Source organism: Mesorhizobium sp. M1406, assembly GCF_040317555.1.
GTDB lineage: Bacteria > Pseudomonadota > Alphaproteobacteria > Rhizobiales > Rhizobiaceae > Mesorhizobium.
The window spans coordinates 1-54,160 of sequence record NZ_JAMYKW010000005.1; the positions used below are offsets into that span (position 1 = coordinate 1).

General features: G+C 61.9%; 59 protein-coding genes and 2 pseudogenes (1 of these 61 cut by a window edge). 17 read left to right on the top strand and 44 right to left on the bottom strand.

Annotation, left to right across the window (positions count from 1 at the left end):
• A pseudogene (locus NKH03_RS06430) lies at positions 1-263 on the top strand (S-(hydroxymethyl)glutathione synthase); the annotation flags it as partial.
• Between the two features lie 264 nt (positions 264-527).
• Here NKH03_RS06430 and NKH03_RS06435 read toward each other — a convergent pair.
• From NKH03_RS06435 to NKH03_RS06450, 4 genes are all read right to left on the bottom strand, one after another.
• Positions 528-1,277 carry an SDR family NAD(P)-dependent oxidoreductase gene (locus NKH03_RS06435; protein WP_352967687.1) on the bottom strand — a complete coding sequence of 250 codons (750 nt, stop codon included), beginning with the start codon at positions 1,275-1,277 and terminating at the stop codon, positions 528-530.
• A 96-nt stretch (positions 1,278-1,373) separates the two neighbouring features.
• Positions 1,374-2,378: a sugar-binding protein gene (locus NKH03_RS06440; protein WP_352967688.1), complete on the bottom strand. Its 1,005-nt coding sequence runs from the start codon at positions 2,376-2,378 to the stop codon at positions 1,374-1,376.
• Positions 2,379-2,433: 55 nt separating this feature from the next.
• Positions 2,434-3,495, bottom strand: a complete 1,062-nt coding sequence (locus NKH03_RS06445; RefSeq protein WP_352873088.1) for an ABC transporter permease — start codon at positions 3,493-3,495, stop codon at positions 2,434-2,436.
• 55 nt (positions 3,496-3,550) lie between these two features.
• The gene (locus NKH03_RS06450) at positions 3,551-4,291 is read right to left on the bottom strand and encodes an ATP-binding cassette domain-containing protein (RefSeq protein WP_352876180.1); all 741 of its coding nucleotides are present in this window, start codon (positions 4,289-4,291) and stop codon (positions 3,551-3,553) included.
• A 103-nt stretch (positions 4,292-4,394) separates the two neighbouring features.
• On the opposite strand from NKH03_RS06450, the gene NKH03_RS06455 reads away from it, so the two are divergent.
• Positions 4,395-4,598: a hypothetical protein gene (locus tag NKH03_RS06455; protein ID WP_352967689.1), complete on the top strand. Its 204-nt coding sequence runs from the start codon at positions 4,395-4,397 to the stop codon at positions 4,596-4,598.
• A 244-nt stretch (positions 4,599-4,842) separates the two neighbouring features.
• Here the strand turns inward: NKH03_RS06455 and NKH03_RS06460 are convergent, their stop codons facing one another.
• Both NKH03_RS06460 and NKH03_RS06465 read right to left on the bottom strand, forming a co-directional pair.
• The gene (locus NKH03_RS06460; protein ID WP_352967900.1) at positions 4,843-5,112 is read right to left on the bottom strand and encodes a pyocin activator PrtN family protein; all 270 of its coding nucleotides are present in this window, start codon (positions 5,110-5,112) and stop codon (positions 4,843-4,845) included.
• A gap of 197 nt (positions 5,113-5,309) precedes the next feature.
• Positions 5,310-5,717: a DUF2000 family protein gene (locus NKH03_RS06465; RefSeq protein WP_352967690.1), complete on the bottom strand. Its 408-nt coding sequence runs from the start codon at positions 5,715-5,717 to the stop codon at positions 5,310-5,312.
• A gap of 28 nt (positions 5,718-5,745) precedes the next feature.
• Between NKH03_RS06465 and NKH03_RS06470 the strand changes: the two genes are divergently transcribed.
• Complete coding sequence (locus tag NKH03_RS06470; RefSeq protein WP_352967692.1) at positions 5,746-6,621, top strand: AraC family transcriptional regulator; 876 nt, start codon at positions 5,746-5,748, stop codon at positions 6,619-6,621.
• A 31-nt stretch (positions 6,622-6,652) separates the two neighbouring features.
• Here NKH03_RS06470 and NKH03_RS06475 read toward each other — a convergent pair whose 3' ends face one another.
• A complete protein-coding gene (locus NKH03_RS06475) occupies positions 6,653-6,886 on the bottom strand; it encodes an endonuclease/exonuclease/phosphatase family protein (RefSeq protein ID WP_352967693.1) in 234 nt (77 codons plus the stop codon).
• Positions 6,887-7,190: 304 nt separating this feature from the next.
• The gene (locus NKH03_RS06480) at positions 7,191-7,841 is read right to left on the bottom strand and encodes a hypothetical protein (RefSeq protein WP_352967694.1); all 651 of its coding nucleotides are present in this window, start codon (positions 7,839-7,841) and stop codon (positions 7,191-7,193) included.
• A 197-nt stretch (positions 7,842-8,038) separates the two neighbouring features.
• Here NKH03_RS06480 and NKH03_RS06485 point away from each other — a divergent pair, with 197 nt between their 5' ends.
• Positions 8,039-8,581 carry a cupin domain-containing protein gene (locus NKH03_RS06485; protein WP_352967695.1) on the top strand — a complete coding sequence of 181 codons (543 nt, stop codon included), beginning with the start codon at positions 8,039-8,041 and terminating at the stop codon, positions 8,579-8,581.
• Positions 8,582-8,697: 116 nt separating this feature from the next.
• Here NKH03_RS06485 and NKH03_RS06490 read toward each other — a convergent pair whose 3' ends face one another.
• On the bottom strand, positions 8,698-9,591 hold the full coding sequence (locus NKH03_RS06490) for a LysR family transcriptional regulator (RefSeq protein ID WP_352967696.1): 894 nt from the start codon (positions 9,589-9,591) through the stop codon (positions 8,698-8,700).
• A gap of 102 nt (positions 9,592-9,693) precedes the next feature.
• On the opposite strand from NKH03_RS06490, the gene NKH03_RS06495 reads away from it, so the two are divergent.
• Both NKH03_RS06495 and NKH03_RS06500 read left to right on the top strand, forming a co-directional pair.
• Positions 9,694-10,569, top strand: coding sequence for an SDR family oxidoreductase (locus tag NKH03_RS06495; protein ID WP_352967697.1), 876 nt, complete (start codon positions 9,694-9,696; stop codon positions 10,567-10,569).
• 62 nt (positions 10,570-10,631) lie between these two features.
• Positions 10,632-11,297, top strand: a complete 666-nt coding sequence (locus tag NKH03_RS06500; RefSeq protein ID WP_352967699.1) for an NAD(P)-dependent oxidoreductase — start codon at positions 10,632-10,634, stop codon at positions 11,295-11,297.
• Between the two features lie 167 nt (positions 11,298-11,464).
• Here the strand turns inward: NKH03_RS06500 and NKH03_RS06505 are convergent, their stop codons facing one another.
• The 7 genes from NKH03_RS06505 to NKH03_RS06535 form a co-directional block, all read right to left on the bottom strand.
• On the bottom strand, positions 11,465-12,262 hold the full coding sequence (locus NKH03_RS06505) for a PfkB family carbohydrate kinase (protein WP_352967700.1): 798 nt from the start codon (positions 12,260-12,262) through the stop codon (positions 11,465-11,467).
• A gap of 126 nt (positions 12,263-12,388) precedes the next feature.
• Positions 12,389-13,810, bottom strand: a complete 1,422-nt coding sequence (locus NKH03_RS06510; protein WP_352967701.1) for an MmgE/PrpD family protein — start codon at positions 13,808-13,810, stop codon at positions 12,389-12,391.
• A gap of 82 nt (positions 13,811-13,892) precedes the next feature.
• On the bottom strand, positions 13,893-14,906 hold the full coding sequence (locus NKH03_RS06515; RefSeq protein ID WP_352967702.1) for an SIS domain-containing protein: 1,014 nt from the start codon (positions 14,904-14,906) through the stop codon (positions 13,893-13,895).
• A gap of 34 nt (positions 14,907-14,940) precedes the next feature.
• Positions 14,941-16,449 (bottom strand): argininosuccinate lyase, encoded by a 1,509-nt coding sequence (argH, locus tag NKH03_RS06520; protein ID WP_352967703.1) that lies wholly within the window; start codon positions 16,447-16,449, stop codon positions 14,941-14,943.
• A gap of 156 nt (positions 16,450-16,605) precedes the next feature.
• Positions 16,606-17,382, bottom strand: a complete 777-nt coding sequence (locus tag NKH03_RS06525) for a glucose 1-dehydrogenase (protein WP_352967705.1) — start codon at positions 17,380-17,382, stop codon at positions 16,606-16,608.
• A gap of 145 nt (positions 17,383-17,527) precedes the next feature.
• Complete coding sequence (locus tag NKH03_RS06530) at positions 17,528-18,289, bottom strand: DeoR/GlpR family DNA-binding transcription regulator (protein WP_352967706.1); 762 nt, start codon at positions 18,287-18,289, stop codon at positions 17,528-17,530.
• Positions 18,286-19,335: an aldo/keto reductase gene (locus NKH03_RS06535; RefSeq protein ID WP_352967708.1), complete on the bottom strand. Its 1,050-nt coding sequence runs from the start codon at positions 19,333-19,335 to the stop codon at positions 18,286-18,288. The genes NKH03_RS06530 and NKH03_RS06535 overlap by 4 nt, the downstream gene beginning before the upstream one ends.
• A 536-nt stretch (positions 19,336-19,871) precedes the next feature.
• On the opposite strand from NKH03_RS06535, the gene NKH03_RS06540 reads away from it, so the two are divergent.
• From NKH03_RS06540 to NKH03_RS06570, 7 genes are all read left to right on the top strand, one after another.
• Positions 19,872-20,921 carry an ABC transporter substrate-binding protein gene (locus tag NKH03_RS06540; RefSeq protein ID WP_352967711.1) on the top strand — a complete coding sequence of 350 codons (1,050 nt, stop codon included), beginning with the start codon at positions 19,872-19,874 and terminating at the stop codon, positions 20,919-20,921.
• 114 nt (positions 20,922-21,035) lie between these two features.
• Positions 21,036-22,151 (top strand): ABC transporter ATP-binding protein, encoded by a 1,116-nt coding sequence (locus tag NKH03_RS06545; protein WP_352967712.1) that lies wholly within the window; start codon positions 21,036-21,038, stop codon positions 22,149-22,151.
• Positions 22,152-22,153: 2 nt separating this feature from the next.
• Positions 22,154-23,050 (top strand): ABC transporter permease, encoded by an 897-nt coding sequence (locus NKH03_RS06550; protein WP_352967713.1) that lies wholly within the window; start codon positions 22,154-22,156, stop codon positions 23,048-23,050.
• Complete coding sequence (locus tag NKH03_RS06555; RefSeq protein ID WP_352967714.1) at positions 23,050-23,871, top strand: ABC transporter permease; 822 nt, start codon at positions 23,050-23,052, stop codon at positions 23,869-23,871. Before NKH03_RS06550 ends, NKH03_RS06555 begins: the two co-directional genes overlap by 1 nt.
• A 406-nt stretch (positions 23,872-24,277) precedes the next feature.
• The gene (locus NKH03_RS06560; protein WP_352967715.1) at positions 24,278-24,517 is read left to right on the top strand and encodes a ribbon-helix-helix domain-containing protein; all 240 of its coding nucleotides are present in this window, start codon (positions 24,278-24,280) and stop codon (positions 24,515-24,517) included.
• A 446-nt stretch (positions 24,518-24,963) separates the two neighbouring features.
• Positions 24,964-25,716: a helix-turn-helix transcriptional regulator gene (locus NKH03_RS06565; RefSeq protein ID WP_352967716.1), complete on the top strand. Its 753-nt coding sequence runs from the start codon at positions 24,964-24,966 to the stop codon at positions 25,714-25,716.
• Between the two features lie 117 nt (positions 25,717-25,833).
• On the top strand, positions 25,834-26,745 hold the full coding sequence (locus NKH03_RS06570; protein WP_352967717.1) for a LysR family transcriptional regulator: 912 nt from the start codon (positions 25,834-25,836) through the stop codon (positions 26,743-26,745).
• A 289-nt stretch (positions 26,746-27,034) separates the two neighbouring features.
• Here NKH03_RS06570 and NKH03_RS06575 read toward each other — a convergent pair whose 3' ends face one another.
• Entirely contained in the window at positions 27,035-29,092 is a 2,058-nt protein-coding gene (locus NKH03_RS06575; protein ID WP_352967718.1) for a methyl-accepting chemotaxis protein, read from the bottom strand.
• Between the two features lie 371 nt (positions 29,093-29,463).
• Here NKH03_RS06575 and NKH03_RS06580 point away from each other — a divergent pair, with 371 nt between their 5' ends.
• On the top strand, positions 29,464-30,141 hold the full coding sequence (locus NKH03_RS06580; RefSeq protein ID WP_352967719.1) for an acyl-homoserine-lactone synthase: 678 nt from the start codon (positions 29,464-29,466) through the stop codon (positions 30,139-30,141).
• Positions 30,142-30,266: 125 nt separating this feature from the next.
• The gene (locus NKH03_RS06585) at positions 30,267-31,178 is read left to right on the top strand and encodes a LysR family transcriptional regulator (protein WP_352967721.1); all 912 of its coding nucleotides are present in this window, start codon (positions 30,267-30,269) and stop codon (positions 31,176-31,178) included.
• Here NKH03_RS06585 and NKH03_RS06590 read toward each other — a convergent pair.
• From NKH03_RS06590 to NKH03_RS06655, 14 genes are all read right to left on the bottom strand, one after another.
• On the bottom strand, positions 31,173-31,400 hold the full coding sequence (locus NKH03_RS06590; RefSeq protein ID WP_352967722.1) for a DUF2274 domain-containing protein: 228 nt from the start codon (positions 31,398-31,400) through the stop codon (positions 31,173-31,175). The two genes, NKH03_RS06585 and NKH03_RS06590, sit on opposite strands and share 6 nt — an antisense overlap.
• On the bottom strand, positions 31,397-32,575 hold the full coding sequence (locus NKH03_RS06595; RefSeq protein ID WP_352967723.1) for a TraB/TrbI/VirB10 family type IV secretion system protein: 1,179 nt from the start codon (positions 32,573-32,575) through the stop codon (positions 31,397-31,399). The genes NKH03_RS06590 and NKH03_RS06595 overlap by 4 nt, the downstream gene beginning before the upstream one ends.
• Positions 32,572-33,561, bottom strand: a complete 990-nt coding sequence (gene trbG / locus NKH03_RS06600) for a P-type conjugative transfer protein TrbG (protein WP_352967725.1) — start codon at positions 33,559-33,561, stop codon at positions 32,572-32,574. Before trbG ends, NKH03_RS06595 begins: the two co-directional genes overlap by 4 nt.
• Positions 33,558-34,247: a conjugal transfer protein TrbF gene (gene trbF / locus NKH03_RS06605; RefSeq protein ID WP_352967726.1), complete on the bottom strand. Its 690-nt coding sequence runs from the start codon at positions 34,245-34,247 to the stop codon at positions 33,558-33,560. Before trbF ends, trbG begins: the two co-directional genes overlap by 4 nt.
• Positions 34,244-35,602, bottom strand: coding sequence for a P-type conjugative transfer protein TrbL (gene trbL, locus NKH03_RS06610; RefSeq protein WP_352967727.1), 1,359 nt, complete (start codon positions 35,600-35,602; stop codon positions 34,244-34,246). Before trbL ends, trbF begins: the two co-directional genes overlap by 4 nt.
• 3 nt (positions 35,603-35,605) lie before the next feature.
• The gene (gene trbK-alt, locus NKH03_RS06615) at positions 35,606-35,872 is read right to left on the bottom strand and encodes a putative entry exclusion protein TrbK-alt (RefSeq protein ID WP_352967728.1); all 267 of its coding nucleotides are present in this window, start codon (positions 35,870-35,872) and stop codon (positions 35,606-35,608) included.
• A 22-nt stretch (positions 35,873-35,894) separates the two neighbouring features.
• Positions 35,895-36,674, bottom strand: coding sequence for a P-type conjugative transfer protein TrbJ (trbJ, locus tag NKH03_RS06620; protein ID WP_352967730.1), 780 nt, complete (start codon positions 36,672-36,674; stop codon positions 35,895-35,897).
• Entirely contained in the window at positions 36,671-39,145 is a 2,475-nt protein-coding gene (gene trbE, locus NKH03_RS06625; RefSeq protein WP_352967732.1) for a conjugal transfer protein TrbE, read from the bottom strand. The genes trbJ and trbE overlap by 4 nt, the downstream gene beginning before the upstream one ends.
• A gap of 9 nt (positions 39,146-39,154) precedes the next feature.
• Positions 39,155-39,418: a VirB3 family type IV secretion system protein gene (locus NKH03_RS06630; protein WP_352967733.1), complete on the bottom strand. Its 264-nt coding sequence runs from the start codon at positions 39,416-39,418 to the stop codon at positions 39,155-39,157.
• Entirely contained in the window at positions 39,418-39,750 is a 333-nt protein-coding gene (locus tag NKH03_RS06635; RefSeq protein WP_352967734.1) for a TrbC/VirB2 family type IV secretion system protein, read from the bottom strand. The genes NKH03_RS06630 and NKH03_RS06635 overlap by 1 nt, the downstream gene beginning before the upstream one ends.
• On the bottom strand, positions 39,747-40,688 hold the full coding sequence (trbB, locus tag NKH03_RS06640) for a P-type conjugative transfer ATPase TrbB (RefSeq protein ID WP_502913491.1): 942 nt from the start codon (positions 40,686-40,688) through the stop codon (positions 39,747-39,749). Before trbB ends, NKH03_RS06635 begins: the two co-directional genes overlap by 4 nt.
• A gap of 202 nt (positions 40,689-40,890) precedes the next feature.
• Positions 40,891-41,343: a CopG family transcriptional regulator gene (locus tag NKH03_RS06645; RefSeq protein WP_352967737.1), complete on the bottom strand. Its 453-nt coding sequence runs from the start codon at positions 41,341-41,343 to the stop codon at positions 40,891-40,893.
• Between the two features lie 8 nt (positions 41,344-41,351).
• A complete protein-coding gene (locus NKH03_RS06650) occupies positions 41,352-43,337 on the bottom strand; it encodes a conjugal transfer protein TraG (protein WP_352967739.1) in 1,986 nt (661 codons plus the stop codon).
• 265 nt (positions 43,338-43,602) lie between these two features.
• Positions 43,603-43,947, bottom strand: coding sequence for a hypothetical protein (locus tag NKH03_RS06655; protein ID WP_352967740.1), 345 nt, complete (start codon positions 43,945-43,947; stop codon positions 43,603-43,605).
• Between the two features lie 336 nt (positions 43,948-44,283).
• Here NKH03_RS06655 and NKH03_RS06660 point away from each other — a divergent pair, with 336 nt between their 5' ends.
• Positions 44,284-44,874 carry a hypothetical protein gene (locus NKH03_RS06660; RefSeq protein ID WP_352967741.1) on the top strand — a complete coding sequence of 197 codons (591 nt, stop codon included), beginning with the start codon at positions 44,284-44,286 and terminating at the stop codon, positions 44,872-44,874.
• 353 nt (positions 44,875-45,227) lie between these two features.
• Positions 45,228-46,070 (top strand): 5'-3' exonuclease, encoded by an 843-nt coding sequence (locus tag NKH03_RS06665; protein WP_352967743.1) that lies wholly within the window; start codon positions 45,228-45,230, stop codon positions 46,068-46,070.
• Between the two features lie 23 nt (positions 46,071-46,093).
• On the opposite strand, the gene NKH03_RS06670 is transcribed toward NKH03_RS06665, so the two are convergent.
• The 13 genes and pseudogenes from NKH03_RS06670 to NKH03_RS06730 form a co-directional block, all read right to left on the bottom strand.
• On the bottom strand, positions 46,094-47,833 hold the full coding sequence (locus tag NKH03_RS06670; RefSeq protein WP_352967744.1) for a relaxase/mobilization nuclease domain-containing protein: 1,740 nt from the start codon (positions 47,831-47,833) through the stop codon (positions 46,094-46,096).
• Between the two features lie 250 nt (positions 47,834-48,083).
• The gene (locus tag NKH03_RS06675; RefSeq protein ID WP_352967745.1) at positions 48,084-48,839 is read right to left on the bottom strand and encodes a lytic transglycosylase domain-containing protein; all 756 of its coding nucleotides are present in this window, start codon (positions 48,837-48,839) and stop codon (positions 48,084-48,086) included.
• Between the two features lie 2 nt (positions 48,840-48,841).
• Positions 48,842-49,189 carry a DUF736 domain-containing protein gene (locus NKH03_RS06680; protein WP_352967746.1) on the bottom strand — a complete coding sequence of 116 codons (348 nt, stop codon included), beginning with the start codon at positions 49,187-49,189 and terminating at the stop codon, positions 48,842-48,844.
• 33 nt (positions 49,190-49,222) lie between these two features.
• Positions 49,223-49,807: a S26 family signal peptidase gene (locus NKH03_RS06685; RefSeq protein ID WP_502913489.1), complete on the bottom strand. Its 585-nt coding sequence runs from the start codon at positions 49,805-49,807 to the stop codon at positions 49,223-49,225.
• Positions 49,777-50,295: a DUF2840 domain-containing protein gene (locus tag NKH03_RS06690; RefSeq protein WP_352967747.1), complete on the bottom strand. Its 519-nt coding sequence runs from the start codon at positions 50,293-50,295 to the stop codon at positions 49,777-49,779. The genes NKH03_RS06685 and NKH03_RS06690 overlap by 31 nt, the downstream gene beginning before the upstream one ends.
• Positions 50,292-50,540: a ribbon-helix-helix protein gene (locus NKH03_RS06695; protein ID WP_352967748.1), complete on the bottom strand. Its 249-nt coding sequence runs from the start codon at positions 50,538-50,540 to the stop codon at positions 50,292-50,294. Before NKH03_RS06695 ends, NKH03_RS06690 begins: the two co-directional genes overlap by 4 nt.
• Positions 50,537-51,190: a ParA family partition ATPase gene (gene parA / locus NKH03_RS06700; RefSeq protein ID WP_352967749.1), complete on the bottom strand. Its 654-nt coding sequence runs from the start codon at positions 51,188-51,190 to the stop codon at positions 50,537-50,539. Before parA ends, NKH03_RS06695 begins: the two co-directional genes overlap by 4 nt.
• Positions 51,187-52,242 (bottom strand): replication initiator protein A, encoded by a 1,056-nt coding sequence (locus NKH03_RS06705; protein WP_352967750.1) that lies wholly within the window; start codon positions 52,240-52,242, stop codon positions 51,187-51,189. Before NKH03_RS06705 ends, parA begins: the two co-directional genes overlap by 4 nt.
• A gap of 13 nt (positions 52,243-52,255) precedes the next feature.
• Complete coding sequence (locus NKH03_RS06710; protein ID WP_352967751.1) at positions 52,256-52,510, bottom strand: helix-turn-helix transcriptional regulator; 255 nt, start codon at positions 52,508-52,510, stop codon at positions 52,256-52,258.
• A 137-nt stretch (positions 52,511-52,647) separates the two neighbouring features.
• On the bottom strand, positions 52,648-53,187 hold the full coding sequence (locus tag NKH03_RS06715; RefSeq protein WP_352967753.1) for a DUF2285 domain-containing protein: 540 nt from the start codon (positions 53,185-53,187) through the stop codon (positions 52,648-52,650).
• Positions 53,188-53,236: 49 nt separating this feature from the next.
• Positions 53,237-53,524 (bottom strand): annotated as a pseudogene (locus NKH03_RS06720) (transcriptional regulator domain-containing protein); the annotation flags it as partial.
• The gene (locus tag NKH03_RS06725) at positions 53,511-53,774 is read right to left on the bottom strand and encodes a DNA -binding domain-containing protein (RefSeq protein ID WP_292721820.1); all 264 of its coding nucleotides are present in this window, start codon (positions 53,772-53,774) and stop codon (positions 53,511-53,513) included. The gene NKH03_RS06725 and the pseudogene NKH03_RS06720, both read right to left, overlap by 14 nt.
• Before the next feature lie 130 nt (positions 53,775-53,904).
• On the bottom strand, positions 53,905-54,160 hold the 3' portion of the coding sequence (locus tag NKH03_RS06730; protein ID WP_095521503.1) for a helix-turn-helix domain-containing protein. Its footprint extends 5 nt past the window's final position; only the last 256 of its 261 coding nucleotides appear in the window; its start codon lies off the right edge, out of view — the gene reads right to left on this strand; its stop codon occupies positions 53,905-53,907.

The following is a 54,160-nucleotide window of genomic DNA, read 5'->3' on the forward strand; positions in this document are numbered from 1 at the left end:
ACGGACCGGTCGAGCGCGACCACGCGTTCAAGGGCCTGTCCTTCATCCATCCCGAGCGCTTCGAGGAGGACGGCTGGTCGCCGCCGGGCTTCACCGCCTTCGTCTCCTCGATCATCGAGTCCGGTGTCGACCCGAGCCGCATGGACGGCATCCGGTCACAGCTCAAGTCGATCGGTCTCGAACCCTATGACTGCCTCAACCCCGGCCTGATGGATTATATCGCCACCTGGACGGCGAAGAAGTCCGGCGCCTTGCCGGCATAATCCGCATTGCCGCGACGGGAGCGGTTTATCGGGGCGGTCGCGCCGATTGCGATCACCGGCGCAGCGGTGCCGGAGATCGCAACGACTACCGGCGTAGTCCTGCGCGACGTCACTGCGCGGGAGCACAAGCCGACAAGCCTGCGCTCGGCCGCCATCTTACGGCCGACGCTGGCGACGTTCGGGCGCGTCCGGCCCCAATGCTTTCACAATGAAATCAACCGTTTGTTACTTGAACTATCATTCTGCTAAAGGCAGTTCGCAGGGTCAGAGGGAGACCGATAGACCCCCGTCGACCGCCAAAACATGTCCATTGACGTAGGCGGCAGCGTTGGACGCGAGAAACACCACCGCTCCGCCGAGTTCCTCAGGTTGAGCCCAGCGGCCAGCAGGGGTTCGTGCCTCGACCCATTTGGTAAAGGCCTCGTCGTTGATGAGCTCGGTGTTGAGCTCGGTGGCGAAATAGCCGGGAGCGATCGCGTTGATGGTGATGCCGTGACGGCCCATCTCGGCGGCAGTCGAGCGTGTCAGTCCATGCAACCCCGCCTTTGCCGCCACATAGGCGTGAATGGTGGGGCGGCCAAGGATCGCTGCAACCGATCCAGTGTTTATGATGCGCCCGAATTTGTTCGGCAGCATCAGGCGCACCGCCTCGCGCATCATTCGGAAGCAGGCCGAAAGATTGACCGCGATCACGCGGTCGAAGTCCTCGTCCTTCCATTCAACCAACGGGCTGCGATGCTGGATGCCGGCGTTGTTGATCAGGATATCGAGGCGGCCGTGGCGTTCGACGATCCCTTCAAGGGCCGCCCTTGAGGTCACCGCGTCCGCGACATCGAACGGCAGGGCTTCGGCTCCGATTTTTTCAGCCGCCGCGGAGAGGGTGTCCATGTCGCGCGCATTGACAATTACCGTTGCGCCGTTTTCCGCAAGCGCCTTGGCCATGGCAAAGCCGAGGCCACGCGAAGCACCCGTCACCAATGCGACCCGGCCCTTGAGCGAGAACATTTCCGACATTGAAACCCCTGGAGCGAGATAAGATGACAATGCAGCAGCAGTCTAACCGCACCTCGCTTCAATGAAAGGGCGGGAGTTTCCTCCCGCCCGAACGCACTATTTGGCGACGCAGGTATCGGCCGTCTGCGGCGTGCAGACGTCGAGGCCTGTGTAGGTCGGATCAGCCGGGGGCGCCTTGCCGTCCTTCATGTCCTTCAGTGCCATCATCGTCTTGTAGCCCATTTCGAACGGCCGTTGGCCGACCTGGCCAAGCGAGAGCCCTTCCTTCATCTGGTCGATCTGCACGGGAAGCGTGTCGGCGACGACAAGGGCCAGCGCTTTCGAGGCAATCTTGTCCTTGTACGGTGCGACTGCGGCGCGGTTGGCATCAGGAATGAACTGCGGGAAGCCACCCGTTGGGATGAATGCGTCGAGGTTCGGATTTTTCGCCATGATGTCCTCAAACTGCTGCACCGAAAGCGGGAAATCATCGTTGGTGTAGAGCGGACAGCCTTCGATTTCGGTCCAGCCATTCTGGCCCGTCAGCCGGTCCCCGGGCGAGGCCGCCGATTTGGTGCCCGAAAGCGTATCGCGAATGCCCTGCATGCGTTCATTATGGTTGGCCGCCGCCGCGCCGCCCGACTGGATGCAGATCGTGCCGCCTTTAGGCTTGACCTGCATGGCAAGCTTGGCAAGGTTCACGCCGATCTCATAGTTGTGGGTGCCGATATAGGCGACGCGAAGATCCTTGTTCTCGGGCAGCAGGTCGGAGTCCCAGGTGAGGACCGGGATGCCGGCTTCCTTGGCGGCCTGCAGCGCAACCGCCATCGCCGCGGCGTTCGATGGCGACACGGCAATGCCGTCCACCTTCTTGGCCACGAGATCCTGCACGATCTGCACCTGCTCGTCGCCGCCGCCATGCTCGCCGGGGCCGATATACATGCATTCCAAGGCGCCCTTCGATTCGGCTTCGGCCTTCTTGCAGCCGTCGCGTGCCTGGTCGAAGAAAGGATTGTTCATGTTCTTCGGTACCAGGGCGAAGGTATATTTCGCCTGGGCACCGGAAACGGCGAGCACCATTGCGCCAAGCGCCACGGCCGCCATCAGCAGAGTTTTTTTCATTTTGACGTCTCCTCCTAGCTGGAATGCCCCGTAGGCCTCCCGCCGGCGGGGTTTTCTAGCGGCTTTTTTTGGGCATCAAGGCTGCCAGCCAAGCGGCGAGAATCGATTTGCCGCCGGTTTGCATGCCCAAAAGAACCGCGAGAACGATGAAGCCGCCGACGAAGGCGCCTTGCCAATTTGAATCGATGCCGGCCATCAGCAGCGCATTCCTGATCACTTCGAGGAACGCTGAACCGATGATCGCGCCGAAGGCCGTGCCGGCTCCGCCCATAAGGCTGGCTCCGCCGATGACCGTCGCGGCAATCACGCGCAACTCGTACCCCTGGCCCATGGCATTGATGGCCGAGCCGTTGTAGCCGAGGAGCAGGAGTGAGGCGACCGAAGCGGTGAAGGCCGAGAAGACATAGGCCTCGAATTTGATCCAGTCGACCGGCACGCCGGTGAGCCGCGCCGCCTCCTCATTGCCGCCGATGGCGAAGAGATGTCGGGCCCAGGCGGTGAAATTGAAGACGAAACCGACGATCAGGGCCAGAATCACCATGGTCCAGAACTGCGATGACAGTTCTGGTATCCAGTGCGGTGCCCAATCCTGCGGTCCATGCAGCGGCCATCTCGCCTGGCCGATCGCCTTTACGATCGGAGCATCGGGCCCGAATTGGTAGAGCATCTGGTTGGCGGAGAATACGACCGCCAGCGAACGCGCCGCGGATAGCATGCCAAGGGTGACGACAAAGGACGGCATTCCGACATAGGCGACGAAGAATCCGTTGACCGCGCCGCACGCCATACCGGAGAAAAGGCCGACGGCGAATGCAATGTACCAGGGATAGTGCCAGGTCAGGAAAAGGCCGGCGACGATGACCACCAGGCCCATGATCGAGCCAACCGACAGATCGATGCCGCCGGTGATGATCACCACCGTCATGCCGAGCGCCATGATGCCGAAAGGTGCGAAGTTGCGCGTGACGTTGGCGGCGTTTTCGGAGGTGCCGAAGCTCGGCTCCATGATCGTCATCAAGGTGACGAGGGCAATGAGCGCGATCGTCACCCAGAACGGCTGACTTGAAAATACATGTTGAAGCGCCGTCTTTTCCTTGGTCGGGACAAAGTCCGACATGGCCGGTCGGCCGATTTCCGGGGTCGACCTCCTAACACTAACCGACTCCCGAGCACTATTCGCCACGAATGGCCCCCGTTATCAGTCCGGTGATTTCCTCGGGCGACGTATTGCCGGCATCCTTGTCGGCAACCTTCGAACCTCGCCTGAGCACAATGATACGATCTGCAACGGCGAAAACATCAGGCATGCGGTGGCTGATCAACATGACGCCGACACCTTGCGCTTTGAGGCGCCGGATCAATTCGAGCACCTCTGCCACCTGGCGCACCGAGATGGCGGCGGTCGGTTCGTCCATCAACACCAGCTTTGCGTTTGAAAGCCGGGTCCGCGCGATGGCTACCGCCTGGCGCTGCCCACCCGACATCTTCCTGACGAGGTCGCGCGGCCGGGTTTCCGATTTGAGTTCCCTGAACAGCGCTGCCGACCGGTCGATCATCGCCTGTTTGTCGAGCACCCTGATCGGCCAGAAGCCCTTCTTCAGTTCGCGGCCAAGAAAGACATTTTGCGCGGCCGTCAGATTGTCCGCGAGCGCCAGGTCCTGATAGACGACTTCAATTCCCTTGGCACGGGCCTGAACGGGTTTATGGAAGTGACAAATCTCGCCGTCCACGACAATTTCGCCGTCGTTCGGCGGAAAATTCCCGGCCACTGTCTTGACTATCGTTGACTTGCCGGCGCCGTTGTCCCCCATCAGACCCACGACTTCACCCCGCTCCACCTGGAAGCTGACGTCCGTCAGGGCCTGGATAGCTCCAAAATTCTTGGAAACGTGACGAACTTCAAGCACCGGCATCGCGGTCCTCCCCGGACAATTGCCAATTTTGTCCGGTGTTAATGCAAGGCAGCTAATCAGCGAAACGCATTCAACACAATGATTATTAGATCGGCGTTATCGGATGGCAATCTCCCTCTGCTGCACGAAGGGCTGCGATGTTGCACTTCCCCAGATGTCTTTGGAGCATATCGAGGGCTGCGGCCTTGGAGCGGCGAGGGGACTTGCCTACATCGCACATGTCGTCGATATGAAGGTCGATGAGTTCGCCGAAGATTTTCAGGCGCGCTATACGGGACGCTGCGAAAAGGGTCGTATTCTGGCGTAAATTCGTGTGCACTCGGCAGGTTATAACGATTTGATGTTTAAGAAAAAATGGCGATAAATCAAGAGCATAGAGTGGCCGTGGCACCCATGATGGATTGGACGGACAGAAGCTAAATTGAGCTGTCAAAACAAGTGGATATCGGGCGTCTCCTTGTACCAAGTACCAATAGAATTGCAGGGGCCAATTTCGCGAATTTGCGTACCCAGCGGCGCAGCTACGGATCCGGCCCAGTGATCTCGCGCATCTAGGATCGACCCACGCCCTGGAGTTGCTGACATTCCTTCACCGCCGCAGCTCTACGTTTGTCCAGGTATTCGGCGAGATCGGTAATGTGGACGCCTTTCGCGCATTTCTGCGATGCCTCCATCCGAACGAGAGGGAGGGCGATGTCACCGGCCGAAACCTTGCGAACAAATTTCTCCGTTGTCAGACCGAAGAAGTCCTTCGCCACGTTCTCAACCGGGATAATTGGCCGGCCGGAATACATCGCTATCAGAAGGAATGTTGTGTCCATGGTTCGCAGACAAGCAAGCTTTTCCGCGCGAGAGAAGACAGACTGAGCGGCTGACGTATCACTGGATAGCAGAGCGAAGAAAACGGAAGCACCGCTCGTCGGCATGTAGGCCATGGCACCGACCGGGATGGGCGTAGGGTTAGCACCAGTGAAAGCAGATGCCAGGTCCCGCGACAGGGTAAGGCCAACCCGCGAGCCTATTGATGCATGCTCGCGCCTTTGGTGATCTTATCAACGACCTTCTTCTCGGCGCGAAGTGCCAGTCCAACCAGACGTGCATCATCGGCAGCAAACTGGGCGAACACTTCACGGTTGGCATCGTCATGGCCGGTGGAGAACATTTCCTCGATATAGGCCGAAGTCACCATACCGCGGTCGAGCGCCCGCAGATTGATCTTACGGATCGTCTCCTGGTCTGCCGATAGGACGATCATGGGTTGTACCGAGAGGGCATTGAAGGTGTTGCCGGATCGATCAACATACGGGCGACCTATGATCCCGGGATTTTGCGCTACTATGCCGGTCATCAGAAAGGCGGTGACGTTTAGCGCTTGCCAAGAGGCGAGGTCGTTGCGCAGGACGACGGCTATTTTCGTATCGAACATGTTGAAAAAACGAGCGCTGTGCAGGTGAATGATGGTGGTTAGCCTATCGAATAGCGCCGAGCTCGGTCTTGGACGTTTGTGCGGCCCAGAGAATGATGGAGTTTATGCGGCTCCAGCATCTCCAGGTGTGGAGCGCATTGCGGCAAGGTTCGAAGGCGAAGCTTATTCTCGGCACAGACACGACACCTATGCGGTCGGTGTTACGATCACCGGCGTGCAAACCTTCTGGTATCGGGGCGAGCAGAGGGTTTCGCTGCCTGGGCAGATAATTGTGCTGCACCCCGACGAAGTCCACGATGGCGGGGCGGGGACAGAGCAGCCACTGACATACCGGATGGCCTATGTTGAGCCCTGGCTGCTGCAACCTGCGCTCGCATCGTCAGGCAGTTTGCCGTTCTTGCGGGACCCTGTCTTTGCCGATCGTGAGCTGCGGTCGACGCTGGAACTGGCACTTGGCGAGATCGACGTTGCGCTTTCCCCTTTGGTGGCAGATCAATTTGTTGCCGAGCTTGGCGACGCGTTTTCACTGAGGGCAGAGGGCTCTGTAGGATCAACGATGGCGGTGGACCGCCCAGCGCTTCAGCAGGTTCGCGAGTTCATCACTCGCAACTCGCTGGAGCCGATTAGTTCGAATGACCTCGAACTTGTGTCCGGGTTGGATCGGTTCGCCTTGACCAGGCAATTCAAGGCTCTTTTTGGGACAAGTCCGCACCGATATCAGATCATGCGGCGCCTCAGTATTGGTCGCCGACTGATCGGGTCGGGACAAGCCATATCCGACGTGGCGGCTTTGACCGGCTTTGCCGATCAAAGCCATTTTCATCGTCATTTCACGAAGGCGTTTGGATTGACCCCTGGCAGGTGGAAGAAGCTCGCGACGGGTCGGCAGGTCGAGGCGCGATAGGCTGACAATTGTGTTGTCGCGGTCTGCCGGCCTAATCAGTCAGAGTTACAAGGACAGGCAGATGGTCTGAGCCGAAGCCCTTGCTATCGGCGTCCTTGAAAGTTTCGGCAATCGAGAAGTTCTCGGCCCTTGGACCGGCGACGTAGATGTGGTCGATGGCCGAGGAAAATGTGCCGGTGAGCGTCTCGGTGAGATCGGCTGTAAGAGGCTTCATGGCGACGGCCGGATCGACACCCCCAGCAAGTATGAAGTGGGATTCGTCCAAGCCATCCTGGCCGGCACACAGCGCGTCGGTGACCGGTGAGAAGCACATCCTCGTGGGGTTGAGTCGTTTGCGAAATCCTTCCCCGAGCGCGGATCATTAAGCGCAATGTTGTAGTCTCCCATCACCATAACGGTCTTGCCCGCTACGACGTCCGCCTTGACCTTTTCGACCAGGGCGGAAAACACTGCCTCTCGTTTCTCGGCATTTCGTACCCACTCTTTTGAGAAGCTTGTTGCCTCTTCGGCCGTTTGAATTCGGGCCAGTACCTCCAATGCACCGTCGAGGGTGTCTACGTCGGCAGCGTCTAACACGCCTCCTCGTCGGACTTCCGCTCCACCTCGGTCAGCAGTTCCACCGTGGACTGAACGCTCGCGCAAAAGCCGTTGAAGTCCGACTTGGAATGAACGACGTAGATTACAAGATCCCCCTCGAGCTCGACCTTCAGAACACCGCGGCCAAAAGCCAGTGCGTTCTTGGTTTGCGAGGACAGCCGATCGAACACCAGCGGGGGGACAAAGAGACGACCAGGCTCCGTTGAGATGGAAGTCTTGTTGACCAGGGGACCCGTCGCGTCGTCCCGATCGAACTCCAGCTCCTGCGCCGAGAGTATCGGAACGGACGAAATGACGCCGACTTCCAGATGGAAGAATACGTTCGCTTTGGCGTCGTCGTCCTCTTGCTCGGAGGTTGCAGCGAAGTCCGATACCGCAATAAACGGATCGTCAATTCCAAGCCGGTCGGCTATCGCCTCGGCAGTGGTGAGCGACATGATTTCCTGGACCACGTAAACATCAGCGGCGACGGCAGCCGCGGCAGCCTCGAATTGGCTGGCACGAGCTTCTACAGTTCCATCCCAAGCAGCGCCAAGGTTCCAGGTTGCAATTTTGGTGTCATCGGCAAGAGCCGACCCAGTAGACAGAAGACCTACAACGATCGCCGAAAGCAAACGCCCCATTCTGAAGCCCTCAGGTTGAGTTGAACCCAAACATCATCACGACGATGGTATCAGTTCATTCAAACCATGGCCATAAGACCCCGCTTGTGGAGGCCGTTCATGGGACTGTCCCATAGGCGAGACGCAATGTCCAAATTCGCGGTCTGCCGCTCGCCGGTGCGACGGCATACGTTGTTCGTGTCCTCAGGAGAAACGACATGAGCAACAGCCAAATGACCCAACCCACGACGACGCTCCCCCCCGACGATCTGAGCCGCAAGGCCACCATCGTGCACGCCGATGACCCGGGCCTGACCCATCTGGGCGTCGGGGCAGGGACCTACACCATCCTGATCTCAGGCGAGCAAACCGGCGGTCGCTACACCATGATCGACATGCTGGTGCCTGCCGGCGGACCCCCGCCGCACCGGCATGATTTTGAGGAGATTTTCCTTATTCTCGAAGGGGAGTTGGAAATCACCTTCCGTGACGAGGTCCATCACGTCGGACCCGGCCAGTCCATCAACATCCCAGCCAATGCTCCGCATGGCTTCCGTGTTGTGTCCGCCACGCCGGCCCGCTTCCTATGCATCTGCCTGCCCGCCGGACAGGAGGAATTTTTCAAGCTCGTCGGCGAAGTGCTGCCCACTCGTACCACGCCGCCGACCCCGCCGACACCCGAAGTCATGGCCGAGCGCCGCGGCATCATGTTGGCCAATGCCGCCCGCTTTCACAGCGAGTTTCTGCCGCCTCGCGGCTAGGGAGCGCGGGCTAACCTCCTCGGGCCGACGATAGCAAGCGGCCGTTGCCAGTCGTGCAATGGCCGCGTTGCCTGGGCAAACGGCGCTGTCGAATTGCGGCAGCATTCAATGAATTGCTATTGGCCCACATAGGCCGCCAATTCGTCCGGCGTGCCCTTTGGAAAGGCCAGCCTCAAGTGCTCAAGAAACGCCGAGACGCGCGCGCTCAACAGGCGACGCGAAGGATAAAGCGTCCATAGGGCGATGTCCGGGGCGTCGATGTCTCCCCAGTGCACCAGCCTGCCTGCGGCGAGATCATGACTGACAAGCGATATGGGCAGGCGCCCCACCCCTATGCCGGCGCGAACGGCATCCCGGACCATTATCATCGAAGACAGATGCATGATGGGATCGATGGCAATGCTCGTATTGCCAGCGGCCGATTTTATGCTCCAGGCACTTGCTCGATCACTGGTCCCACGCACAACCGCTGCAACAGGCTCATCGCCTATTTGACGAGCCAAAGTCGGGCTGGCGACAACAACCAGACGATCGCGCAAGAAGGCTCGACCCACAAGAGACTCGTTGGGCTTGGGATTGACGCGGATGACCAGGTCATACGCCTCCTCGATCATGTCGACCTCTCGATCTTCTGTCGTCACCTCAAGGCGCACTTCGGGATATTTCATCCCAAATTCGGCCGCCAGCTTCCCCATTGCCGTCTGGGAGAACAAGAGCGGTGCGCTGATGCGCAGCCGGCCACGCGGGCTCCCGCCGCCCGAGGCAATTGCCGTGGCCGCCTCGTCCAGTTCGGTGAGCAATTGCCCAGTCCGCTCAAAGAGCGCGCGTCCTTCCTCGGTAAGCTTAAGTGCGCGCCCTCCACGTTCGAACAGCCGCAGCGACAGGCCAGCCTCTAACTCGCTCACGCGGCGGGAAAGCGTCGCCTTTGGCCGCCCAGCGGCTCGGGCGGCCTTGCCGAACCCGCCATGACGGGCAACCAGGTTGAAATCGGCGAGCGCAAGAAGATCCATGTGTTCCACCTGTGAGACGCAGGGTCTAGATATATCGTCTATTGCGTCGGAGGTGGATCACTAAATTCGGGGTGTCTTCTAGCAAAACCCGGAGTGATCCCAATGACTATCCTTGTTACCGGTGCCAACGGCACAGTTGGCCGCCAAGTCGTCGAACAGCTCAGCAAGCGCGGTGCTGAAGTGCGCGCGCTCGTTCGCGATCCGGCCAAAGCGAACTTTGCTCACAGCGTTGCCGTCGTGCAGGGCGACTTGCTCGATGTCGACTCCGTTCGCAGCGCCATGGAAGGCGTTTCCACCCTCTTTCTGCTCAATGCCGTTACGCCCGACGAATTTACCCAGGCATTGATTACCCTCAATGTGGCCCGCGCCGCCGGGATCACCAAGCTGGTTTATCTCTCGGTGATCCACAGCGATCTCTACGTGAACGTGCCCCACTTTGCCGGCAAGTTCGGGGTGGAGCGGATGATCGAGCAGATGGGCTTTGAAGCCACCATCCTGCGTCCCGCCTATTTCATCAATAACGATCTGACGATCAACGACGTGGTGCTCGGCCACGGAGTTTACCCGATGCCAATCGGCAGCAAGGGGCTGGCAATGATCGATGCGCGCGATGTCGGCGAAATCGCTGCGATCGAGCTTATCCGCCGCGAAGCCTCCGACGGCTTTCCCATCGACCACATCAATCTCGTGGGTCCCGACACCCTCACCGGCGCAGATGTCGCCGCCATATGGTCGGACGTGCTTGATCGTCAGGTTGTTTATGGGGGCGATGACACCGCGGGCTTCGAGCAGAACCTGCGGGCCTTCATGCCCCACTGGATGGCATTCGACATGCGCCTGATGAGCGAGCGCTTCCTTATCGATGGGATGCGCCCCGAGACCGGCGACGCCGAGCGCCTGACGGCGCTGCTCGGCCGCTCCCTGCGGTCGTACCGGGACTTTGCACAAGAGGTCGCCAGCGCCGCCGCGACCCTGTGAACATCACCCATTCAAATGACGGATAGCTCCTTGAGAGGCGCCCCCTTCCACGAGGTAACAACATGAGCACGTCTGCAATCAATACCGAGACCAACCCAACCAGGATATTGGTCCTCGGAGCCACCGGCGGCACTGGCAAACTCATCGTCAGTCAGGCGCTCGCACGGGGATATGAGGTCACGGCGCTAGTACGCTCGGCTGAAAAGGGCCGCGAGTTGGTTGGCGCAAAGCTTGTTCTCGGCGACGCCCGTGACGAAGCCGCCTTGCGTCAGGCACTTCAAGGTCAGGATGCTGTAATCAGCGCCCTGGGCACGCCGGCGAGTCCATTCAAGGAGGTGACGCTGTTGTCGACGGCCACGCGGGCTCTGGTTAGCGCAATGCAGGCCGAACAGGTTTCCCGGCTGGTCGCGATCACCGGTATTGGTGCTGGGGACAGTGTCGGACACGGGGGCTTTGTCTTCGACCGCCTGATTTATCCGCTGCTTTTGCGCAATGTGTATGCCGACAAAAATCGGCAGGAAGACATCATCCGAGAGAGCGGCCTGGACTGGGTCCTTGTCCGCCCTTCGGTCCTCAACAACAAGTTGGGAAGGGGTTCGCCCCGTGCACTCGAAAGCCTCTCCGGTTTTCACGGCGGGACCATCGCGCGCGATGATGTTGCAAGCTTCGTCATCAACCAGGTCAATGCCGACACCTGGCTGCACCGCTCACCATTGGTCACATGGTGAGCGGCTATTGATATCGGCTTGTGTCGCGCCCCTCTACCAGCGTCTTCGCGGGCAAAGCCGCCCCGCAAGTGCCCCCGAAGGCGAAGGCCACACCTTCGAATTGTGTCGGGTGCGCCAATGCGAGCTTGTCCAACTCGCTGAGCGGAATATGGGACGCTTTGCCGTACTCAGAGACGCATCGGCGTTTGCGGGAAGCCTCCAAAATGGGTGCAGGTCACAGCGGCAGCGTCTCTTCCCGCTTCGAGGCATTCCTGCAACCCGCCTCCGGTCAATCGCTTTGCGATGAACCCGGCGATGAATGTGTCCCCCGCGCCGGTCGTGTCGGAGACCTCTACTGGGAAGATACCGGTTTCGACCACCGCGGATCCGTCGGTCGCAATGCTACCCATCGCACCCCTGGTGACTACCGCGAGAGCTGCGCCCTGGGCAAGATATCCGTTCGCGATAGTCAGCGCCGCGTGAGGATTGGTACCCGCTGAGCCGAAGGCGATGGTTAGCCCATCGGCGCCGGGATTGACGGTGATGTCCTGTGATACGCTGATCCCGGCGGCGGCAAGTCTGCGCTTGAGCTGTCCGCCGTCGTCGAACCAGCCGATGTGGACATGGCGCATCGCGAGCAAGACTCCGATTTCTGCCTCCGTTGGGCGGTAGGCTCGGCAGACGCCGAATTCCTCGAATGCGATGATGCGATCGCCGGTCTCGTCGATGTCGAGGTTGGTGTAGGCGGTAATGCCCTCGTTGACTTGGACATGCTCAAGATTGAGACCGTTGTCCCGCAAGCTGTCCAGCGTGCGGCGACCGTTCTCATCCCGGCCGACCGCGCCGAAATAGGCAGCACGCAGTCCCTGTTTTTGAAGGTGAACCGCAACGTTGACGGCGTTGCCGCCGATAGCCGCGAGCCCGACCGGCGGCAGGAACCGGTCGACGCAATTGTCTCCCACGGTCGCAACTTCAAAATTGGGCATTACTGACTCCTATGGCTATTACACGGCCGTAATTCCGATGGAGGTGGGCACCGAACAACGCTGCGGGGCTCGCCCTCGTTCTCTCGGAAGCCGCGAAGCGATCCTGCTGATGTCGGTTTCTCGGGATCAAAGTGGATGAACTGCTCCAACAATCGCACCGGGGGGCGATGGCACCAGTTCGTCGGCCAACTCAGAAAAGTCCTGACGTGCTGCGGTAGAGAGCAAGAGGCCGAACAAGCGCTTCGCCTGGTCGGCGTCCATCGAGCCAGCCGCGCATGAGGCGAACTTCGCCAGCAGGGCTGCATCGCTGAGGGGATTGCCGATGCTTCCTGGAATCGCCGGGCAGTACACTTCAAAGCGTCTGCCATCACGGTGAATGAGGGCTACACGAGATGAGACAGAGATGCCGCTGGGGCCCCGAGGCAGATCGGGATCGTGAACAACCGAGACACGCTCCATCACGTGACGCACAAGAGGATCGCGTAGCGTTGCATCGGTGAATTCTTCAACGCCGAGCCGCCCGAAGACGGCGGCCGCCGCGAGAGTGAAGGGTAGGCTGAACTTGGCCTGCCCCGGAGTCTCGGGCCGGTCGTATATGAGGATGTCGAAGACGCCTGGATCAATATTGCAAATAATCCCGTCGACGTCCCCGGCATAGATGCGATGCTGGGTGGCGAGCTTGAGCACGCCCCAGATGGCGCTGTGTGGAGCCGTGCAGCAGGGGTAGGCTTTGATGATCATTCCGCCGGCCGAAAAGCCGTAGGGCTCGCCGAACGCGGCCAGGAGGGCGCCCACGCGCGTTAAGTCGCCTCCCTGCATCGCCACATAACCGGTTGAACCCAGCAGGCTGCCGGCAGCAGACTGTAAACCCGCCGCAGCGCATTGGGCCGCAAAGATACCCTTGGCGACCGCCTGGCCGACCTGGAGGGGCTTTGTCTGACTGCCAAAATTGCTGCGGATTCCTGCCGCAAAGGAAGCGACCATCCCGAGCGCGTTCCGCATCCCGTCGACGTCGAGGCCCAGCAGTCGGCCCGCGGCTGCACAGGCGGCGAAGGCACCCAGCGTCGCTGACGAGTGCCACCCGCTCAAGTAGTGGCGTGGAATGATCAGCCTGCCGATGAACGTGGCCACCTCTGTGCCGACAAGGTAGGCCTGAAGGACTGCGGCGCCTGATATTCCAGGTCGGCTATCACCGACCACAGCCGCAGCCGTCATGGCCGTGACAGTGAGGTGAGCCATCGTGATGTCGGTTTCGTCGTCGTCAAAATCGTGCCAGTGGGCAGCATATGCGTTCACAAGGCCGGCGTCAGGCAACGCCAACCGCCGGTCCGTGCCCCATATCCGAGCGGAGGCAACGGTGCCGGACGCATCCTGGCAGAGCCCCGCAACGGTGCCGACCGATGGCTCGTTCGATGCGGCGAACGCGACGCCTATCAGGTCGGCGAAGTGACGCGCTGCGTTGCTCATCTCCGCTTCGGTGAAATCCGGAGCCGCATTGCAGATCAAATCTGCGAGGCGGCGCTCAGGATCCGGAAAATGCTTATGCATCGGCGAGTTCCTCAGGCAGCAAGGCGATCGGCTTCGCAAAGGATGCCCGCCGCCGACGACAGCGGGGGCGGGCACGAGACTGCTAGTAGGCTACGCGCTTGTAGTACCGGCGCGTGACGAGGGGATGGTTACGCATGACCTCTAGGTGCGCGCTCACCCTTTCCAGCACAGTGGCGAGCACGATCGGGGAGACCAAGGCGCGCACTTCGTCGGAAATCTCCGGCAGCGCGAAATCCTTGCTGTCGAGAACCGTCAAGTTGTCGGTATAGGTCGGTACGAAGTTCTCGACCCGTTCTGCCAGCGGCCTGAACGCGTCCTCGCCCTTGAAGAGCACAACACTGACGCCCTTCTCGACTAGCTCCAGGGTGCCATGGAAGAAGTCGGAGGCATGGACCGGGCGCGTGCGGATCCACTGCATTTCTTCGAGTATGCAGGTCGCGTAGTAGAGCGCGGCGGGCCAGGTGTTACCGCCACCGGTGAAGATGTGGTAGTCCGAACCCGCGATCCGGGACGCGAATTCCTCTGCCTTGGGTTCGAACGCGCGCTTTACTTCCAAGAGCAATGCAGGAAGGAGCTTCAGCTCCGATACCACTGCGTCGTAATTTTCGATCTCCTTCCGGAACTTCATGATCGAAAGGGCCACCAGCAACGACTGCAGATAGAAGGACTCGCAGGACGTGTCGTCAGCGGCGAAATTAACGAAGACATGGTCCCCTTCCTTGCCGAGCGGCGTCTCCTCATGCCCGACAAACGTCAGCACGGTAGCGCCGATTGCCTTGAGCTTGGCGAGCATCGCGATGCTTTCCTTGGTGGTGCCGGAAAGGGAGGGCATCACCACGATCGAGTTCTTCGTCAGGTTCTCCGAGTCCGTGAGGACGAGCTCCGCGGGGTAATCGATGTAGGTCGGAAACGTCGAGGTGCGCTGGAGCAACTGAAAGGCCGGCTGCATCAGATAGGCGACGCCTCCCGTCCCCAGGAAGTAGAGGTTTTCGGCTCCCGCGCTAAGCGCGGACGCGATGGTGTTGTCGATGCGTTCAGCCAGACCCACGGCACCGGACTGGATACGCAGGAAGCGGGGTTCGTCAAAATTGAGCATGTTAGGTTCTCTCGCGTTGATAAGATGATGAAGATCAGGCGGTTATTGCGTTGACGGCGTCCCGGAGACGCTCGTCCGCCAGGTCGACGCCGTGTCGACGAGCTGCGACTGCCTCGATGTCACGTGCTCGCTTCTCCGCCAGGCCCGACAGCATGCGTCGGACTTCGGACGGCGCAGTGCCGCCCGGGGTGGTCCTCGCGTGGACCGACCGCACCGGATCAAGACAATCGCGCACGAACTCCGGGGTGATCTGTAGTTGCCGGCCCAATTCCTGCATCGCCGCTGCGTTGATTGTCTCGACAGTCATTCCGCTGGCGTCGAGACCGGCATCCATTGCGCGTTGGACCGCGCCGCCGACCACGTGGTGAGCTTCCCGGAACGACAGGCCGCATTCGCGCACTAGACCGTCGGCCAGATCGGTTGCCGTGGAAAAGTTCTCGTAGCAGCGTTGCTCCAGCCGGCCCTTCTTCACGTCGACGCACTCGAAGATCAGCCTGAGAAGTTCCATCGAATCCACGAAGAGCTCGAGTGACGGCCAGGCATCCACGACCCCTTCGCGGGTGGCATCGAGGCCGATGGAATAGTTGCTGCCTTTGACGCTCGCCATCGTGCTGGTCAGCGCCCCGATGCTGCGTCCTGCAGCCGCTCGGAAATACTCCAGAGCGAACATATTCTTCTTCTGGGGCATAATGCTGGACGTGCCCGCGATCCGGTCTGGAAAAGTCAGGATCGCAAATTCGTGGGTGCAGAAAACATACATGTCCTGTGCGACACGGCTCAGCATCGACAGGGCGCTGGTCGCGGTCCAAAGCAACTCGGTCACGAAATCCCTCGAGGCGACCGCTTCGAGACACGGTTCCACCAAGCCGTCGAACCCCAGCAGATTCGATACCCGGTTGCGGTCCACGTTGAAGCTCGTACCGGCGAGAGCCGCTGCCCCTAGGCTCGAAAGGTTGATGCGCTGGTAGACGGCAGCGATCTTGTCGTGCTCACGAGAGAGCGCCGATGCGACATTAGTGAGGAAGTAGCCAAAGGTGATCGGCTGGGCCGGCTGCAGATGCGTGTAGCCCGGCATGATGCTTTCTGTGTGTTCCAGCGCTTTGGCTTCGCACGCGGCGCGGGCGCGGTTCACGCCCTCCATCATCCTCAAGCACAGAGAGCGCGTCCGCATCCTGTCCAGGGTCGCTCCAAGGTCGTTGCGGCTGCGTCCGGTGTGGAGGAAACCGGCACTCTCACCCGCAATCGACGCCAGACGGCTCTCGAAGGCGAAATAGCTGTCCTCGAATTGGGGATCGAGATCGATCGCACTGACGCCTTCGACACGTATCCGCGCCATCGCCTGTAAAAGCGTGCGTCCGACGGCGCGATCGATGAGGCCCTGTTCGGCGAGCATCACTGCGTGGGCTTCGTTCAGCCGGCAAAGGGCATCCAGCGCGGCATCGTCGAAACCGGCCATACCCGGACGGTAGATGACGTCTGCCAACTCCTTGGCAGCGCGTTCAGTGAGGCGGGAGCTGACGGCGTTCTTTGTCGCATCGCTCATGTGACGGAATCTCCGCTTTGGCACGCGGGGCGTGCGTGCAAATTCAAAAGTTCGATGTCGATCGGTCCGCCCGCTGATGCTCGTCGCACTGCATGTCCGCACCTGCACAGAGGCTGACTTACAGTCGCGCTGCCGTTCTTCGCGGACCGATCAGGATCACCAGCAGGTATAGCCACCGTCGACCACGAGGATGCTGCCGGTCACATAGCTCGCGGCGTCGCTGGCCAGGTAAAGCATGGCGAAGGCGATCTCCTCGGGCTTGGCCATGCGGCCCATCGGTGTGTTCTGCTCCCAGATGGGTAGCCAACCGGAATTGGCGATCGCATCCTTGGTCATGTCCGTCATGACGAAGCCCGGTGCCACGGCATTGACTCGGATCTTGTGCGGAGCCAGTTCGACGGCCAGCGACTTGACCATTTGATGAACGGCAGCTTTGCTGGCGTTGTAGTGTGCTTGTGGTTGCGGACGATCGACGATAAGGCCGGAATTCGAGCCGATCGCCACGATACTGCCACCGCCACTTTCGACCATGCTCTTCGCCACCGCCTGGGCAATGAAGAACTGGGCATTGACGTTGACATTCATCACGTCCTGCCATTCCTGCGCGGAGATTTTCAGGACTTCGGTGTTCGGACCGATGCCGATGCAGTTCATCAGGACCTGCGTCGAACCGAAGTCATTTCCAATCTCCTGGACCACCGACTGGGCCCTGTTCCAGTCGCGCAAGTCCGCACCGTAGAAGCGGACCTTCTTTCCGGATGCCTCAGCCAGCCGCTTCGCCGACGCTTCGCCCTGCTGTTCGAGAATGTCGATGATCGCAACATTGGCGCCCGCATGCACGCACAACTCAGCGACCGCAAGACCGATGCCTCGAGCCGCGCCTGTGACGATGACGGTCTGGTCATCCAGTCGAAATCTATCCATTGGGTTCATCGTGTATCTCCTAAGCAGTAGTGCATGCGCTCGCCCGGTGCGGACGGCGTGACAGTAGAAATTTGCGTCCGGAGCGAGGCTTTCGCTCAGGAGGATGAGTGGTCGACAATTGCGATGGACCCGCTGGTCTTCTGCGGGGCCGAACTTACACCGTGATCACGTTCGTCAGTCCGCGGAGAGACGCCAAAGCAGACGAGTTGGCGTCCTCACCGGTTATCAGTGTTGTCACGGAGCCAAGGCTACCGATGACGCCGAGCGAATTGCGCCCGAGCTTGCTGTGGTCGGCGAGAACAATCACTTCGCGGGCCGCGCTCATCATGACCCGCTTCACCAGTGCCTCTTCGACGTCCGGCACCGTCATCGTACCGGTGTCGTCAATTCCCTCGACGCCCATGAAGAGGCGATCGCAACGAACGGATTCGAAGAACCTCGCGGCGACCTGACCAACCGCGGCTACGGGGCCGCGCCGAAGGGCGCCTCCGCAAAAATGCAGATCAATCTGCGGTCCGTCGATCAGATCTGTTGCGACGTTCAACGCGTTCGTCACTACGGTCAGCCGACGATCCTTGAACAGGCGCGCGAAATGGCCGGTGGTCGTTCCAGAGTCGATGATAATCCTGTCCCCGTCTTGCACGAGTTCCGCCGCGCGTTCGGCGATTCTCTTCTTCTCGGCAACGAATTGGGTAACCTTGGCAGCAAACGACACTTCAAAAAACGCGGTCTCTTTCAGCCTTGCTCCGCCATGGGTGCGTATCAGCAGCCCTTCTTTTTCAAGCTCCGAAAGGTCGCGCCGGATCGTCATCTCCGAGACGCCAAACTTCTTGCAAAGGTCGTCAATACTGCCCGTGCCAGCTTCGCCGAGATAGTCGAGCAGCGTTTTCTGACGGTCGTTCCGTTTGGCACTCATTCCTGACCTAACCTATTCATGTCCGCCTCGCTAAACCTGTCGGTCGCCTCGTTGAACTGGTGCCAGTAGGGGTAAATCAACGGGGGCACACTGACCTCATTCAGACGTTTGCGCTCCTCCGCTGTCAATTTAAGGTCAGCTGCGGCCAAGTTATCCTTGAACTGCGCTTCGGTACGGCCTCCGATGATGACTGAAGTGACTGCCTTGCTGCCGATTAGCCACGCCAGCGCCACTTGGGCTGCGGAAACGCCCCGGCTTTCCGCTATCGAAACCAGCGTATCGACGATGTTCCAGAGGCGGTTTTCGTCACGGATCGGCGGTTCAGTCCAGCCGGCGAACTGACGGCTGTCCTCGGGCGCTGCCTGGTTGCGGCGATGCTTGCCAGAGAGCAGGCCGCCTGCCAGCGGGCTCCAAATGAGAACGCCAAGACCTTGGTCGATGGAAACCGGCAGCAATTCATACTCCGCATCACGGGCTTCCAGCGTGTAGTGGATCTGCTGGCTGACAAAGCGCTGACGCTTGTCCCTCTCGCTTACTCCGAGCGCCTTCATGATGTGCCATGCGGAGAAGTTCGAGCAGCCGACATACCGAACCTTGCCGTTGCGCACGAGCGTATCGAGCGCCTCCATGGTCTCTTCCAGCGGCGTCTGGCCGTCCCATTCATGTAATTGATAGAGGTCGATGACGTCGGTCTTCATGCGCTTCAGGCTGGCTTCGCAGGCAGCTATCAGGTGCTGGCGGGAAGAGCCGACGTCGTTTGGTCCGTCCCCCATCCGAAAGCGGGCCTTGGTAGCGAGAAGTACCCCGTCTTTTCGCTTCCCGCCCAGGACTTCGCCGATAATCTCTTCGGATACCCCGCTGGAGTATACATCGGCGGTGTCGAGGAGGTTGACGCCGGCATCGATGCAAAGATCGACAAGTCGTTTCGCTTCGGAGACACCGAGGTCGCCGACTGCCTTCGCCCAACCCAGGCCGCCAAAGGTCATCGTGCCCATGGTTACGGTTGAGATCTTGAGGCCAGAACGGCCGAGGAGACGATATTCCATGGATTCCTCGCGATACCGGAGCTCACACCTCGCAATCGAGTGTGTGGCCCCACCTGCCGATGTCACCGGCGGTTTTGTTCGTTTCAACCAGAAACACCACAAAACTTCAGAGTTGGCAACATTGTTTTTCTATTATGATCGGTTCATGTTTGATATTGACATCAAACGAACATGAATGTGAAATGCGTGTGACGGCCAACATCTCTACTCGGTGAAAACGCCGGGGAGGGTGTCCGTGGAACAGGCTGCGGTTCCGGTCGGAGCGCGCGCGGGCTCCCAGGTGGTGTTCGGTGTCGGCCTCGCGCCGCCATGCATAGGAGCGTAGCCAGCTAGTTGAATACCGTGCCGACACAGAAACGGCATGGGAGATACAAGAACAAAGCTACTCGAGTTGCGGGTCTCATGTCGCGCTTCTCGTATCGGGGCAGGCTTCGAGAATACTCGGGACCTTCCGTCGAACCAACAGGCAACTGGTAAGACCCTCCGGTCGGAGGGTTGGTGTTGCATCGGGACTTTTCAACAATGGGAGTGAGTTAATGACACACAACAACTATCGTCGCATTCTGCTTTCGGCTGCGGCCCTCGCACTAAGTGGCGCTTTTGCTACGGCAAACGCTGCCGACGTGGTCATTGCAGGTTCAGGCGGCGCGTCGCAGGATGCGCAGCGTCAAGCACTTTGGGAACCTGCATCGAAAGCGCTGGGTATCGCCTTCGCCGAAGAAACCTCCCAGAATTGGGGCGAGGTCAGGGCGCAGGTCGATGCAGGCGCGGTGACCTGGGACATCGTGCAGCTCGCTTTGCAGGATACCGGACTGGTGTCTGCCGCCGGCGTGATCATGAAGCTCCCGGAAGACATCGTGAACCGGGCAGACTACATCCCCGGCTCAGTGAACGACTACTGCGTCGGCAACACTGTCTACTCGACCGCAATCTCCTACAGCACTGAGGTGTATGGGGAGCAGGGGCCGCAGAACATGGTGGATTTCTGGGATGTCGAAAAGTTCCCGGGCAAGCGTGGGATGCTCCGCGCTCCGCGCGGCAACCTGGAAGCCGCCGTCCTGGCTCTGGGCCATCCGCGCGAGGAAGTTTACACGTTCCTCAGCACCCCGGAAGGGCGCCAGGCGGCCCTCGACAAGATTGCCGAACTGAAGCCGAACGTTCTGTGGTGGGAAAGCGGCGCCCAGTCGATGCAGCTCATGCAGGATGGCGAAGTCCCGCTGATGTATGGCTGGAATGGACGGGCGCAGGCAGCCATCGACGCAGGGGCGCCTTACAAGCTTAGCTTCAACGATGCGCTTCTCAACGTCGATTGCTACGCGATCGTCAACGGCGCCCCGAACGCGGAGAATGCCTTGAAATTCCTCAAGGAGGTCGCCAAACCGGAGTACCAGAAGGATCTGCCGAAATACATCGCATACGGTTCGGCGAACCTGAAAGCCTATGTCGGCTACGACGAAGCGACACTTGCTCGGTTGGCGTCCTCGCCGCAGAACTTGACCAACCAGTATCCGGCCGACGTCGAATTCTGGACCGAGCACGGCGCCGAGCTGTCAGAGCAATTTGACGCGATGCTCCTCTCGAACTGAGGATAGCAGCCGACGACTCTCGTCGTCGGCTGCCCCTGACGGTCGCGACTGACGCGGCCGTCTTGGCCAAAACAATGGCTACGATCTCTTCCTCCTGCAGCGGATGCTGACACTATGGACCAAGTTAACAACCTGACCTCAGCCTCAGTGCAGGCGCTGCCGATCGGCATCGCGAATGTCAGCAAATCCTACGGCGCCGTGGGTGCGTTGAAGAATGTATCGTTGGACATTCGCAGTGGGGAATTCATGACGCTCCTGGGACCGTCGGGTTCCGGAAAGACAACTCTACTTATGGTCCTTGCCGGCTTCATCCGGCCCGACCACGGTTCCCTGAAGTTCGGGTCCGAAGAGATGATCCTGAAGCCCCCACACCAGCGCGGTGTCGGGATGATGTTTCAGAACTATGCTCTCTTCCCGCACATGAACGTCTTCGCGAACATCGCCTACCCCTTGAAGATCAGGAAGCGTCCGAAAGCGGAGATCGACGCTGCGGTGGCGCAGGTTCTCGAGACTGTGCAGTTGCCCGGCTACCAGAACAGGCGCATTTCGGAGCTTTCGGGCGGCCAGAAGCAGCGCATCGCATTGGCCCGCGCTGTTGTCGCCAAGCCCAAGATTCTGCTTATGGACGAACCGCTTTCAGCTCTCGACAAGAATCTGAGGGAGCAGATGCAGATCGAGTTGCGCGGAATGCACGAGCGCCTGGGAATGACGACCGTCCTAGTGACGCATGACCAGCGCGAAGCTCTGACCATGTCGGACCGGATAGCGGTTCTGCGTGGTGGCGAGATCGCTCAGATCGATGCCGCCGAGGACCTATACAACGCACCCAAGACCGCCTTCATCGCGGAGTTCATGGGTGAATCCGACTTTCTGCCAGTCACCACAACCCAAGGCCAAACCCTCTACCGCGACATGTCGCTCAAGCTCGCTAGCGGCGCCGTCGCGCCGGAAGGAGACGGGTTACTGGTCGTCCGTCCGGAAAAGATGGAGATCGTCACCCCTTCGTTCGATCGGACCGCTTTCAACGTCTTCGACGGCATCCTCGAAAGACTTCTCTTCCAGGGCGAGAGTTGCCTCGCCTTTGTCCGACTTCCGACTGGCGAGACCATCTCGGTGAGAAGGAACCTGAGGGAAGGCACGAAGTCGCTATTCCCCGCTCGTGGCGAGTCGATTTCTGTCGGCCTGCACATGAACGAGACCCACGTTGTGAACAGCGATCTCGGACGATGACTATGGCATCGATGGCACTGACCCAGAGTCCGGCTGAGAACGCCGCAGCGCTTCGCAAATCAGCGAAGTCCGAGAATGCTTGGCTGCTGTCGCTCGCCGCACCTGGCGCAGCGCTGATCCTCCTAACGGTGCTGCTGCCGATTGGGCTCATGCTCTACCTCTCGTTCCTCGGCGACGAAGGCCGGTTCACCCTAGAGCACTATGAGCGACTTTGGACTGAGCCAGTCTACTCCAAGGTCTTCATCATGACCTTCCAGGTGTCCCTCTACACCACGCTGTTCGTGGCGTTGATCGGCTATCCGCTCACCTACTTCCTGGTGCAACTCCCCGAAAAGACGCTGAAATATGCGCTGCTTTGCATTCTTGTGCCCTTTTGGACGGCCGTTCTCGTCCGCACATATGCTTGGCTCGTCCTGCTGCAGAGCCGAGGCGTGGTCAACCGTACGCTGATGAGCTTGGGTCTGATCGAAGAACCTCTGTCGCTCTCTTACAACCTGACCGGTGCGCTAATCGGCATGGTCCACATCATGATCCCGTTCATGGTGCTACCGCTATACGCCTCCATGAAATCCATCGACCAGAACCTCGTCGCCGCCGCGTGCAATCTTGGGGCAAAGCCATCCAGGGCGTTTTGGGACGTCTACTTCCCGTTGTCTCTGCCCGGCTTCTTCTCCGGCATATTGATAGTCTTCGTCAGTTGCCTCGGATTTTACGTCACGCCAGCTGTGCTTGGCGGAGGCCAGGTAATCATGGCCGCCATGCGGATCGATGCCAACGTGCGATTGTATTCGAGCTGGGGAGCCGCAAGCTCACTTGGCATCACGTTACTCGTCATCACCATGGCAGTAATTGCAGTGGCAGCCGTGTTCGCGCGGAAGACAGGACGGAGAGTGTACTGATGACTTGGTTGAACGCCCCGGCATCCATCACGCAGGTGACTCACCTGCAGCGCATGTGGCTATACGTCCTCGGGATTCTCGTCCTGATCTTTCTCATATCGCCGACGCTGATCGTCATACCGATGAGCTTCTCCGGCACGCAGAACCTGGAGTTTCCGCCCCGGGAGCTTTCATTGAGGTGGTACGAGAACTTCTTCTTTTCCAAGGAATGGATGGCCGCCGCCTGGACCTCGTTCGTCGTGGCGATTTTGACGACGGTCGCGGGAACGGTGGTCGGCACGGCGGCAGCGTACGGCATTTGGGCCGGTAGCCCTCGGTGGCGCTCGTTTCTTCTGGGGCTTCTCGCCTTGCCGCTTGCAGTGCCAATCATCCTCATAGCCGTGGGCTCGCTGTTCGTGTTCGCTCGGCTTGGCCTTGTAAATACGACGCTGGGCCTGACCGCAGTCCATACGGCCTTGGCGCTTCCGATCGTCGTCATCCTCGTGACTGCGGGGCTCGCGTCGTACGACCCCAACCAGGAACAGGCAGCCCGAAGCTTGGGAGCTACACGTGCGCGGGCGTTCTTCACAGTGACCCTGCCGCAGATCAAGGCGTCGGTTCTATCGGCGACCCTCTTCTCATTCTTCACATCTTTCGACGAGGTGGTCGTTGCGATGTTCATATCCAACGGTCCGGCATCGACATTGAATCGGCGGATGTTCAACGCCCTTCGGGACGAAGTGGACCCGACTATCGCAGCCATCTCGACATGCCTCGTCGGGGTTACGGTTCTACTTATCGTCCTCAGTCAGGTGTTCAAGGCGCCAACTGTCGTCAGATAGCGCCTGGGCATCCCTCAATCCCATGCTTGGATAGTGGCGAAGCGAGAACGGGAGCAGCGGTAAGACCAGGAGAAACAATCGAATCGCTCGTTACGAGGACGGCGTTGAGGATCTGAAGAAGGCCGCCGCCCGACATTTCAAGTGGTTTGTATTCCTGGCCGCTGATGCGGGCAGGACGTCGGTGGGCACAATCCTCCCGGGTGGTCCACCGGCACTAATTGGGAACGCAAAGGAAGCATTTCGACCGGCGGACGCATGCGTCGGGAGATCACCGCTGCTGGTTGATCGTCGAGAGTGTCAGTGCCTAACATTAGCTCCGAAAGCACCTTCTTACCGACGACTTCCGGAGCCTTAGACGGTTCGATCGACAGAGCATCCACGGAGAGCCACACAGGAGAAGCTGCACATGCGCAATACGATAACAGTGCGAATGGCGGACGAAATGATCGCGCAGATCGACGCGCTGATTGCCGAGCAATCCGGTTACGTCAGCCGACAAGAAGTTGTCAGGCACCTTGTCGGGCGCGCCCTTGCCATCGAGGGCGGACTTCCCCGGGCCGGCAAGAGCGCCGGTGGGGCGGCTCGATCTGTCGGAGAGGTGCAGCGAGCGGAAAGCGATGCTGCTGTACCGGTCCAGGTCGGTTAGGTCCCATGCGGCCAATCGTGAGGTGCTGGAAAACCATGTGGAAACCAGCAGAGCCGATGCCGTCTTTGCTCGCGACCGCCAGTTGGCAGGTGAGCAATGGAAAAGGGCGGCTCTTCGCGGTCGGCCTCGTCGTCAGCCAGGAGGCACAAGTCGCCTCAACTGGCCCCGTCGTTGGTGACGGTTCCCTCCCGGCCCCGTCACTGACACCGCCTCTGGGCCGAGAGGCGGCATGGTGGGCGGGGCTCTCAACCCCGCCCGCCGACCCGCTCGCAACGGCAGGCGAGCATTCCATCTTGGGCTCCGAAGGCCGGCTAGCGACATGACGCTGAGGCGGACCACGCCGGCGACCGGGGATGGCCCGCAGCCGTGGCAAGGCGCGGAATCCTCGACCTCGAAAGGCGGAGGTATCCGAGCGGCGAAGGCCCTGAAGGAAAGGAACCTGCACAATGCGCAATCGGGATCGTGAGGCCGCCGATCAAGACCTGTGTGAGTTGTTCGGTGAGATAGAGCAACTGGCCGACTCGGCCGAGATTCCAGCGTTGGTGACCAAGATGCTTGACATCTATGGCCTCAAGACGCTGGCCTACCTCGGGGCCGGCGTGTCCGATCGGCACACGGAAGGTCCCTACCTCGCCGTCACGTATTCCTCCGAATGGATCGAGCGCTACAAAGCCGAACGCTTCATCGAGGTCGACCCCGCTATCCGGGTCGGCCTGCACCGCATGCTGCCGATCGACTGGTCTGAGTTCGACCGGAAGGATGGCAGGGTCAGGCGCCTCTTCGGCGAGGCCGGTGAGTTCGGCCTCGGCCGCCACGGTGTCTCCCTTCCAGTGCACGGCCGTCACGGCGACCGGGCCATCGTTTCGATCACCAGCGACGCCACCGACCGTGACTGGCGACACCTCCGTCTCCACTATATCCGCGACTTTCAACTGCTGGCGCTGCACATGCATCAGGCTATTCTGCGGCTCGAGGGCGGCGGCAGCGTCGAACAGGCCGCCCTGTCACCGCGTGAGCGCAAGTGCCTGCAATGGATCTCGGAGGGCAAGACCAACTGGGAATGCGCGGTAATTCTCGGCCTGTCGGAGCGCACCGTGCGTTTCTACCTCGAGAGCGCCCGTCACAAGCTCAGCGCCGCCAACACCACTCACGCGGTGAATAAGGCCTGTAGGGCAAGCCTGCTTTCCGAACTGCCATGAACCAGGCACCAAGGAAGGGCAGCAAGCCGCGACGCCTCCTGTTGCCAAATCATAGATCCCATGAACTGGGGATGGTCTGCATCGAGCTTCGGCGCTGCAAGGTCCGAAGACCCGTTCATGTCTGATCAGTTTTTCGAGCTTCGACTACTCCGTTATGCGCTCGCGTCCGCCGAACATGGCAGTTTTCGCCGGGCGGCTCTAGCACTCGGCGTCCAACAGTCGAGCGTGAGCAAGGCCGTCGGAAACCTCGAGCACATAATTGGGATGCCCCTGTTCGAGCGAAACCACGCAGGCGTCCGGCCAACGTTAGCGGGCGAGCGGTTCCTTTGGGAAGCGTCCTTGGGCTTCGATCACTTGAAGCGCGCGATGCATGATATTGGTGCGGCTCAGCGTGGCGAACAACGAAAGATCGCCATAGCCTCTAGCGTGCCCTTCGTCCTGCTTGGCGACCTGCTCGAACGCTTCCGCGACGAGCATGAAAGCCTATCCGTCGAGATGATCGAAGCAACCTGCGTGTCGAGTGTAACGCTCGTTCAGCAGCGCAAGGCGGATATTGCCTTTGTTTCGAAGACCACGAGCGACCGTACCCTGCAATCGTTGCACCTGAGGGACGAACGAATGATTGCCGTCCTGCCCAAATCGCATCAGTTAGCGGACGCGCTAGCGGTGACGCCGGAGGAACTCCGGGAGGAGCGGTTTATCCTGAGCACTGGTGGTCTTGGCCCCGAAATCGCTGCGCATCTGTCTCGGCACTTGGCGAAGTCACGCTACGAGCCGACCCTGCAACTGCACAGCATCGGCCAGTCCGACCTTATCGATATGGTTGCGCGCGGCTTCGGCGTTACGATCATCGTTGGGCGCCCTCTTCAGATCGCCTCGGATCAAGTTGCTCTAATTTCCCTTGCGGGTATCTCTGTTATGCCGATCAGCGCCGTTTGGATGGACGGCAATTCCGATCTCGCATTGCGGCAGTTGCAGAGCGTTGCGCGACGCTTCATTCCCAACCAGGGAAGCAGTGCGCGTTCTTGATCGGACTAGGCGAGGGTCTGCGTATGCCGGACCAGATGACGCAAACTTCGAGTAACGAAACGGCTCGGGCGCCATGGCGCTCTAAGGGCGTCGGGTCCAATACCTCCGTCTCGCATCTATCCTCGAAATAGCGCGCCACGCCGTAGCGAACGGTTAGCGGCTTTCCACTTTTTCGTCTGGCGCCACAGAATCTGAGGACAAAAAAGCCCGGCACGTGCGCCGAGCAGTTGGTTAGGAGAACTCGATGCAGCCTGCGGACGGCCCCCCACCTGTTCTGCCTGCGTTGACCTCAGAACTCGCTCCAGTCGCGGGCCAATGCGGTATTGCCAACAGCCGTCAGAGCGGTCCGTGACAGCTTTTGCTGCAATGCCCGGGCTCCGCGCTGCGGCGCTTCGGTCCGTTGCGACCCTTCGCTGTCGATATGGAAGACATCGACGATCCGGTCGAGTTCGATAGCTTGGGCTTCCGTCTGCTCGATGGCGGCATTCGTTTCTTCTACGAGGGCTGCATTGTGCTGGGTCATTTGGTCCATCTGCCGAACAGCGGCTGAGACCTCTTCAATCGCGGCCGCCTGATCACGACTGTTGCGGGCAATGCCCTCCATGAGCAGTGAATTGGCCTTCGCGGCATCAAGCATGGCGGCCAGCTTGCGTGCCGCCTCCGCCACCAGCCTAGCGCCACTGGATACATCCTGGACGCTGTCATCGATCAGCTTTTTGACATCGGCGGACGCCTCCGCCGCAGACTGTGCCAGACGTCGGACCTCGACGGCAACGACCGCAAAGCCCTTGCCCGCGTCCCCCGCGCGGGCTGCCTCGACCGACGCGTTGAGGGCAAGCAGGTTTGTTTGGAAGGCAATGTCGTCAATCATGCCGATGATATTGGAAATCTTGTCCGAGGAGGCGGAGATCTTTTCCATAGCCAGCGTTGCTTCGTTCATCACCGCGCCGCCTTCTTCTGCCGTTTTGCTGACTACTTGCGACTTCGCATTGGCGTCATTGGCCTGCTCGGCATTCTCCAACACTGTCGTGGCGAGTTGCTCCATCGCCGCCGAGGTCTCCTCGATCGTCGCGGCCTGCTTCGTGGTCCGCTCCGAAAGGTCATTGGCGCCCGCGAGAATCTCGCCGGTGGCCGTCTTGAGCGACCCAGAAGTGTGACGCAGCCGGCCCACCACTTCGGTGAGCCGATCGGCGACGCCATTTACGTGGCTTTTGAGCTGAGCAAATGCCCCAAGATGGTCGCCCGACATTCGTTGGGTGAGATCGGTATCGGCCATGGCGGCCAGCACGTGACCGACCTCGGTGAGTCCACGATCGAAGGTCGAGACCAGGCGGTTGACGCTGCTGGCAAGACTGTTGAGTTCGGGATCTGGGAATTCCGTGGCCACCTGGCGCGTGAAATCGCCAGCGGTGGCGGCATCTACGACTTCCCCGAAGGCTCTCTGCAATTCGGCCATCATCTTCTGGCGGTTCTGCTCGTCCACAATGATGCGCGCCGCTTCCGCCTCTGTCATCTGGTTGACACGCAGGCCATTCTCGCGAAATACCTCGACGGCTCGAGCCATCGCGCCGACTTCGTTTCCGAACTGCGTGTAGGGCACGTCGGTCTCGAAGTCGCCACCGGCAATCGACTCCATCGATCCGGCAAGCCGTGGGATCGGGCGCGTAATAAGGCGGGAGAGAACGAAGCCAATCGCCCCAAGAATGAGAGTAACGGCACCGCCTACCGTCAGGATCGTACCCTTGATGCTGTTGGCGGATGCCTCGACATCGGCCATGGTCGTGCCTACGAACATGGCGCCGATCACGTCGCCGTTCGTGTTCTGGATGGGCTGAAATGCTCCGAAGTAATCGGTGCCACCGACCACGACTTCGCCGACGTAGGACTTGCCGTTCATCAGTGGCGCGTAGGCAGGGCTGCGGGCATCGAGTGTTATGTCAACGAGCCGTTCCCCGTCTGGCGAGACGAGGCTGGTCGTTCTGGTCACTAGGTTCTGGGTGGCACCGTCCAACGCGTAGATGCTGGCGTCCTGCTTGGTCACTAGTGTCACCGAGTCGATGGCCGTAGTGTCGTCGAACGGCGGTACTTCCCAGCTCTGAAAAGTCTCTATCGTCCCTTCTGCGGACCAGGTCAGCACCGAGCCGAAGAGACGACGCTCGAGTATTGTGGCCGCTGCGCCGAGGTTTGCGTTCTGCTGTTGTCTGCTAGCCGCGAGCGCCTGATCGTGCAGGTTGAAGTAAATCGCACCAGATACCGCGGCGATGGAGCCGATGATCGCGACCATAACCAATCCCAGAATGGCCGTGGTCATCTTGATATTGCCGAAAACTTTGGTGTATTTGCGCATGCCTATGCCATCTCCCCAACTTTAGATGACAATGTTCCCAAACGGCCCTCTCGGGAAGAATAGGTGCGGGCATCAGGTGATTCCCCGTGGGCATCACTCCTTGGCATAGCGACGTGATCGCTTAAGAGCCCATCGAGAGCATCGCGGCGACGGGCATCTTGGTTCAGCCGGCAGGTGCCCGCCTGCACAGCTCTCCAGCTTCCGCCATTGACGGCTAGGTCGCCGCGGACTCCACTCCATTTCATCCGCCCAACAAAGTCGCCGAGTCCTCTCTCTGACTTCTCGTCAATCCGGCTGATGCGCCGGATTTCGGGGCGTTCTGCCCGGGTCTAATTGCTTCAGCGTTTTCAACAAACGTATGGAGCAACGCCGTGATCACTGTCATCGAAGGTGTAGACCGGGACCGTCATCCTGCTTTGATCGACCAAATGTTCCGGATGCGGGCAGCCGTGTTCGCCGATCGATTGGGGTGGGACGTCACTGTTGTCGACGGCCGAGAAGTCGATCGGTTCGACGTGGAAGATCCCATCTACCTGCTCTCCGTTGATGAGGTCACCGAGGAGTTGAGGGGCGCCGTTCGCCTGCTTCCGACGACCGGCCCAAATATGCTGAGGGATGTGTTCTCGGTGCTTGTCCCAGATGGCGCGGTCGAGAGTCCGTTGATCTGGGAGAGTTCGCGCTTCGCCATCAATCCGGATCTAGCGGTCGGACCGGCACGTCACGATCCGAACCAGATCATCGACACCACCACCATCGAACTGCTTTGCGGACTGGTGGAGGCAACACAACTCGCGGGAGTCGAACACATCGTGTCGGTCTTTGACTCGCGGATGGCTCGGATCTTCAGGGCCGTCGATTGCCCATACGAGTTGATCGGTACTCCCGCGCGAATCGGCAAGACGATGACGTATGCCGGCCTGTTTGAGATTTCCGATGCCCTTCGACGCCGTCTCGGCAACAAGGCCGGACTGCGTCAGCCTGTACTTTCGTCGAGGTCGTTTTCGTCGACGCGCGCTACTCAACAGCGGGTTCTGCAAGCGGTATCCTAGGTGGATTTTCATCACGGTCAGGGCGTTCGGATGGATCTGCTACCCGAACGCTCGATGTTCTCAAGCTGACATTCCCGCACATAGCCTGGCCAGCACGCACGGCGGCTCCCGTCATAGGTGACTCCATGCCCGACCTCTCTCTTGATTTCCGGCTGTTTCGCTACGCGATCGCGTCGGCCGACCATGGCAGTTTTCGGCGGGCCGCCACTGCGCTGAACATCCAGCAGTCGACCGTTAGCCGAGGTGTGCGCAGTCTTGAGTATCGCCTTGGCGCACCACTGTTTGAGCGCAGTCATGCCGGTGTTCGCCCCACTGCGGCGGGGAAGCGATTTCTCCAGGAAGCTGCGCTGGGGTTTGACCACCTCAATCGCGCAATGCAGCGCATCGGCGCACTTCAACGGGGCGAGCATGGGGAGGTCACGATCGCGGCCAGCGTGCCCTTCGTTCTCTTGGGTGAGGTCTTCGAACGGTTCAACCATGAACGGCAAGGCGTTTCGGTGGAGATAGTTGAGGGAACCTGCCGCGAGAGCGCCACTCGTGTTCAACAGCGGGAAGCGGATATTGCGTTTCTGACCAAAGCCCCGGCTGACCCCGCAGTGCAATCGCTGCACTTGCGGGATGAACGGGTGTTTGTCGTGCTTCCGACGTCGCATCGACTAGCCAAGGATGAGACAGCCTTGATGCCAGAGGAATTGCGGTCCGAGAAGTTCATCCTCGCCGCTGGCGGTCTTGGTCCTGAACTTGCGAGCTACCTTAAGAAGCACATGGCTCAATCAGGTAGCGAGCCGACGTTGCAGTCGCACCGGATCGGTCAGTGGGACGTCATCAACATGGTCGCTCGGGGTTTCGGCGTTACCGTAATGATCGGTAGCCTAGAACCAGTCGCACCCGAAGGTGTTGTGCTCGTTCCCCTCTCTGGCCGGTATACCATTCCTGTTCATGCTGCCTGGCTGGCTGAGAATGCCAATCCCGCTCTTTGGGGACTTTTGGGTATTGTGCGCCGAGCCGCATCCCATCGCTTGCAAGATGGGTCATGATCCCGCTGCACCCTTGCGTGAGCGCGCAAACCCTCGGTCGGTCGCAATGAATCGCTGCAGCATCGGCACTATCAAGCGAACCGGATCGCCGGTGGGCAGGCCCGTCTCACGGGAGAGTAGCTCGGCGTAGGTCGCGAGATCACGATGCAGTGCGGCGGGGAGTTCCACCGTCACCTTGATGGGCTTGTCGTCGTGGATCGCGCCGAGCTTGAGCTTTGTCATTCGCCTGCTCCGTAAGGCTCGAGCACGAGATCTCTGGTCACGATTACCCGAACCGGGAAGCCGGGACGGATTGTGAGCGTCGGGGCCACCTGCAACTGACGCTGAACGATCTGCTGACCGGCTTCGTTGATGGTATCCTGGGCGCCGCTGCGGATCGCCTGGATGAGCCGGTCCTCGTCGTCCATCGTCAATTCCGCGCCAACAGCAAGCAGCGTCGACAGGCCGGCGGCTTTCATGAGGTCCCACCAATGATAGTCGATGCCATCCTCAAGCCCGGCGTATCCCGCGGTATCCGCGCCGGGCTGCCGCTCAAGGACGATGGAGCGGCCGTTCGGGAAGATCAGACGGTTCCAGACCAACAGGATGCGCCGCTGCCCGAAGGCGACCCCGTTGTCGTATTCGCCAATGATGCGCGTTCCTTGTGGGACGAGAAGGGTGCTACCGGTCGGGCTGTCATAAATGTGCTGCGTGACTTGTGCCGTGATCTGGCCAGGGAGGTCGGAACGGATGCCGGTGATGAGTGCCGCGGTGATCACCGAGCCAGCCTGAAGAATGAAAGGCGAGGCAGGCGCTGCGACACTAACGGGCGCCACGGTTCGGCGATCGGCTTCGGCATTGAGGAAGGCGAGTTGTCGGTCCTGCGCCCCGGTACCGGCTAGGGCAGGGGCGGTTCCGCGGGGAGTCGCCTGAAAGGTCGGAAGCCCCGAATTCGCTGAGGACCGGGTTTGAAAGAAGATCTCGCTGGTCCGGGCCGCTTCCATTTCGGCGAGGCGCCGCTCTTCGGCAGGGTCTGTCTTTGGTACGGGCATGATCTCGGCCGGGACGTCGCGGCCTTCCTCGCGGGCGCGAACGATTGGACCACCAAGATCGCCTGGTAGCGGCGGGCCAAGCTGTGGAATGCCGCTATAGTCGTTGGGCAAGCCTTGCAGGCCGTCGGCAGTCTGGCGGCGGTCGGTTGTGAACAATTCCTCCGGGCTTGGCTGCCGGTCGCCAGTCTGGAGGGCATAGATCAAGGCGCCGCCGATGCCGATGCCGGCGACGAGACCGACGCCGGCAAGAACCCGGCGCGAGATGCGCGTGACCCGTGGTGCCTCCGCGCGCAGCCGCATGGTCCCGGTCGCCTGCGGCGACGAGGCCTGTACATCGCTCTGTCTTGCGGCATCCGGTTCGCTCATGACGATGGCCTCCCGTCGGTGCGCACGATCCTGACCGTCTGCTGCCGGTTGCCACTGCCAAGCCGGAGCTCGGCCGCGCCAAAGAGGCGATCGACGATCAGGATGTTCTGATAGATCCGGCTGTTGACGATCTCGGGCTCGCCGTTCGAGCCGATCACGAAGATTGGCGGCATCTCGCCTTGGACAATGCCTCGCGGAAACTCGACATAGACGCGCCGGCCATCGTCATAAATCGAGACCGGCCGCCACGGCGGCGCGTCGCCGGTGAGGCCATAGCGATAGTTGCGGGCCGCGACGGCCGGGATGATTGGAGTGGTGGGCACGTTGGTGCGTGGCGAAGCCACCTGCGGATAGGCCCAGGCGACGGCCGGCATATAGGGGTTTTCACCGGCGCGCAGCTCAAGCATGTAGGTGCGCCGGTCGGTGGTAATGACCAGATTGGTACTGATGTCGTTGCGGGTGGGCTTGACCAGCACATGGACGCGCCGGGTGGCGCCGCTACCGCTTTCGGTGTCGCCGATAATCCAGCGGGCAGTATCGCCGGCGGCGATCGGACCGGCGCCCGTCAGGCTCTCGCCCGGCTCGAGCGCGATGTTGGTGATTTGCCCAGGGGCAACATAGACCTGATAGAGCGCACCTTCGCTCCACGGATAGATCTGGATGGAATTGTAGTAGCCTTCCTTACGCGGTTCGACACGCGCGGCGACGTTGGCGTTCTCTACCCGGCCGGTCGGCGTGCTTGCGGGGTCGCCGCCCTTGGCCGGAGTCCAGGTCGGCGGCACAAGAATGGGGCGCGGGAGGCCGTCGCCTGTGCTGACAGCGACAGCAGGCAGCGGCGGCACGTTGGCGTCGTAGCTGATTTGCGGCGGCTTCGGCGCCGTGGCACAGGCCGCGAGCGCTACAGTGGAGAGCAAGAGCACGCTAATCGTAGATGCGGATTTACGGAAAGCCGGATTGGCGGCGCGGCGGATTGTCGGTTGGCTCATTGCCCCAACTCCCGTGACCAGTTTATGGCGTTGATGAAGACCCCGAGCGGATTGCGGCGCAGACGCTCGGCATCGCGTGGCGGCTGGATGACGACGGTGAGGATAGCAGTCCAGCGCTCCGTCCCGGCGAGTTGACCGTTCTCGTAGCGGCGCTCGTTCCAGGCGACGCGGAACGAATCTGGCGAGGCGCGGATGACGCTCGAGACCTCGACTGCGACCTGCTGCTTGCCGACACGGGTGAAAGGGTCGTTCGACCGGGCATAGTCGTTAAGCGCCGTAGCGCCGCGATCGGTGGTGAACTCATAGGCGCGCAGCCAGTTCTGGCGCACGATGATGGGGTCGGCCGAGATCGAGCGTACCTGCTCGACGAACCGCGCGAGATGGAAGGCGATCTGCGGATCGGTCGGCCGATAGTCGGCAACAGCCGGTTCGACCGTGCGGGCCTCGCCGGTACGATCCACCTCGACGACCCAGGGCACGACGTTCCCGCGCGCCGACTGCCAGACCAAGGCGCTGGCGAAGCCGGCGGAAAGAACGAGGCAGCCGAAGGCCATGAGGCGCCAGTTTCTTGCCTGGACACGCGCGGAACCGATACGTTCGTCCCAGACCTGGGCGGCCCGCTGGTAGGGTGTCTCGGGTTCCGGCGTCTTGCCGTAATGGGCTGCCGGTCGTTTCAAGAAGGTCATGGGCGGTCTCTCTCGGAAAGGCTGACGGATGCGCCGCCACCGTGGTTGTCGCCGGAACGGACTGCATGGGCGGCAGCGGTGACGCCGTGGCTCATGGCCTGGTTGTGACGCATGCGGCGTGCCCAGGCCGGCGGCCCGTCAGTGGCGGTGGAAGGTGCGGGCGGATCGGCGACACCGCTGCCAACCGTGCCCATGGAGGACGAACCACCTGTCGCCTCGAATGTCGCGCGCCCGCCTGCGTCAAAGGAGGAACTCAGGTTATCGGAGACGCGGGTGGCAGTGCGCTTGAGGGGGGACATGGCGCTGCTTCCGGCCGCACGGGCAACACCGCCAAGGCCCGCCGCAACGCCGGAGGCTCCGGATTCGCCGGTCGAGGCGAGAGAGTATGCCGTCGAGGCACCGCCGGCGAGGGCAGCGCCGCCGCGCGTCGCCGCAACTCCGCCGGACAACGCAGCGCGTCCGCCCTTCGCGGCGAGCATGGCACCACCTCCGGCGGCCAGGGCAGCGCCGCCCGCGGCAAGGCCGGTTCCGACCGCCGCGCCGGCACCGAGTTGCGGTCCGCCCGAGACGATCCCGTTGGCGATGCCCGGTCCGAAAACGCCGAGACCGAGAAGCGAAAGCGCTGCCAGAACGATGGCCATGGCGTCGTCGATGGTCGGCTGCTCGCCACCGAAGCCGGCGGTGAACTCACCGAACAGCGTCGAGCCGATACCGATAATGACGGCGAGCACCAGGATCTTGATTCCGGACGAGATGACGTTGCCTAGAACACGCTCGGCCATGAAGGCCGACTGGCTGAAAAGACCGAAGGGGATGAGCACAAAGCCGGCGAGCGTCGTCAGCTTGAACTCGATGAGCGTGACGAAGAGCTGAACCGCCAGGATGAAGAAGGCCAGCAGCACCAAAAACCAGGCGATCAGCAGGCAGATGATCTGGAGGAAATTCTCGAAGAACGCCCAGTAGCCAGACATTTCGGCGATCGCCTCGAGCAGCGGCCGGCCGGCGTCGAGCCCGGTCTGGGCAACCCGACCGGGACGCATGAGGTCGGAAACCGAGAACCCGGTCCCCGAGGCCATGAGGCCGAGGCCGGCAAAGCTGTCGAAGACCATGCGGGCGAGGCTGTTCCAGTTGGAGATCAGGTAAGCAAACACGCCGACGAAGATCGTCTTCTTCACCAGGCGCGCGATGATGTCCTCGTCGGCACCCCAGGCCCAGAACAGGGCCGCCAGAGTGATATCGATGACGATCAGCGTGCTGGCGATAAAGGCGACCTCGCTACCGAGCAGGCCGAAGCCGCTATCGATGTACGAAGTGAAGACCTCAAGAAAGCGATCAATGACGCCGGCGCCTTCCATGGTCTAGTTCCCTGTTGCCGGCGCAAGAAAGCGGCGGCGATTCTGGTCCCAAGCGGCCAGGCAATCGACATCCCGGGTTGCGGCCTCTCCGATCCGCTGGCAGCGCTGGAGCGTCGCACGCAACGGATCGCTATGCGTCGCCTCGGTCGCGGGGGGCGACGGAAGGGCACCGGCTGCAATTTCCTCCCGCGCGCGGTGGACGTCCGCGGCCACGATCGCCACCGCGGCGACGATGACCACTACGAGTCGAGCCAGCATCCGTCCGTCCATGATTCATCCCCGGCTTTTTTGCTCAGTTGCCGCCCGGGAACATCTGGGCGCCGCCGGGCTGGTAGCCGGCGCCGGGTTCGAGGAAGCGGCGGCGCTGTTCGCGCCCTTGCTCGGCGGCGGCTGCCTGTTCGGCGGCGGACAGCGCATCGGCCCGGCCGTTTGCCGCGAGCAATGCCGTCAGGTCGGCGAGTTGCTGGGCCTGAAGCGCGAGGATCTGATTGCCGGCTTGGGCCGCCTGCAGTGCGCCGGTCGCGCCCTGGCTTTCTCCGACCAGATTGGAGAGCTCTGCACGCTGCGTCTCGATATTGCCGACGACACCGGCCTGGACACGCATCGCGTCCTGCAGGGCGCCGACGGTGTTGCCCCAGCGCTCTCGCGCCAGACCGACGAGCGCCTGATCGGACATGGAGAGATCCATGTTGCTGTACTGCTGCGTGAAGATCTGATCGATCTCCTGGACGTCGAAGGCGATGCGCTGCGCCTGTCCTAGGAGTTGCTGGGTGCGCTGAACCGACTGCTGAAGTTGCTGCAGCGAGGAGTAGGGCAGGCTCGCGAGATTGCGCGCCTGATTGATCAGCATCTGCGCCTCGTTCTGGAGGCTCTGGATCTGATTGTTGATCTGCTCCAGCGCGCGGGCGGCCTGCAGCACGTTCTCGGCATAGTTAGACGGGTCAAAGACGATGTCGCCGAAGCCGAACAGGGCGTAGGCAGGCGTGACCATCACGGTCGACAGGGCGATGGGCGCGGAGAGCACAGCGGTGCCGATGAGCAAGGCATGAAGAGAGGAGCGAAGTCGGGTCATGGGGAAACCTCCAGGGTGGGTTGAGTTGCTGTCGCCACGGGCGCGGCGAGATTGGTGAGGTCGGGGATGAGGTCGGCGGCCCAGTCGAGGTTGTGGATGCGCAGCCAGATCTCGAGAAAACGGTCCGGGCCGTGTTCTGACAGGACGTGCTCGATCAAGGCGTGATCGGACTTCGCGGAGGCTGCGGAGAGAGCCAGCGCGACGTCGCCGAGACCGAGCTCGAACAGCCGGTTGCCGCGCCGGGACTGGGCGTAGTAGTCCCGCTTCGGAATGGCGCGGGCTAAGATTTCGATCTGCCGGTCGTTGAGACCGAAGCGGCGATAGATCGCCGTGATCTGCGGCTCGATCGCCCGATCATTGGGCAGCAGGATACGGGTGTGGCAGGAGTCGATGATCTCCGCCGCAATCGTGCTTTTCTCGAGCTGTGCCAGTGACTGGGTGGCAAATACGACGCTTGCGTTCTTCTTGCGCAGCGTGACCAACCATTCAGCGAGTTGCTTGGAGAACCCGGGATCACTGAGGGCTAACCAACCCTCGTCGACGATGACGAGCGTTGGCCGGCCGTCGAGGCGACCAGCGATGCGGTGGAAGAGGTAGGCAAGCGCCGCCGGAGCCGCGCCCGTGCCGAGCAGGCCCTCGGTCTCGAAGGCGAGCATGGAGGCTTGCCCAAGGTTCTCCCCCTCGGCGTCCAGGAGCCGGCCATAGGGACCGCCGACGCAATAGGGCTGGAGCGCGCGCTTCAGATCATTGGACTGCAGCAAGACCGTGAGGCCGGTGATGGTGCGTTCCTCGACAGGGGCCGAGGCGAGGGAGGTCAGGCTGGTCCAGATGTGTTCCTTGACCTCAGGCGTGATGGTGACGCCTTCCCGCGTGAGGATGGCGACGATCCAATCGGCTGCCCAGGCGCGCTCGGGCGTGTGCGCAATTCCGGCGAGTGGCTGGAGGGAAACGGAGGTCTCGGTCCCTTCGGTGAGTTCGCCCCCGAGATCGTGCCAGTCGCCTCCCATCGCCAAAGCGGCGACGCGGATCGAGCCGCCGAAGTCGAAGGCGAAGACTTGGCCTTCGCCGTAGCGACGGAACTGGAAGGCCATGAGCGCCAGCAGAACGGATTTGCCGGCGCCGGTCGGACCGACGACCAGGGTATGTCCGACATCGCCGACATGGAGAGACAACCGGAACGGGGTCGAGCCTTCCGTCCTGCCAAAGAGCAGTGGGGGCGCTCGGAAATGTTCGTCCCGTTCCGGCCCCGCCCACACCGCCGATAGCGGGATCATGTGGGCGAGATTCAGTGTGCTGATGGGCGGTTGCCGCACATTGGCATAGAGGTGGCCCGGCAGCGTGCCCAGCCAGGCGTCGACCGCATTGACGGTTTCTGCCATGCCGGTGAAATCCTGGCTCTGGATGATTTTCTCGACCAGCCGCAGCTTCTCGTCGGCAACCCGTGCGTCCGCATCCCACACGGTCACCGTCGCCGTGACATAGGCCTCGCCGGCAACGTCGGCGCCCAACTCCTGCAAAGCGAGATCGGCATCGGCCGCCTTGTTGGCGGCGTCGGTGTCGACCAGGGTCGAGGCCTCGTTGGTCAGCACCTCCTTGAGGATCGCCGCGACACTCTTGCGCTTGGCAAACCACTGGCGGCGGATCTTCGTCACGAGCCGGGTGGCGTCGGTCTTGTCGAGCAGGATGGCGCGCGTCGACCAGCGATAGGGAAAGGCCAGCCGGTTGAGTTCATCGAGGATGCCGGGTGTCGTCGCCGCCGGAAAACCGACAATGGTGAGGATGCGCAGATGCGCGTCGCCGAGGCGCGGCTCGAGGCCGCCAGCGAGCGGCTGATCGGCGAGCAGCGCGTCCAGATACATCGGCGTCTCGGGCATCCGAACGCGATGTCGCTTGGTCGAGACCGTGGAGTGCAGATAGGTCAGCGTTTCGTCGTCATCGAGCCAACGGCATTCGGGCATGAAGCCATCGAGCAGGGCGAGCACGCGATCGGTGCGATCGACAAAACCGCGCAGAATCTCCCAGGGGTTGACGCCTGTCTGCTCGCGGCCCTCGTAGAGCCAGCTTTCCGCGCGCGCCGTGTCCTCGGCCGGTGGCAAATAGACGATGGTGAGGAAGTAGCTGGACTCGAAGTGCGTTCCGGCCTCCTCGAAATCGGCCTTGCGCTCCGCGTCGATGAGCGCCGAGGCTGCATCGGGGAACATGCTGTTCGGGTAAGTCGAAGCCTCATGGCGCTGCGCCTCGAGGAAGATGCTCCATCCCGAGCCGAGGCGACGGAAGGCATTGTTCAGCCGGCCGGCGACGCCGACCAGTTCGGCGGGTACGGCGCTGTCGAGATCGGGACCGCGGAATAGTGCCGACCGCTGGAAGCCGCCGTCCTTGTTGAGGACAACGCCTTGGCCGACAAGGGCGGCCCACGGGAGAAAGTCGGCAAGGCGAGCGCCGGCACGGCGATATTCTGCAAGGTTCATCATTCCTGCACCTCAGACGCCCAGATGGCCGGGAATGCGGAGGTGGCGGCGCACCACTTCCACGAAGAGAGGATCGCGCCGCGCCGCCCACACGGCGGCGAGGTGGCCGATCGCCCAGAGCACGATGCCGACCAACCAGAGCCGCAGTCCGAGACCGAGTGCGGCAGCCAGGGTACCGTTGAGAATGGCCACCGAACGCGGCGCGCCACCTAGAAGGATCGGTTCGGTCAGCGCGCGATGGACTGGTGCGGCAAATCCGGGAACGGGCTCGTCCATCAGACCAGCACCCCGCCGCCAAACGAGAAGAAGGAGAGGAAGAAGCTGGATGCGGCAAAGGCGATGCTGAGGCCGAAAACGATCTGCACCAGCCGGCGGAAGCCGCCCGACGTGTCACCGAAAGCCAGCGTCAAGCCGGTTACGATGATGATGATCACGGCGATGATCTTGGCGACCGGACCTTCGATGGACTCGAGGATCTGCTGCAGCGGTTCCTCCCACGGCATGGACGATCCGGCGGCATAGGCGGCCTTGGTCATGGTCACGCTGACCGCGGTAGCAATCGTGATCGCGGCCACCCGTGGACGAGTGCAAAGGGTTCTGAAGTTCATGACAGGGCTCCGGTGGGTTCGGGGGTTGAGATGGCTGGAACGAGCGTGTAGTCGCCGGTAGCGGCCAGGCCGGCGACGTGGGCGAGCTCGGCGAGGCGTCGCGCCGAACCGCGGCCCGAAAGGACGGCGACGAGGTCGATGGTCTCGGCAATGAGAGCACGGGGTACCGTGACGACGGCTTCCTGGATGAGTTGCTCGAGCCGGCGCAGCGCACCGACGGCCGAGCCGGCGTGGACGGTGCCAACGCCGCCGGGATGGCCGGTGGACCACGCCTTGAGCAGGTCGAGCGCCTCGGAGCCCCGAACCTCGCCGATCGGAATCCGGTCGGGCCGAAGGCGCAGTGAGGACCGCACCAGGTCGGCGAGCGACACCACTCCGTCCTTGGTCCGGAGCGCCACGAGATTGGGCGCGGCGCATTGCAGTTCGCGCGTGTCCTCGATCAGCACGACGCGGTCGCCACTCTTGGCAACCTCGGCGAGGAGGGCGTTTGTGAGGGTGGTCTTGCCCGTGGACGTGCCACCGGCGACGAGAATGTTCTGTCGCTCGACAATAGCCTGGCGGAGGACGTCGGCCTGCGCCGCCGACATGATTTCGGCGGATACATAGTCGTCCAGCGTGAACACGGCGACCGCCGGCTTGCGGATCGCGAAGGCTGGGGCCGCGACGACCGGCGGCAACAGGCCCTCAAAGCGCTCGCCGGTTCCGGGCAACTCGGCCGAGACCCGCGGTGCGCCCGCGTGCACCTCGGCGCCCACATGATGTGCGACCACCCGAATGATGCGTTCGCCATCGGCGGGCGTAAGGTGCTCGCCCGTGTCAGCGAGACCTTCGGCCAGACGGTCGATCCAGAGCCGCCCGTCGGGATTGAGCATCACCTCGACGACCGCGGGGTCTTCCAGAAACTGGGCTACAGCCGGACCCAGCGCAGTGCGGAGCATCCGCGTACCGCGTTCGACCGCTGCCGTTCGCTGTGTCGAAAACACCACGTCGTCCCCATTCGCTGCGGGGCGCACACGACGCGCGGCCCTGGATCGGGGACAAGTAGAAGAGGCATGAACGGGCCGACTGCAACAGGCCTCAAGCGGTCGTCGTAGCGTGGCGTGGAATTACAGGGGACGGCGGAGCGCCAGAATTGGCGGTTCACGACTGCTGTTCCCCGGAACTCGTATCGCCGACCGGCAAGATGTCCTCTGGGATCTCGTTGCGCAGTCTTGGACCCTGCGCGAGTCGCCGGCCGAGGGCGGCAACAAAGGCGTCGTAGCGTTTGCCCGACTGAGCTCGCGCGGCGGCCTGAGCCGGTTCCGGCAGTTGCGGCGTCGAGGTCAGCCAGAAGCGCACGAATACAGCGAGGGTTTCTACCGAAATGCCGAGATCGCGCTCCAGCCGATTGAGACGCCGATCGATCTGGTCGAGCCGCTTGGTCATGGCCGCTTCGTGCCGCTCGGCGGCGTCGGGCGAGAGGAACGACGCGATTGCCGCCTCCGCCACGAGCGAGCGGGAGAGATCACGCCGGGCCGCGTATTCGACGAGCGCCTTCATCACCAGCGGGTCGAGGTAGATGGAGAGACGCTGCTTCTTGCCGGGCTTGGGCATGGTCCGTCTCACAGCATGCCGTCGCCAGGATCGAGGTCAGCTTGCCGGGCAACCCGCTGCATGCTGCGGTTGAGGTTGCGCGCGAGCACTGCCGGGTCCTCGTCCGCATCACGATCGGCGTCGAACTCGTCTTCGACAGCCCGCTCCACCTCGGCGGCAACCTTGCTGCTCAGCTCGGGTTGGCGACGCTTCTCGGATTCAGTCGAATCTTCGTCATCACCTACGGTGATCGGTGGCAGGTCGCTGGCCTCAAGCTTCGGACGCCCAGGTATCGGCAGTGCACTCCAGTCGTTGGCCGAACTTTGTGCGAGGTGCTGAATACGAGGCGGTGGCAGAATGCGTTCTGTAAACCGGGCATCCTCGTAGTAGCGGGCTTTCTTTGTTCGGATGGGGTGAATGCCGGCCAGCATGACGATCTCCTCGCTGGGCGGAAGCTGCATTACCTCACCGGGGGTGAGCAGCGGCCGGGCAGTTTCCTGGCGCGACACCATCAGGTGTCCAAGCCAGGGCGAAAGGCGATGGCCTGCATAGTTCTTCATCGCACGCATTTCGGTAGCTGTGCCGAGAGCATCGGACACCCGCTTGGCGGTGCGCTCGTCATTGGTGGCGAAGCTCACCCTGACGTGGCAGTTGTCTAGGATGGAGTTGTTCGGTCCATAGGCCTTCTCGATCTGGTTGAGCGATTGGGCGATCAGGAACGCCTTGAGTCCGTAGCCGGCCATGAAGGCGAGCGCGCTCTCGAAGAAGTCCAGCCGGCCGAGAGCGGGAAATTCGTCCAGCATGAGCAGCAGCCGATGCCGGTCGGTCCTGGCTTGGAGATCCTCAGTCAGCCTCCGCCCGATCTGGTTGAGCAGCAGGCGGATCAGCGGCTTGGTCCGGTTGATGTCCGATGGTGGCACCACAAGATAGAGCGTGGTCGGTCGCTCGCCGCCGACGATATCGGAGATGCGCCAATCGCAGCGCGACGTGACCTTCGCGACAACGGGGTCGCGATACAGCCCTAGGAAGCTCATCGCGGTGCTCAGCACGCCGGAGCGTTCATTGTCCGATTTGTTGAGCAGTTCCCGCGCGGCCGACGCGACGACGGGATGGGCGCCGACTTCGCCGAGGTGGGGTGTCTTCATCATCGCGGCCAAGGTCGCCTCGATAGAGCGCTTCGGGTCGGATAGAAAATTGGCGACGCCGGCGAGCGTCTTGTCCTTCTCCGCGTAAAGGACATGGAGGATGGCTCCCACCAGGAGTGCGTGAGAGGTCTTCTCCCAGTGATTGCGCCGTTCCAGTGACCCTTCGGGATCAACGAGGATGTCGGCGATGTTCTGGACGTCGCGGACTTCCCATTCGCCGCGGCGAACTTCGAGCAGCGGATTGTACGCCGAAGATTCCACGTTGGTAGGGTCAAACAGAAGCGTGCTGCCATGCCTGGCGCGGAAGCCAGCGGTCAACTGCCAGTTCTCGCCTTTGATGTCGTGGACGATCGCGGAGCCCGGCCAGGTCAACAATGAAGGAATTACGAGTCCGACGCCTTTGCCTGACCGGGTCGGTGCGAAGCACAGCACGTGCTCGGGACCGTCATGTCGGAGATAGTCGCGCTCGTATCGGCCGAGGATCACGCCGTCCGGACCCAACAGGGCGGCAGCTTTGACCTCTTCCGGTTTGGCCCACCGGGCCGAGCCGTAGGTCGCGACGTTGTCGGCTTCTCGGGCGCGGAATATCGACATGAGAATGGCGGCGACGATAGAGACGAAGCCGCCCGAGGCTGCGATGAGCGCTCCCTCGTTGAAGATGGATCGCGCATAGGCGTCGTAGAAAAACCACCACCAGAAGAAGGCTGGCGGCTGATAGACCGGCCAGCCTGCCAGATCGAACCATGGGGGGCCAAGCTGAGGCTGAAAGCCAAGTCGACAGGCGGTCCATTGCGTGGCGCTCCAGATCGACGTGAGCACGATGATTCCGACGACAGCAATCTGGCCCCAAAGTATCTTCGTTCCCGACATCGCCTCCTCCTTGCGGATATGAGGTCGGGCCACACAGCTTCATCATTCAAGGGCAATTTGAAATGGGTGGCATTGCAGCGTGCCGTGGCGAGGAAAGACAGGTCGGAAGCGGCACCGCCGCCTCGCACAGAAAGCGGGCATGTCATCCTATATCGCAGATGATAGCTAGTCAGGATCGCGCCAGCTGCGGACCCTGGGCAGGGAACTTCCCGAACGTTTATTCGTGACGGCAAGCCTAGCACAACCTTGCAGGGGCGGCTCTTGGCTACCATACCTTCACTGCGCGAATGGCCGCCAGTTTCACCGGGTCGCCGATGTCCCCTGCGAGTTTGTCAACCCAAGCCTGCGCGTACGTGTAGTCGCCGTGGGCGGCGTGATACAGGCAGTATTCCTTGTTGGTGTTCTCTGGGTGTGCCGCCTTGGTCTTTGGACGCACCTGGTAGTGCCGCCAAGCTCGAATGTGGTCATTGCCCTTCCGGGCGAAGTTGACCGACTTCTTCCGGTTTCCATTGATCCAGGCTTGCACATCCTGGTTGGCCCATCCCTTCTTGAGGAGCGCCTTCGCTACGCGCTTCTCTTGGATCGTAAGCGTTGCACCGTGACCTGCCATGCCTCCCCCTAACCACAATGCACCCTGGTCGTCCGACTTCGTCGATGTCGAGTTCTGGTAGCGGCATAACGGAAAGGCGCATCATCCCGGCCGCACCGGTATTCTACACGCCGGCAACGCTTAGCCGAAATCTGGCCGACGACGAGTTGCCGCCTGCCACAGCCTGCCCAGGCTGGCGCTGACTGGTGCGGGGTGGTATACGTACCACTCGGCCGTCTCGCCAGACCTGTCGCCGGGTCAAAGTGGACATATCGATTTGGAATGCTCATGTCGCTCCTCTCAATTGAGGTCGATGCGTAATCGGCGAACTTCGACCGCATTGACGAGGATACGACGATGACCGTCATCCAGCTCAAAGAATCCTATATCAAGTCCATGAAGCGCGAGTTGCGCGGACAGTGCAGCGCGGGTTCGGTGCACCTCACCGAAGCAATCGCACGAGCCTGCGGGTATAGCACCAATGCAGCTCTCCTTGCCGACCTCAACGGTCAAGCGGAAGGGCGCTATCTCCGCTTCGATGAAGACGCGTTCCGGATGAGGTTGCTGGATTTCAACGGGACAGCCCCGGAAAAAATCGAGTTACCAGAACTCGGCCGCCTAGCCCGCTACGTGGAAAGCCTGTTCGACGACACGGCTCTCGGGATCATCGAGATGCACCCCATGCGCGCCCGCTTCCGCCTCGGAGGGATCGACACCGTCGTCCAGATCGACTTAGTACAAATCGGCAACGGCAATGTGCAGTTCCGGCGTTCTCACGCCATACATACGCCGACGCAAGCGGGTCCCTACTGGCCGGGTCGGGACTTCGACGACGATCCTGCCTACGCAATGCACAGAGCGATCGAAAGTATTGTCGATTACTACCGACAGGCTATCGGTGAGGGTTACAGGCCTGACCCCAAGTGGCTAGTGAAGTCGCGGTACTAGGCTGGAGCGATAACGATCTGGCGCCGCGGTCGTTGCCTAACATGTCGACCGCGGATGCCACGAAAACGCCAATGGCTCCCTGCTTTCTTCAACTAGATCCGGCGGTTGTAATCGGCATCAGTTCGATGTCGGTGCCCGGCGCCTATTCGAAGGAAAGGTGAACGGCTGCTTTGGCCAACACCGGCTAGCGGTGCAATGTCCGGCAAGGACGAAAAGGGCAGTGTGCTGGCTGCTGTCATTGTGGGTATCGCGGGAAAGTTTGAGCAGGAGAATCCGCCACAGGCTTGCTTCCAAATATGCGCTAGTCTGTTCCAACTGCCTTATTCAGCAAAAGCTTCGGCGCGGGCCACCATATGATTGTTCACCTGGTAGACGGCACCTACGAATTGTTCCGCCATTTCTACGGCCAACGGCGCTTCAACAACGGTCAGGACAAGCCGTTTGGCGCCGTCGTTGGCGTGCTGCATACCGTCCTGGAGATGGTCGAGGGCGGAGCCACACATGTCGGGGTGGCGACGGATCATGTCATCGAGTCGTTCCGCAACGGGCTGTGGCCCGGATACAAGACCGGGCAGGGGATCGAGCCGGCTCTGCTGGCGCAGTTCCATCCGCTCGAGGACGCCCTTGCCGCGATGGGGGTCGTCGTCTGGCCCATGATCGATTTCGAAGCCGATGATGCGCTCGCTGCTGCGGCACACAAAGCGGCTGCCAATGATCGGGTCGAGAAGGTCTGTATCTGGACACCGGACAAGGACCTGGCCCAATGCGTGCAGGGAACACGCGTCGTCCAAGTCGATCGCAAAACCAAGACAGTCCGCGACGAAGCCGGTGTGCGCGAGAAATTCGGCGTGGAGCCTGCTTTGATCCCAGACTTTCTGGCCCTGGTGGGCGACAGCGCTGACGGTTATCCGGGTCTCGACGGCATCGGTCGCGTATCAGCCGCACGACTCTTGGCCCGTTTTGGCCCCCTTGAAGGGTTTCCTGACGACGTACTTGGCAAGCGGCACGCGACGGCTTTGCTGTTCAAAACCCTTGCTACGCTTCGAAGCGACGCCCCAACTTTCGACGGCGTCGACGACCTGTGCTGGATGGGCGCAACGGATTCTTTCGCGGCCTTTTGCGAAAAAGCGTCGGAACCACGCCTCCTTGAGCGAGCTACAAAGGTGGCCGGCCAGGCGGTGAGCTCCTCGCAATAGCACGCCACCGGGTCCCCCGTCGTTCACAAGCCAATCCCTCGCTTCCGATTGAAACTCCAATCGACTCCAGCGCCGCCGCGGGCGATGCCCGATACGTGCTGACCGACTTTTCTTTCCAACGATGGTGTCCATGGCACGAGCTGGAAGCCTAAGCCGTCATCGATCATGGCGAACCTACCCGATGCCATTGCAAATCGCTGGCGGTAAGTGCCCGAGACGTGTTCACCGGTCGTCGTCTTGTTGAATGCGCGGCCGAGTTCGGCCGCAAGCTTGGCGCCGAGCGCTTCGAGCTCACGCTGTCGCAACGTGTCGAGTAGATTGCGCGCGAAGATCAATCTGCTGCCCTGGCGTCGCGCGAGACCTTCCTCGACCAGATGCTCGGCGCGCCGTTCCATGGCGTCCCGAACTTCGCGTCCGAAACCACCCCCGCCCAGCGCGACTGGATCGCGGGATACGGCCTGCCGGTCGAGCCAGGTCGCTCCGTCCGCCGTGACCTGGCGCTCGACGGGGAGGTCCGATCGAACCGCGATCACCACCCGGTGCCGGCCTTGCGGGTCGGCGAAGCTGCGGAGTTCGACGATCGAGCCAGGCGAACTATCCCCGGCGGCATCAAGGTCGGGGAGCCTGATGTGGTGGGCGCGGCCATCGATACCATCGATCACGGCATAGGCTGTCGCCTTGAGCTCATCGTCGAGCCCGCGCTCGACCAGGCGCCCTATGATCGGTTCCTGCATGTCCTCGCCGGCAAGGACGAAACTGGCAGCGCCGCGCTCGATACCGGCTTCGGCCAGGCCGCGATGAATGCGCTTTATGATGTCGCCGCGCTCGCCCAATTCGCGCAGGGTCGCTTCCGCTTCATCGAACATGAACCATTGGCCCTGGCCGACCTGTTGAGCGACACCGAGACGTTCTAACGTACGGAGTCGGCCGACTTTGACTGTGAGGTACTCATCCGGCTCCTCGCTGGCCCGCGGAGCGAGATCGATGATGCCGGTGCGTTGGCCATCGCGCTTGAGCTGCCGGTCAAGATTGGTCCAGCGTTCCGCCTCGACCTGACGCTCGAGCTTGTGGCGGATATCGTGGTCGGTACGCGGGCCGAGTTCCTGAGTAATGAGATCGCGCGCCCGGTCTCGCATGCCCTCCTTGATGTAGTCGCGCGCGATGACGAGGTTCTCGCCGTCGTCGCGCACACCTCGAACGATCAGATGGACGTGTGGGTGCTCTGTGTTCCAGTGATCGACGGCCACCCAATCGAGGTCTGTGTCGAGATCCCTCTCCATCTGCGCGACGAGATCGCGGGTGAACGCTTTGAGATCGGCCATCTCGATCGCGTCGTCCGGCGAGACGATGAAACGGAAATGATGCCGGTCGTCCTTGCAGCGATCGGCGAAGGTGTCGGCATCCGCTTCGTCGGTTTCGGGACCGAAGAGCCTAGCCTTCTCTCCATCCCGGGTGACACCTTCGCGGCGGAGATAGGCGAGATGCGTCGGCAGGTTCCCGCCGCGCAGGTTCATGCGCACGACCCGCGCCTTGATGACGGCGCCGCGCGAGCGCGCCGTGAGCAGCCGGTTGGCCTGAACCGATGCACGCTGGCCTCGCCCAAACCGCGAGCGGTTGCCAGGCCTGATCCGTCCCTGCCGGGAGACTGAGCCTCCGGCCTTCTGCGCAGCGGCAAGTGCCTGCGCGATGAAGGGTCGAGCGCGCTGCGCCTTGCTCGAGCGAACGCGGCCCGGGCGGATGCGAAACGCTCGGTCGTCGCTCATGGCCGCGGCTCCGCACATCGCGCTACGGCGCTGAAACTGCAGCTGAAGTGCTTATCTTGCGATGTAAGCACCCGAGCCGCACATCTCAAAAACCTCTCGCAAGTCTTTGAAATATAAACCCCCGACCGCCGCGCACCTCGCGCCCCTTTATCCTGCCATCTCCCGGTTGCTGCTGTGGGTTTCCACGCGCGCACCCTCCATACTGCGCAGCGGTTCGCCGTCATGCGAAAGCGCAGTCCGGTGCTCATGGCTATGAATCCAGGCCGGATCTCGCGACGAAAATGCCGTCCGAAGGTAGTGGCGTTGCATCATCACTGTGCTGCGGTTCCGCCATCGCCTCTGCCTCGGTGTGACTGTCAAGTTGCCGTGAGCCGGCAACAGAGACGCCACCGGTTGGCACAACAAAGAGCGGTGCGTCGCGCCAATCGGTGTGCCGCGGCGCGGCCTCGGTCCTTTTCGGCAACGTGGCACCGCCGAGCAGCGGGGCGAGTTTGACAACATAGTCGCGGGTCTCGGCCGGTAACGGGCGACCGGTTGAAAGATACTCGTCGTACCGACCGGGGCCGGCATTGTATGCCGCCAACATCGCGCCGACATTGCCGTAGCGGTCGAGCATTGCCCGCAGATAAGCGGTACCCGCGAGGATGTTGTCGCGCGGGTCAAACGGGTCGTCGCCGAGCCGATAATGCGCGCGCAACTCGTCCCAGGTGGCGGGCATGATCTGCATCAGGCCCATCGCGCCGGCGGAAGAGACCGCGCCAATGTCCTGCGCGCTCTCGGCATCGAGGACGGCGCCTATCCAGGCCTCGGGAATGCGGAAGCGCTGCGACGCTTCTGCAATGTGGTTGGCGAACCGGTGGTTGGCCGCAGACCTGGCGACGGGCTTGTTTTGCGCGTGCGCCGCAGGCTCGGGCGCGAAGACGAACAGGCCGGAAAGAAGGACGACGGCGACACGGCAGCACGTACCGTGGCGCCGGAGCGCATCACCTGTGCGGTGCTGGGGCATGGTCAGTCCTGCGGCCTGTCCTGATCATCGTGCTTCTTCGGGCGCGTCCAATGCAGGCCCCAGTCGCGGCCATTCTCGCCCGACTGGAAGAGGCGGGCGCGGATCGGTTGCGCAAGGGAGGGGTCGTCGAGGATAACCGAAATGTAGGCGCCGGCGCGGTCACCGGTCTGAAGCCAGCCCGCGCCGATCTCGATGCCGTCTTCGTCGCCGAGCCGGATGCGGTAGTCTGGCGCGTTCTCGATATCAACATTGTCGGCGGGCACGAAGACCACGGCGAGGTCGAGCGAGAGCGTGCGCACACGCCCCGAATAGCCTGCCTGCGTGCGGGTGAATTGACCGATCTGTGCCATGGAAGCGTTCCTTTCTGGCGGTTGGGAAGGGGATCAGGGCGCGTCTGCCGGTTCGCCGACGTGCCAAAGGAATCGACCGTCGCCTTCCGTGTCGGTCCACAGCGGAAGGGCTCGGGCGACGATCGTGGCGACGGGAAGCGGCCCGAAATAGCGGCCGTCGAGGCTGTCGGGCACGTCCCAGTTCATCAAGAAGATCTCACCCTCGGCGAGCCTCCGGCAGCCTTGCCAGGAGGGCAGGGGACGGCCGAGGCTGTCCCTCTCGCGCGCTTCGCCGTAGGCGTGGTCGAAGGCGATGATGGTCGCTCCGCGGCGGCAGACCGTGGCGCCGGCGAGCGCCAGTACGCGCTTGATCAGCGGCACGCCGCGCGCGAGATAGCCGCGTCCGGCAAGAAAGGCGGCCAGCGGCTCCGGCGGCCTGACGACGACGAAGTCGCCGATATCGAGGCGCTCGACCGGCGCGTGGCGATAGAGCCCTATTGGAACGCTGGCGGACGCATTCCAGATGAAGGCCGGGGCGTAGCCCAGCCACGCCGGCATCGCGACCAGGGTGGTGGCGGCGACCATGGTCGTGGTGATCGCGCGCCGGCTCATTGCTCGGCCCTCCGGCGCTTGAGCCATGCTTTGTGCCGGTCGACGTCATAGGCGCGCGGCTCGAGACCGGTAGTGATACGGTGGCTTACGTGGCGCCAGTGGTCGGTGGCGACGTCGCAGGCATCGATCCCAAGCGTCTCGATCGCATCGATGATCTCGAGCACTCGAGCGACCTTCGGCCAGCCCTCGACCTTGAGCAGGATGTCGCCGCCGGGACGGACGAACGGCAGCGTCTGGAACGGCTCACCGCGGTTGACCGTCCGCACGACATCGATGCGCGACAGCACCGTGCCGTAGTCATTGGCAGCCCAGCGCACGAAGGCGAAGATGCTGCCAGGCGCGAAACCGACCAGACGTCGATGGCGATCGAGGACCTGTTCGTAGGTCTGCCGACCGAACCTTATCCAGTATTCGATCCGCTTCTCCCGCCAGGTCAATTCGACCAGCGTGGTGAAGGGCGGCGGGCCGTCGACGGTTGCCCGCTTGCTCAGAGGCAGGGAGGCAGGCTGGGTCATCTGGAAGCTCCGTCGTCGGCGGGAAACTCGCGGGCGAGCAACTCGCGCAGCATGTCCGCGACCGTCGTGCCGCGCTGGAAAGCGGCGACCTTGATGCGGCCTCGCAGTTCGGGTGTGACGTCGATGGTGAGGCGCGCGGTGAAGCCGGCGGCGGCGCCGCGCGGCGGCTCAGCGGCGGACTTGATCCAGCGCTCAGGGTCGCCGGGACGGGATGCGAACCCGTGCTTGGCGGCCCGGGTGGTCATGGCGCGACCGTGCCGATGCGCAGGCGGTCGATCTCGGTCGCCAGCGCCGTGATCTCCCGTGCTGCGGGAGTGTCGTCGTCCATTTCGCCGGCGAGCCGACCGGATTGCGCGGCCTGAGCGAAGACGACGCGTTGGCCGACGGTTGCCTGGAGGACCGGCGGGTCATGATCGGCGAGTGTCTCGGCAGTTTCGCGGGCGATAACTGTACGTGCGCCGCAACGGTTGAGGACGAAGCGGGCGGCGAGCTGCGGCCGGTAAATGCGCGCTTCGGAAAGAAGCGCCAGCATCTCGGCCGAGGCCCAACCATCGAAGGGCGATGGCTGAACGGGGATCAGCACCAGGTCTGCGGCAAGCAGGGCGGATCGCATCAGGCCGGCGACACGCGGCGGACCATCGATGACAACATGATCGGCATCGCGCGCGAGTTCGGGGGCTTCCCGATGCAGCGTGTCGCGGGCCAGGCCGACGACGCCGAACAGGCGCGGGGCGCCGTCGCGGTTGCGCTGCTGCGACCAGTCGAGGGCCGAACCTTGCGGGTCGGCATCGACCAGGGTGACCCGCCTGCCGCGGCGTGCCCATTCACCCGCGAGATGCAGCGCCAGCGTCGTCTTGCCGACGCCGCCCTTTTGGTTGAGGAGTGCGACGATCATCGGCCGTTCCTCCGGCCGGAGGGACCGGAAATGGACGGGTTATCCCCGGACCGCGCTTCCAAATAATAAGATTTAGATTCTTCTTTAGAGTCTTTACGGGTGCGATTCCGCTCGGTGGACCAAAGCCTTAACGGAGGTTCCTGCGCCTGAAGTACAGATAGGTTTGCGCCTGATGTACGGATACCGGATGCGCCTGATGTACGGATATCGCGCGAAGTTACGCACAGCTTTTCCACAGGGCGGATGTGGATAAGTTCGGAACGGCCCGAGCGGTGTTCCATGGTGAGCGAATAGCCGGGAAGCGGCTGGCGTCGTGCGATGGCGCGGATGTCGATGGCGAAGTCGGAATACCGCGCGAGCGATCCGCTCTTGGCATGGAGATGGCGCAGTTCGAAGCGCCAGCCGCCGGTCTGCCGGCCGGCGTGCTTGCGAGCGATGCGATAGAGCCAGCGTTCGATGCCGCCGGTCAGCGCGAAGTAATCTGGATCGATGGCAAGGACCAGGCAGCGGTCGATGATGCCCTGATAGAGCCATTCGGGTAGGACGAATTCCATACCCTCGACGCGGCCGCTGCGCGTCGCGAGTTCCTCCCATTCGTTGATCCAGGAGAACTGCTGGCGCCGCCAATGCTCGCCTTGGCGGATCGTCGTGCGGATCACGGTCGATTGGAGGCGGGTGAGCGCACCCTTGATAAGGAAGTAGCTGCGGGCACCGGTGGTGCGGCCGATGGCGTTGAGGAGTTGATAGGGCGTGAAGCGAAAGAAGCGTGAGGTGGGGAGGCCGCGGTCCTGCGCGGCCAGAATCTGGCTCGCCGCCCAGATCAGCACATCGGCATCCCAGATCGTCGCCATGCCATGTTCGGCGACTGCATAGACCTGCAGTTCGATGTCACCGGCCTTGTAATGGATCGGTGCAATCCGGCGGGACTTGGAGAGGGAGAAGAAGGGGTGCGCCATCAGATCGCGCTGGTCGCGTGGCGGCACGTCGCCGCTCAGTGCGTCGAAGGGATCGAGGTGGGCGCGTTCGCTGCGTTGGTAGGTTGAGGCGGTCATTGGATCACCGCTCTCAGCGTGCTTCGAGGCGGCGGGCTGGATGGACGGTTCCGACGCCAGGATCGGACGTGGACGTCTTGGTGCCGCGGTTGGCCCAGGCCTGCAGATCCTCGAGCGCATAGACGACGCGGCCGCCGAGTTTTCGATAGGCGGGCCCGGTGCCATAGGTTCGGTGCTTTTCGAGGGTCCGGTCAGAGAGGCCGAGGAAACGGGCGGCCTCGGGTGTCCTGAGGAACCGCGGCGGCATGCCGGCGGAATTGGAAGTCATGGTCGGGCCTCCGGGGCTTCATTGAGGCCGCCGGATGCTGGCGGCGGATGAATGCCACGGTGGCGAAGACTGTCGGGTTGGGGGGATGAGGAAGTTTGTGAGGCGAAGTTCCTCACCCTCAACGCACCGCGCTTGGGCTATTCTTTCCGACGATGATGCAAGAGATGACGATAGCCACCGGCGACCATGGCCCGGCCGTCCTTGACCAAGCCGATTACGCTCGCGCGCAAGGAGGAGGTCTTCCACGGCTCGGAGGCTACGCGGTCGACTCCGAAGATGACGCCGGCGATCTCACGATAGCTGGCGCCGGCCAGGTGGCCGTCGGTTGCTTGGAGCATGTGCCGGTGCCGCCGCTTCTGCTGCGATGTCAGCCGTCGGTCGTCGGGGACCGTCCTCCCTTGCAGAGCGCGCAGAAGCCGTTCGACTGCTTCGATCCTGTCGGGACCGTTCGCGTCAAGTGGTACGAGCGCGGCGAGGGGGGTCCCAGCCGGGGTGTCCGGGAGCCGCACCAGCCGGACGGTCTGGCTGTCGGCCTTGAGATGGAAATGCACGCCTTGCTCGTCCGCGCGCGGCGAGGTTTCGCGCAGCTCGGAGAAGAGATTGCCGGCCGCCGGCAGGATGTCTGGCGCGTGCGTGAGCAGCACGGTGCTTGTGTCGAATTCGGCCGACCAGAGCACCGGACCCTCGCCAGCATTCAACGACGGCGGGACGAAAAAACTGCAAGCCCCATTTCCGATGGAGCTGATGCTTGAGGGAAGGACTATCGGCGCTTGCGTAGTCCTGTTGGTAATCGGGATTGCGCCTGAGCCATTCCCAGGCAAGGTCGGGAGGGTCGAGGGAGTCTAGGAAGTCGTATGCTTCCGAAGTCCTCCAACGGGATGTGTCGGCCGTCATCGTGCTCCTCGTTGCCGCAACGTGGGGGCGGCAGCATCCCCCAAACATGACAGGTCGGGAAGACATTAAGGAGGCGCCGGGCGTTGCATCGAACGCAACGCCTTGGCTATTCGCGTCCATCGCGGAGCAGATGGCGATAGCCTTGCTCCGTCATCCATCGGGCGCGAGCCAGATGGCTGTCGTGGACACCGCGCGCTCGCTCTGGCTCGGCGTCCGGATCGATGCCGAAAATCACCTCGACCGCTTCGCGCCAGTCTGCGCCCTCTGTGGCAGCGTCGAGCACTCGCATGTACAGCTTCATGTGCCCACGATCATAGTCGGTGAGAGCCGGACTAGCTGGCGGCTCGTCTAGGAATTCCGAATGTTTCATTTTCCTCCCTCACACCGGGACCTTGTATCCGGGGACAGGGGGGGTGTTCTCATCGCCGCCATATCATGGGCCAAAGACTGAAAAATGCTGCCGCATTCTAACAACTTCCCAGCGCTACCACAGGAAGTCTTCACGACTGTCTCTTGCTGCCCTGGTTCGCAGCATCCCGCATGAACATCACCCCGTCTCCCTTTTCCGTCGTCAGGAAAACGATTCCGTTCGCTTCGAGCGCGCGTCGCACTTGGTCGCGCGTTGACTCATACACGCGCAACCCGCTCTCGGATTCGAGGCGTTTCAGTGCGGTCAAAGATACGGCGGCCTCTTCTGCAAGCGTTTCCTGGCTCCAGCCAAGCAACGCTCGCGCGGCCCGTGATTGGCGGGCGGTG

Excerpts from the sequence above, each read along its gene's own strand:
- NKH03_RS06435 (WP_352967687.1), bottom strand. The coding sequence starts at position 1,277 with ATGTCGGAAATGTTCTCGCTCAAGGGCCGGGTCGCATTGGTGACGGGT.
- NKH03_RS06440 (WP_352967688.1), bottom strand. The coding sequence starts at position 2,378 with ATGAAAAAAACTCTGCTGATGGCGGCCGTGGCGCTTGGCGCAATGGTG.
- NKH03_RS06445 (WP_352873088.1), bottom strand. The coding sequence starts at position 3,495 with ATGTCGGACTTTGTCCCGACCAAGGAAAAGACGGCGCTTCAACATGTA.
- NKH03_RS06450 (WP_352876180.1), bottom strand. The coding sequence starts at position 4,291 with ATGCCGGTGCTTGAAGTTCGTCACGTTTCCAAGAATTTTGGAGCTATC.
- NKH03_RS06455 (WP_352967689.1), top strand. The coding sequence starts at position 4,395 with ATGGCAATCTCCCTCTGCTGCACGAAGGGCTGCGATGTTGCACTTCCC.
- NKH03_RS06460 (WP_352967900.1), bottom strand. The coding sequence starts at position 5,112 with ATGGACACAACATTCCTTCTGATAGCGATGTATTCCGGCCGGCCAATT.
- NKH03_RS06465 (WP_352967690.1), bottom strand. The coding sequence starts at position 5,717 with ATGTTCGATACGAAAATAGCCGTCGTCCTGCGCAACGACCTCGCCTCT.
- NKH03_RS06470 (WP_352967692.1), top strand. The coding sequence starts at position 5,746 with ATGATGGTGGTTAGCCTATCGAATAGCGCCGAGCTCGGTCTTGGACGT.
- NKH03_RS06480 (WP_352967694.1), bottom strand. The coding sequence starts at position 7,841 with ATGGGGCGTTTGCTTTCGGCGATCGTTGTAGGTCTTCTGTCTACTGGG.
- NKH03_RS06485 (WP_352967695.1), top strand. The coding sequence starts at position 8,039 with ATGAGCAACAGCCAAATGACCCAACCCACGACGACGCTCCCCCCCGAC.
- NKH03_RS06490 (WP_352967696.1), bottom strand. The coding sequence starts at position 9,591 with ATGGATCTTCTTGCGCTCGCCGATTTCAACCTGGTTGCCCGTCATGGC.
- NKH03_RS06495 (WP_352967697.1), top strand. The coding sequence starts at position 9,694 with ATGACTATCCTTGTTACCGGTGCCAACGGCACAGTTGGCCGCCAAGTC.
- NKH03_RS06500 (WP_352967699.1), top strand. The coding sequence starts at position 10,632 with ATGAGCACGTCTGCAATCAATACCGAGACCAACCCAACCAGGATATTG.
- NKH03_RS06505 (WP_352967700.1), bottom strand. The coding sequence starts at position 12,262 with ATGCCCAATTTTGAAGTTGCGACCGTGGGAGACAATTGCGTCGACCGG.
- NKH03_RS06510 (WP_352967701.1), bottom strand. The coding sequence starts at position 13,810 with ATGCATAAGCATTTTCCGGATCCTGAGCGCCGCCTCGCAGATTTGATC.
- NKH03_RS06515 (WP_352967702.1), bottom strand. The coding sequence starts at position 14,906 with ATGCTCAATTTTGACGAACCCCGCTTCCTGCGTATCCAGTCCGGTGCC.
- argH (WP_352967703.1), bottom strand. The coding sequence starts at position 16,449 with ATGAGCGATGCGACAAAGAACGCCGTCAGCTCCCGCCTCACTGAACGC.
- NKH03_RS06525 (WP_352967705.1), bottom strand. The coding sequence starts at position 17,382 with ATGAACCCAATGGATAGATTTCGACTGGATGACCAGACCGTCATCGTC.
- NKH03_RS06530 (WP_352967706.1), bottom strand. The coding sequence starts at position 18,289 with ATGAGTGCCAAACGGAACGACCGTCAGAAAACGCTGCTCGACTATCTC.
- NKH03_RS06535 (WP_352967708.1), bottom strand. The coding sequence starts at position 19,335 with ATGGAATATCGTCTCCTCGGCCGTTCTGGCCTCAAGATCTCAACCGTA.
- NKH03_RS06540 (WP_352967711.1), top strand. The coding sequence starts at position 19,872 with ATGACACACAACAACTATCGTCGCATTCTGCTTTCGGCTGCGGCCCTC.
- NKH03_RS06545 (WP_352967712.1), top strand. The coding sequence starts at position 21,036 with ATGGACCAAGTTAACAACCTGACCTCAGCCTCAGTGCAGGCGCTGCCG.
- NKH03_RS06550 (WP_352967713.1), top strand. The coding sequence starts at position 22,154 with ATGGCATCGATGGCACTGACCCAGAGTCCGGCTGAGAACGCCGCAGCG.
- NKH03_RS06555 (WP_352967714.1), top strand. The coding sequence starts at position 23,050 with ATGACTTGGTTGAACGCCCCGGCATCCATCACGCAGGTGACTCACCTG.
- NKH03_RS06560 (WP_352967715.1), top strand. The coding sequence starts at position 24,278 with ATGCGCAATACGATAACAGTGCGAATGGCGGACGAAATGATCGCGCAG.
- NKH03_RS06565 (WP_352967716.1), top strand. The coding sequence starts at position 24,964 with ATGCGCAATCGGGATCGTGAGGCCGCCGATCAAGACCTGTGTGAGTTG.
- NKH03_RS06570 (WP_352967717.1), top strand. The coding sequence starts at position 25,834 with ATGTCTGATCAGTTTTTCGAGCTTCGACTACTCCGTTATGCGCTCGCG.
- NKH03_RS06575 (WP_352967718.1), bottom strand. The coding sequence starts at position 29,092 with ATGCGCAAATACACCAAAGTTTTCGGCAATATCAAGATGACCACGGCC.
- NKH03_RS06585 (WP_352967721.1), top strand. The coding sequence starts at position 30,267 with ATGCCCGACCTCTCTCTTGATTTCCGGCTGTTTCGCTACGCGATCGCG.
- NKH03_RS06590 (WP_352967722.1), bottom strand. The coding sequence starts at position 31,400 with ATGACAAAGCTCAAGCTCGGCGCGATCCACGACGACAAGCCCATCAAG.
- NKH03_RS06595 (WP_352967723.1), bottom strand. The coding sequence starts at position 32,575 with ATGAGCGAACCGGATGCCGCAAGACAGAGCGATGTACAGGCCTCGTCG.
- trbG (WP_352967725.1), bottom strand. The coding sequence starts at position 33,561 with ATGAGCCAACCGACAATCCGCCGCGCCGCCAATCCGGCTTTCCGTAAA.
- trbF (WP_352967726.1), bottom strand. The coding sequence starts at position 34,247 with ATGACCTTCTTGAAACGACCGGCAGCCCATTACGGCAAGACGCCGGAA.
- trbL (WP_352967727.1), bottom strand. The coding sequence starts at position 35,602 with ATGGAAGGCGCCGGCGTCATTGATCGCTTTCTTGAGGTCTTCACTTCG.
- trbK-alt (WP_352967728.1), bottom strand. The coding sequence starts at position 35,872 with ATGGACGGACGGATGCTGGCTCGACTCGTAGTGGTCATCGTCGCCGCG.
- trbJ (WP_352967730.1), bottom strand. The coding sequence starts at position 36,674 with ATGACCCGACTTCGCTCCTCTCTTCATGCCTTGCTCATCGGCACCGCT.
- trbE (WP_352967732.1), bottom strand. The coding sequence starts at position 39,145 with ATGATGAACCTTGCAGAATATCGCCGTGCCGGCGCTCGCCTTGCCGAC.
- NKH03_RS06630 (WP_352967733.1), bottom strand. The coding sequence starts at position 39,418 with ATGGACGAGCCCGTTCCCGGATTTGCCGCACCAGTCCATCGCGCGCTG.
- NKH03_RS06635 (WP_352967734.1), bottom strand. The coding sequence starts at position 39,750 with ATGAACTTCAGAACCCTTTGCACTCGTCCACGGGTGGCCGCGATCACG.
- trbB (WP_502913491.1), bottom strand. The coding sequence starts at position 40,688 with ATGCTCCGCACTGCGCTGGGTCCGGCTGTAGCCCAGTTTCTGGAAGAC.
- NKH03_RS06645 (WP_352967737.1), bottom strand. The coding sequence starts at position 41,343 with ATGCCCAAGCCCGGCAAGAAGCAGCGTCTCTCCATCTACCTCGACCCG.
- NKH03_RS06650 (WP_352967739.1), bottom strand. The coding sequence starts at position 43,337 with ATGTCGGGAACGAAGATACTTTGGGGCCAGATTGCTGTCGTCGGAATC.
- NKH03_RS06655 (WP_352967740.1), bottom strand. The coding sequence starts at position 43,947 with ATGGCAGGTCACGGTGCAACGCTTACGATCCAAGAGAAGCGCGTAGCG.
- NKH03_RS06660 (WP_352967741.1), top strand. The coding sequence starts at position 44,284 with ATGACCGTCATCCAGCTCAAAGAATCCTATATCAAGTCCATGAAGCGC.
- NKH03_RS06665 (WP_352967743.1), top strand. The coding sequence starts at position 45,228 with ATGATTGTTCACCTGGTAGACGGCACCTACGAATTGTTCCGCCATTTC.
- NKH03_RS06670 (WP_352967744.1), bottom strand. The coding sequence starts at position 47,833 with ATGAGCGACGACCGAGCGTTTCGCATCCGCCCGGGCCGCGTTCGCTCG.
- NKH03_RS06675 (WP_352967745.1), bottom strand. The coding sequence starts at position 48,839 with ATGCCCCAGCACCGCACAGGTGATGCGCTCCGGCGCCACGGTACGTGC.
- NKH03_RS06680 (WP_352967746.1), bottom strand. The coding sequence starts at position 49,189 with ATGGCACAGATCGGTCAATTCACCCGCACGCAGGCAGGCTATTCGGGG.
- NKH03_RS06685 (WP_502913489.1), bottom strand. The coding sequence starts at position 49,807 with ATGGCTCAAGCGCCGGAGGGCCGAGCAATGAGCCGGCGCGCGATCACC.
- NKH03_RS06690 (WP_352967747.1), bottom strand. The coding sequence starts at position 50,295 with ATGACCCAGCCTGCCTCCCTGCCTCTGAGCAAGCGGGCAACCGTCGAC.
- NKH03_RS06695 (WP_352967748.1), bottom strand. The coding sequence starts at position 50,540 with ATGACCACCCGGGCCGCCAAGCACGGGTTCGCATCCCGTCCCGGCGAC.
- parA (WP_352967749.1), bottom strand. The coding sequence starts at position 51,190 with ATGATCGTCGCACTCCTCAACCAAAAGGGCGGCGTCGGCAAGACGACG.
- NKH03_RS06705 (WP_352967750.1), bottom strand. The coding sequence starts at position 52,242 with ATGACCGCCTCAACCTACCAACGCAGCGAACGCGCCCACCTCGATCCC.
- NKH03_RS06710 (WP_352967751.1), bottom strand. The coding sequence starts at position 52,510 with ATGACTTCCAATTCCGCCGGCATGCCGCCGCGGTTCCTCAGGACACCC.
- NKH03_RS06725 (WP_292721820.1), bottom strand. The coding sequence starts at position 53,774 with ATGAAACATTCGGAATTCCTAGACGAGCCGCCAGCTAGTCCGGCTCTC.